Annotated in this window: 52 protein-coding genes (2 of these 52 only partly in view); 33 read left to right on the plus strand and 19 right to left on the minus strand. The window is 62.1% G+C overall.

The annotated features are described in order from the left end of the window. A protein-coding gene (locus G9U53_RS05735; RefSeq protein WP_165638433.1) for an HNH endonuclease signature motif containing protein crosses the window boundary here: on the plus strand, positions 1-432 show its 3' end. It extends 807 nt beyond the left edge of the window; the window shows 432 of its 1,239 coding nt (coding positions 808-1,239); its start codon lies beyond the left edge, outside the window; the stop codon is at positions 430-432. Positions 433-543: 111 nt separating this feature from the next. Here G9U53_RS05735 and G9U53_RS05740 read toward each other — a convergent pair whose 3' ends face one another. Further along, a complete protein-coding gene (locus G9U53_RS05740) occupies positions 544-1,446 on the minus strand; it encodes an SDR family oxidoreductase (protein WP_165638558.1) in 903 nt (300 codons plus the stop codon). A 217-nt stretch (positions 1,447-1,663) separates the two neighbouring features. On the opposite strand from G9U53_RS05740, the gene G9U53_RS05745 reads away from it, so the two are divergent. The 4 genes from G9U53_RS05745 (at position 1,664) to G9U53_RS05760 (ending at position 6,305) form a co-directional block, all read left to right on the plus strand. Beyond that, positions 1,664-2,671: a diiron oxygenase gene (locus tag G9U53_RS05745; RefSeq protein WP_003943163.1), complete on the plus strand. Its 1,008-nt coding sequence runs from the start codon at positions 1,664-1,666 to the stop codon at positions 2,669-2,671. Positions 2,672-2,704: 33 nt separating this feature from the next. Next, positions 2,705-4,432, plus strand: a complete 1,728-nt coding sequence (locus G9U53_RS05750; RefSeq protein ID WP_165638434.1) for an FAD-dependent oxidoreductase — start codon at positions 2,705-2,707, stop codon at positions 4,430-4,432. 212 nt (positions 4,433-4,644) lie between these two features. Beyond that, a complete protein-coding gene (locus G9U53_RS05755) occupies positions 4,645-5,118 on the plus strand; it encodes an OB-fold domain-containing protein (RefSeq protein WP_007730419.1) in 474 nt (157 codons plus the stop codon). After that, positions 5,115-6,305 (plus strand): lipid-transfer protein, encoded by a 1,191-nt coding sequence (locus G9U53_RS05760; RefSeq protein ID WP_165638435.1) that lies wholly within the window; start codon positions 5,115-5,117, stop codon positions 6,303-6,305. Before G9U53_RS05755 ends, G9U53_RS05760 begins: the two co-directional genes overlap by 4 nt. A 30-nt stretch (positions 6,306-6,335) precedes the next feature. Here the strand turns inward: G9U53_RS05760 and G9U53_RS05765 are convergent, their stop codons facing one another. Further along, positions 6,336-7,142, minus strand: coding sequence for an alpha/beta hydrolase (locus G9U53_RS05765; RefSeq protein ID WP_007730412.1), 807 nt, complete (start codon positions 7,140-7,142; stop codon positions 6,336-6,338). Positions 7,143-7,241: 99 nt separating this feature from the next. Here G9U53_RS05765 and G9U53_RS05770 point away from each other — a divergent pair, with 99 nt between their 5' ends. Then, the gene (locus G9U53_RS05770) at positions 7,242-8,258 is read left to right on the plus strand and encodes a helix-turn-helix domain-containing protein (RefSeq protein WP_347570804.1); all 1,017 of its coding nucleotides are present in this window, start codon (positions 7,242-7,244) and stop codon (positions 8,256-8,258) included. On the opposite strand, the gene G9U53_RS05775 is transcribed toward G9U53_RS05770, so the two are convergent. Both G9U53_RS05775 and G9U53_RS05780 read right to left on the minus strand, forming a co-directional pair. Further along, complete coding sequence (locus G9U53_RS05775; RefSeq protein WP_165638436.1) at positions 8,243-9,004, minus strand: ankyrin repeat domain-containing protein; 762 nt, start codon at positions 9,002-9,004, stop codon at positions 8,243-8,245. The genes G9U53_RS05770 and G9U53_RS05775 overlap by 16 nt on opposite strands. Next, positions 9,001-9,711 carry a FadR/GntR family transcriptional regulator gene (locus G9U53_RS05780; RefSeq protein WP_050655023.1) on the minus strand — a complete coding sequence of 237 codons (711 nt, stop codon included), beginning with the start codon at positions 9,709-9,711 and terminating at the stop codon, positions 9,001-9,003. The genes G9U53_RS05775 and G9U53_RS05780 overlap by 4 nt, the downstream gene beginning before the upstream one ends. Before the next feature lie 216 nt (positions 9,712-9,927). Here G9U53_RS05780 and G9U53_RS05785 point away from each other — a divergent pair, with 216 nt between their 5' ends. The 5 genes from G9U53_RS05785 to G9U53_RS05805 all read left to right on the plus strand — a co-directional run bounded on the left by G9U53_RS05785 (position 9,928) and on the right by G9U53_RS05805 (position 17,501). Beyond that, positions 9,928-11,367 (plus strand): aspartate ammonia-lyase, encoded by a 1,440-nt coding sequence (locus G9U53_RS05785; protein WP_058038379.1) that lies wholly within the window; start codon positions 9,928-9,930, stop codon positions 11,365-11,367. Next, complete coding sequence (locus G9U53_RS05790) at positions 11,367-12,812, plus strand: amino acid permease (protein ID WP_165638437.1); 1,446 nt, start codon at positions 11,367-11,369, stop codon at positions 12,810-12,812. The genes G9U53_RS05785 and G9U53_RS05790 overlap by 1 nt, the downstream gene beginning before the upstream one ends. A gap of 15 nt (positions 12,813-12,827) precedes the next feature. Next, positions 12,828-13,790, plus strand: a complete 963-nt coding sequence (locus G9U53_RS05795; protein ID WP_007730395.1) for an asparaginase — start codon at positions 12,828-12,830, stop codon at positions 13,788-13,790. 175 nt (positions 13,791-13,965) lie between these two features. Then, a complete protein-coding gene (locus tag G9U53_RS05800) occupies positions 13,966-16,665 on the plus strand; it encodes a LuxR C-terminal-related transcriptional regulator (protein WP_165638438.1) in 2,700 nt (899 codons plus the stop codon). 14 nt (positions 16,666-16,679) lie between these two features. Next, positions 16,680-17,501, plus strand: a complete 822-nt coding sequence (locus tag G9U53_RS05805; protein ID WP_003942972.1) for a hypothetical protein — start codon at positions 16,680-16,682, stop codon at positions 17,499-17,501. Here the strand turns inward: G9U53_RS05805 and G9U53_RS05810 are convergent. Genes G9U53_RS05810 through G9U53_RS05820 form a run of 3 tightly spaced genes read right to left on the minus strand, consistent with a single transcriptional unit; the run spans position 17,493 to position 20,578 of the window. After that, positions 17,493-19,193 (minus strand): SulP family inorganic anion transporter, encoded by a 1,701-nt coding sequence (locus G9U53_RS05810; RefSeq protein WP_165638439.1) that lies wholly within the window; start codon positions 19,191-19,193, stop codon positions 17,493-17,495. The genes G9U53_RS05805 and G9U53_RS05810 overlap by 9 nt on opposite strands. Next, the gene (locus G9U53_RS05815) at positions 19,190-19,903 is read right to left on the minus strand and encodes a GAP family protein (protein WP_042451601.1); all 714 of its coding nucleotides are present in this window, start codon (positions 19,901-19,903) and stop codon (positions 19,190-19,192) included. The genes G9U53_RS05810 and G9U53_RS05815 overlap by 4 nt, the downstream gene beginning before the upstream one ends. Positions 19,904-19,918: 15 nt before the next feature. Further along, complete coding sequence (locus G9U53_RS05820) at positions 19,919-20,578, minus strand: GAP family protein (RefSeq protein WP_007730384.1); 660 nt, start codon at positions 20,576-20,578, stop codon at positions 19,919-19,921. Positions 20,579-20,836: 258 nt separating this feature from the next. Here G9U53_RS05820 and G9U53_RS05825 point away from each other — a divergent pair, with 258 nt between their 5' ends. Next, complete coding sequence (locus G9U53_RS05825) at positions 20,837-21,049, plus strand: hypothetical protein (protein WP_003943015.1); 213 nt, start codon at positions 20,837-20,839, stop codon at positions 21,047-21,049. Positions 21,050-21,144: 95 nt separating this feature from the next. Here the strand turns inward: G9U53_RS05825 and G9U53_RS05830 are convergent, their stop codons facing one another. After that, positions 21,145-21,561, minus strand: a complete 417-nt coding sequence (locus G9U53_RS05830) for a hypothetical protein (protein WP_003943077.1) — start codon at positions 21,559-21,561, stop codon at positions 21,145-21,147. A gap of 145 nt (positions 21,562-21,706) precedes the next feature. Between G9U53_RS05830 and G9U53_RS33440 the strand changes: the two genes are divergently transcribed. Next, positions 21,707-22,180, plus strand: a complete 474-nt coding sequence (locus tag G9U53_RS33440; RefSeq protein WP_064688140.1) for an SRPBCC family protein — start codon at positions 21,707-21,709, stop codon at positions 22,178-22,180. Positions 22,181-22,234: 54 nt separating this feature from the next. Here G9U53_RS33440 and G9U53_RS05840 read toward each other — a convergent pair whose 3' ends face one another. After that, the gene (locus G9U53_RS05840; RefSeq protein ID WP_207624041.1) at positions 22,235-22,906 is read right to left on the minus strand and encodes a cation transporter; all 672 of its coding nucleotides are present in this window, start codon (positions 22,904-22,906) and stop codon (positions 22,235-22,237) included. Beyond that, positions 22,906-23,250 carry a metalloregulator ArsR/SmtB family transcription factor gene (locus tag G9U53_RS05845; RefSeq protein ID WP_007730375.1) on the minus strand — a complete coding sequence of 115 codons (345 nt, stop codon included), beginning with the start codon at positions 23,248-23,250 and terminating at the stop codon, positions 22,906-22,908. Before G9U53_RS05845 ends, G9U53_RS05840 begins: the two co-directional genes overlap by 1 nt. 124 nt (positions 23,251-23,374) lie before the next feature. On the opposite strand from G9U53_RS05845, the gene G9U53_RS05850 reads away from it, so the two are divergent. Beyond that, positions 23,375-24,145, plus strand: coding sequence for an acyl-ACP thioesterase domain-containing protein (locus G9U53_RS05850; RefSeq protein ID WP_003943026.1), 771 nt, complete (start codon positions 23,375-23,377; stop codon positions 24,143-24,145). On the opposite strand, the gene G9U53_RS05855 is transcribed toward G9U53_RS05850, so the two are convergent. Beyond that, positions 24,136-24,732 carry a CHAP domain-containing protein gene (locus G9U53_RS05855; RefSeq protein ID WP_003943124.1) on the minus strand — a complete coding sequence of 199 codons (597 nt, stop codon included), beginning with the start codon at positions 24,730-24,732 and terminating at the stop codon, positions 24,136-24,138. The genes G9U53_RS05850 and G9U53_RS05855 overlap by 10 nt on opposite strands. Positions 24,733-24,863: 131 nt before the next feature. Here G9U53_RS05855 and G9U53_RS05860 point away from each other — a divergent pair, with 131 nt between their 5' ends. The 4 genes from G9U53_RS05860 to G9U53_RS05875 all read left to right on the plus strand — a co-directional run bounded on the left by G9U53_RS05860 (position 24,864) and on the right by G9U53_RS05875 (position 28,064). Then, complete coding sequence (locus G9U53_RS05860) at positions 24,864-25,379, plus strand: toxin-antitoxin system HicB family antitoxin (RefSeq protein ID WP_007730367.1); 516 nt, start codon at positions 24,864-24,866, stop codon at positions 25,377-25,379. A gap of 65 nt (positions 25,380-25,444) precedes the next feature. Then, positions 25,445-26,320 carry a DUF4097 family beta strand repeat-containing protein gene (locus G9U53_RS05865; RefSeq protein WP_165638441.1) on the plus strand — a complete coding sequence of 292 codons (876 nt, stop codon included), beginning with the start codon at positions 25,445-25,447 and terminating at the stop codon, positions 26,318-26,320. A 14-nt stretch (positions 26,321-26,334) separates the two neighbouring features. After that, positions 26,335-27,276 (plus strand): ATP-binding cassette domain-containing protein, encoded by a 942-nt coding sequence (locus tag G9U53_RS05870; RefSeq protein WP_165638442.1) that lies wholly within the window; start codon positions 26,335-26,337, stop codon positions 27,274-27,276. Then, entirely contained in the window at positions 27,273-28,064 is a 792-nt protein-coding gene (locus G9U53_RS05875; RefSeq protein WP_054780764.1) for an ABC transporter permease, read from the plus strand. Before G9U53_RS05870 ends, G9U53_RS05875 begins: the two co-directional genes overlap by 4 nt. On the opposite strand, the gene G9U53_RS05880 is transcribed toward G9U53_RS05875, so the two are convergent. Both G9U53_RS05880 and G9U53_RS05885 read right to left on the minus strand, forming a co-directional pair. After that, complete coding sequence (locus G9U53_RS05880; RefSeq protein ID WP_165638443.1) at positions 28,019-28,813, minus strand: 2-phosphosulfolactate phosphatase; 795 nt, start codon at positions 28,811-28,813, stop codon at positions 28,019-28,021. The genes G9U53_RS05875 and G9U53_RS05880 overlap by 46 nt on opposite strands. A 12-nt stretch (positions 28,814-28,825) precedes the next feature. Continuing rightward, positions 28,826-29,653 (minus strand): transglutaminase domain-containing protein, encoded by an 828-nt coding sequence (locus tag G9U53_RS05885; protein WP_030536164.1) that lies wholly within the window; start codon positions 29,651-29,653, stop codon positions 28,826-28,828. A gap of 88 nt (positions 29,654-29,741) precedes the next feature. Here G9U53_RS05885 and G9U53_RS05890 point away from each other — a divergent pair, with 88 nt between their 5' ends. Next, a complete protein-coding gene (locus G9U53_RS05890; RefSeq protein WP_231917411.1) occupies positions 29,742-30,755 on the plus strand; it encodes an ABC transporter substrate-binding protein in 1,014 nt (337 codons plus the stop codon). Here the strand turns inward: G9U53_RS05890 and G9U53_RS05895 are convergent. Next, positions 30,730-32,022 carry an MFS transporter gene (locus G9U53_RS05895; RefSeq protein ID WP_165638444.1) on the minus strand — a complete coding sequence of 431 codons (1,293 nt, stop codon included), beginning with the start codon at positions 32,020-32,022 and terminating at the stop codon, positions 30,730-30,732. The two genes, G9U53_RS05890 and G9U53_RS05895, sit on opposite strands and share 26 nt — an antisense overlap. Before the next feature lie 132 nt (positions 32,023-32,154). On the opposite strand from G9U53_RS05895, the gene G9U53_RS05900 reads away from it, so the two are divergent. Continuing rightward, a complete protein-coding gene (locus G9U53_RS05900; RefSeq protein WP_064687899.1) occupies positions 32,155-33,276 on the plus strand; it encodes an endonuclease/exonuclease/phosphatase family protein in 1,122 nt (373 codons plus the stop codon). Here G9U53_RS05900 and G9U53_RS05905 read toward each other — a convergent pair. Next, the gene (locus G9U53_RS05905; RefSeq protein ID WP_054780762.1) at positions 33,247-34,326 is read right to left on the minus strand and encodes an alpha/beta fold hydrolase; all 1,080 of its coding nucleotides are present in this window, start codon (positions 34,324-34,326) and stop codon (positions 33,247-33,249) included. The two genes, G9U53_RS05900 and G9U53_RS05905, sit on opposite strands and share 30 nt — an antisense overlap. Positions 34,327-34,432: 106 nt before the next feature. On the opposite strand from G9U53_RS05905, the gene G9U53_RS05910 reads away from it, so the two are divergent. After that, positions 34,433-35,035 carry a TetR/AcrR family transcriptional regulator gene (locus G9U53_RS05910; RefSeq protein WP_207624043.1) on the plus strand — a complete coding sequence of 201 codons (603 nt, stop codon included), beginning with the start codon at positions 34,433-34,435 and terminating at the stop codon, positions 35,033-35,035. Here G9U53_RS05910 and pip read toward each other — a convergent pair. Next, positions 35,023-35,982, minus strand: coding sequence for a prolyl aminopeptidase (pip, locus tag G9U53_RS05915; RefSeq protein ID WP_007730337.1), 960 nt, complete (start codon positions 35,980-35,982; stop codon positions 35,023-35,025). The genes G9U53_RS05910 and pip overlap by 13 nt on opposite strands. 101 nt (positions 35,983-36,083) lie before the next feature. On the opposite strand from pip, the gene G9U53_RS05920 reads away from it, so the two are divergent. The 10 genes from G9U53_RS05920 (at position 36,084) to G9U53_RS05965 (ending at position 51,618) form a co-directional block, all read left to right on the plus strand. Next, positions 36,084-36,542 (plus strand): hypothetical protein, encoded by a 459-nt coding sequence (locus tag G9U53_RS05920; RefSeq protein ID WP_003942982.1) that lies wholly within the window; start codon positions 36,084-36,086, stop codon positions 36,540-36,542. A 4-nt stretch (positions 36,543-36,546) separates the two neighbouring features. Then, on the plus strand, positions 36,547-37,143 hold the full coding sequence (locus G9U53_RS05925) for a hypothetical protein (protein WP_007730333.1): 597 nt from the start codon (positions 36,547-36,549) through the stop codon (positions 37,141-37,143). Between the two features lie 84 nt (positions 37,144-37,227). Continuing rightward, positions 37,228-37,842, plus strand: a complete 615-nt coding sequence (locus G9U53_RS05930) for a TetR/AcrR family transcriptional regulator (protein ID WP_030536169.1) — start codon at positions 37,228-37,230, stop codon at positions 37,840-37,842. A gap of 15 nt (positions 37,843-37,857) precedes the next feature. Next, on the plus strand, positions 37,858-38,718 hold the full coding sequence (locus G9U53_RS05935; RefSeq protein WP_063315496.1) for a 3-hydroxyacyl-CoA dehydrogenase: 861 nt from the start codon (positions 37,858-37,860) through the stop codon (positions 38,716-38,718). Between the two features lie 152 nt (positions 38,719-38,870). Continuing rightward, a complete protein-coding gene (locus G9U53_RS05940; RefSeq protein WP_003942919.1) occupies positions 38,871-39,914 on the plus strand; it encodes a ParB/Srx family N-terminal domain-containing protein in 1,044 nt (347 codons plus the stop codon). Positions 39,915-40,096: 182 nt separating this feature from the next. Then, the gene (locus G9U53_RS05945) at positions 40,097-45,565 is read left to right on the plus strand and encodes a glutamate synthase-related protein (RefSeq protein WP_165638445.1); all 5,469 of its coding nucleotides are present in this window, start codon (positions 40,097-40,099) and stop codon (positions 45,563-45,565) included. 33 nt (positions 45,566-45,598) lie between these two features. After that, a complete protein-coding gene (locus G9U53_RS05950) occupies positions 45,599-47,371 on the plus strand; it encodes a sulfite reductase subunit alpha (protein ID WP_165638446.1) in 1,773 nt (590 codons plus the stop codon). 405 nt (positions 47,372-47,776) lie between these two features. Beyond that, positions 47,777-48,310, plus strand: a complete 534-nt coding sequence (locus G9U53_RS33445; RefSeq protein ID WP_242692432.1) for a hypothetical protein — start codon at positions 47,777-47,779, stop codon at positions 48,308-48,310. 129 nt (positions 48,311-48,439) lie between these two features. Next, positions 48,440-50,071, plus strand: coding sequence for an ABC transporter ATP-binding protein (locus G9U53_RS05960; protein WP_165638447.1), 1,632 nt, complete (start codon positions 48,440-48,442; stop codon positions 50,069-50,071). Further along, positions 50,071-51,618, plus strand: coding sequence for an ABC transporter ATP-binding protein (locus G9U53_RS05965; RefSeq protein ID WP_165638448.1), 1,548 nt, complete (start codon positions 50,071-50,073; stop codon positions 51,616-51,618). Before G9U53_RS05960 ends, G9U53_RS05965 begins: the two co-directional genes overlap by 1 nt. 72 nt (positions 51,619-51,690) lie before the next feature. Here the strand turns inward: G9U53_RS05965 and G9U53_RS05970 are convergent, their stop codons facing one another. Then, on the minus strand, positions 51,691-52,848 hold the full coding sequence (locus G9U53_RS05970) for an acetyl-CoA C-acetyltransferase (protein ID WP_165638449.1): 1,158 nt from the start codon (positions 52,846-52,848) through the stop codon (positions 51,691-51,693). A gap of 655 nt (positions 52,849-53,503) precedes the next feature. Here G9U53_RS05970 and G9U53_RS05975 point away from each other — a divergent pair. Continuing rightward, positions 53,504-53,884, plus strand: a complete 381-nt coding sequence (locus tag G9U53_RS05975; RefSeq protein ID WP_050655001.1) for a hypothetical protein — start codon at positions 53,504-53,506, stop codon at positions 53,882-53,884. A gap of 96 nt (positions 53,885-53,980) precedes the next feature. Here the strand turns inward: G9U53_RS05975 and G9U53_RS05980 are convergent, their stop codons facing one another. Next, positions 53,981-55,066 carry an ABC transporter substrate-binding protein gene (locus tag G9U53_RS05980; protein WP_165638450.1) on the minus strand — a complete coding sequence of 362 codons (1,086 nt, stop codon included), beginning with the start codon at positions 55,064-55,066 and terminating at the stop codon, positions 53,981-53,983. A 73-nt stretch (positions 55,067-55,139) separates the two neighbouring features. Further along, positions 55,140-55,970 (minus strand): siderophore-interacting protein, encoded by an 831-nt coding sequence (locus tag G9U53_RS05985; RefSeq protein ID WP_165638451.1) that lies wholly within the window; start codon positions 55,968-55,970, stop codon positions 55,140-55,142. 173 nt (positions 55,971-56,143) lie between these two features. Here G9U53_RS05985 and G9U53_RS05990 point away from each other — a divergent pair, with 173 nt between their 5' ends. Then, positions 56,144-57,671, plus strand: partial view of a helix-turn-helix domain-containing protein gene (locus G9U53_RS05990; RefSeq protein ID WP_165638452.1) — the 5' portion only. Its footprint extends 56 nt past the window's final position; only the first 1,528 of its 1,584 coding nucleotides appear in the window; it begins with the start codon at positions 56,144-56,146; the stop codon falls past the right edge of the window.

Below are 57,671 nucleotides of genomic sequence, written 5' to 3' on the forward strand. Positions count from 1 at the left end.
CTCGGATTTGCGTGGACCGATTGGGTGGGCCCGATCAGTATCGACACTGCGCGGATGTTGGCGTGCGACTGCACCGTGACGCGGATCTTGTTGGACGAGAATGGTGTTCCGCTCGACTGCGGCAAGGAAGTGAGAACGGCGACGGCGCCGCAGCGGCGGGTGTTGGCGGTTCGGGATGGTGGGTGTGCGTTTCCCGGGTGCGGAACTCCGTCGGGGTGGTGCGATGCCCATCATATTGTTCACTGGAACGATGGTGGCCCAACAGATCTCGACAACCTGATCTTGTTGTGCGGTCATCACCACCAGACGCTGCATCACACGGAGTGGCGGGTGGAGATCGGACCGGATCGAAAGACGGTGTTCTATCCACCGATGTCGATCGATCCGTATCAACAGCCGATCGGCGGGAACAGCCCACCCACAGCGGCGTGAATCGCGACAATCGAATACATCAGCACCGGGGACGAACCATGCCCCGGTGCTGGTGCACGTTTCTGGTCAGATCCCAACCCCTCAAATCCCAACCCCTCAAATCCCAGCCCCTCAGATCCCAGCCCTTCGCACGAGAGCGTCAGTGGCAGAAGGGGATACAACGTCAATCGCTCGTAACAGCCCCGCGTACCGCGGATACAGCTCGACGGGACGCGTATTGATCGCCCTCAAGATCCACGATGCAGCTTGATCGGCCGTCAGCGCCGGCTGGCTCACGTAATCCGCCGTCGGCGCGATCATCGGTGTTCGTATGAGTGGGAATTGCACTGTGGTGACATCGACACCGGTGCCGTGACATTCCGCGCCGAGGCTTCGGCCGAATGCACTGAGAGCAGACTTCGACGCGTGATAGGCGCTGAACCTGGGCATCACGCCCGCAGTGACTCCCCAGGTTCCGACGTTGATGATGTGTCCGGACTTCGCCTCGAGCATCGCGGGCAGTAGCCGCAACGTCAGTCTTGACGGCCCGAAGTAGTTCAGCGCCATGGTGCGCTCGTAGTCATGGAATCGGTCGACCGAATCCAACGCGGTACGCCGGATCGAGCGACCCGCATTGTTGACGAGGATGTCGACCGACCCGAATCGATCCGCGATCGTCTCCGCGAGTTCGTCAACGGCTTCACCGCGGGAGAGGTCCGCAGGCACGATGTGTGCCCATCCTCCCCTGCGGTGAATCTCGTCCCGTACGTGTTCGAGGTTTTCCTCACCGCGCGCGACCAGGATCATCTCGGCTCCCCGACGAGCCAAAAGATGAGCTGTCGCCTCACCGATCCCCGACGAGGCTCCCGTCAGGACGATGGTCTTGTCGGAAAGCGTGACGCCGCGAGACGGAACAAGTGAGCGCAGACGCGTCGGAGGTCTCAATGCAAGATTGCTGAGAATCGATCTGATCACGTCGGCCTCGGTTCGATCTTCGCGTGCGATTCGGTGCGAACCCGTCCCTGAACAGCCCACTTCGGACGCACCGCGGAAATTACTCAAAAGTAAGTTATGGCGCCGTTTCGGCCGTGTCAAGAATTCGTCGGGATTCAGGAGTATCTGCCACTAGCTTTTCCTGATACCTCGGGTTACATTAAACCCAGACCGAGTGCCAGCGATCACACAACCGGCCCTCGATTCCACCGAACACCGCGAGAAATACCAGCGGTGACCGAAACGAAGAGGAGACGCCATGACGCTCACATCGCCGCTCGACAAGCGCGGAGAAGCATCCGACGACTCGTACAACGAGACGCTTCGACTCCTGTCCGAGGGCTCGGTGCACAAGCACTTCGACCCGTACCTCGACATCGACTGGGACTCCCCCGAGTTTGCCGTCGTCCCGAACGATCGCCGCTGGATCCTCCCGGCCGAGACTGACCCGCTGGGCGCACACCCGTGGTACCAGTCGCAGTCCGAGGCCAGGCAGATCGAAATCGGCATGTGGCGCCAGGCCAATGTCGCGAAGGTCGGTCTCCAATTCGAGAACATCCTGATCCGCGGCATGATGCAGTACGTCTTCTCACTGCCCAACGATTCGGCCGAGGCGCGCTACTGCACGCACGAGTCGGTCGAAGAGTGCAACCACACGATGATGTTCCAGGAGATGGTCAACCGCATCGGTGCCGACGCTCCCGGGATGAGCCGTCCGATGAAGATGCTTGCACCCTTCATCCCCCTCGCTGCGGGTCCGTTCCCCGAACTGTTCTTCGTCGGTGTCCTCGCCGGTGAAGAGCCGATCGACCACATTCAGAAGAGCATCCTGCGCGCCGGCGGCCAGATTCACCCGATCATGCAGTCGGTCATGGCCATCCACGTAGCCGAGGAAGCGCGTCACATCTCGTTCGCGCACAAGCTGCTGAGCCGTCGCATCCCGCTGATGTCACGCCCGAACCGGTTTGTCCTCTCGCTGCTGTTCCCGATCGTCATGCGCATTCTCTGTGACGCCATCGTCATCCCGCCGAAGTCCTTCTGGAAGCAGTTCGACATCCCGAAGTCCGTGAAGAAGGACCTGTTCTGGGATCTGCCCGAGTCGCGACAGACCCTGCGCAACTACTTCGGTGACGTCCGCATGCTGGCCACCGACACCGGCCTGATGAACCGTGCCTCGCGCCTGGTGTGGAAGGCCTGCAAGATGGACGGCCGCGCATCACGCTTCCGTAGCGAACCTCACCGCAGCTCGCACAACGCCGCCGCGTAGCTCCCGGACAGTCGAGATCGGACTCATAGCGCCATGCCACACGTAGTCACGCAGTCCTGTTGCAGCGACGCCTCGTGCGTCTACGCCTGCCCGGTCAACTGCATCCATCCGACGCCGGACGAGCCGGACTTCCTCACCGCCGAGATGCTGCACATCGATCCGCAGGCCTGCGTCGACTGCGGCGCATGCGTCTCGGCCTGCCCGGTCGACGCCATCGTCCCCGAGTCGAAGCTGACCGACCCGCAGCGAGTCTTCCTGTCCATCAATTCGGACTTCTACAAGGAAGAGCGGCCCAGGCCGCTTCTCGCCAAGGTCATCCCGGCAGCCCACGTCGACAAGGGCCGACCGCCGTTGCGCGTTGCCATCGTCGGTTCCGGACCGTCGGCGATGTACGCCGCGGACGAGTTACTGACTCAGCCTGACGTGCAGGTCAACGTCTTCGATCGCCTTCCTGTGCCTTACGGCTTGGTTCGCGCCGGCGTTGCTCCGGACCATCAGAAGACCAAGCAGGTCACTCGCTTGTTCGACAAGATCGCCGCACAAAAGGGTTTCGAGTTCTACCTCAACGTCGAGATCGGCAAGCACATCTCGCACAGCGAACTGCTCGAAAATCACCATGCGGTGCTCTACGCAGTCGGCGCTTCGTCCGACCGTGGTCTCGGCATTCCGGGCGCTGATCTGCCTGGCACGGCCTCGGCCACCGACTTCGTAGCCTGGTACAACGGCCACCCCGATCACGCCGACGACGTCTTCGACCTCTCACATCGCCGCGCGGTCATCATCGGAAACGGAAATGTCGCGCTCGACGTCGCTCGCATTCTGACGGCCGATCCCGAGAAGTTGGCCGGTACCGACATCTCCGCTCACGCACTCGCCGCTCTGCGGAAGAGTCGCGTCGAAGAAGTTGTCATCGTGGGTCGACGCGGAATCGCGCAGTCCGCGTTCACGGTCCCCGAGTTCACCGGCCTGATGGCACTGCCGGACATCGAACTCTCTGTCGGACCCGACGACATGGTTCTCGACTCGGCCACCGAAGAACTGGCAAAACGCGACGAACTCCCGCATGCCGTCGAGCAGAAGTTGCGTCTCCTCGAAGCCCTGAAGAACCGCGATCACGTCGACGTCGGCAACAAGCGCATCACGTTGCGCTACCTGCTCACGCCGACCTCGATCACCGGCGACGATCAGGTCAGCGGAATCGAGTTCGCGCGCAACGCTCTTGTCGACGCAAACGGAACCGTGCAGATCGAAGCAACCGGCGATACCGAGACCATCGATACCGGCTTGGTCCTCACCTCGATCGGCTACCGCGGAGTGCCCATCCCCGGCGTCCCGTTCGACGAGCGTGCGTCGGTCATTCCGAACGAGAACGGCCGAGTCCTCGAAGCTCCGAACGGTGATCCCGCCACCGGGGTCTACGCGACCGGTTGGATCAAGCGCGGACCGAGTGGGTTCATCGGCACCAACAAGTCCTGCGCGCAGGAAACGATCAGGATGCTCGTCGACGACTTCAACGACGGACGCCTGACCAACCCGGTCGCCGACGACTCCGCAGTCGATCGTCTGGTCCGGGCGCGACAGTCCGACGTCGTCGACCGCGAGGGCTGGCATGCCATCGACAAGGCGGAACTGGAACGCGGCGCTGCGCACGACCGTGTCCGCGAAAAGGTTCTGGATCAGGTCGAGATCACCTCCATCCTCGACGCTGCGGCCCGGGTGAAACCGACGCGTCGATTCGGTCGACCCGTTCGCGCTCGCTGATCCGCTACAGGTAAACAGCTACTTTCACGCACACGGCCCCGCCTGCAGACTCGTCTGCCCGGCGGGGCCGTCTGCGTTCCGGCAGCGTCCCACTCAGCGAAAATTTTTGCCCGTCAGCGGCCGAAATCGTGTAATACTGCAACCTGTTCCAGTAAGCGGCACAGCGGGCCCACGATCCCCCGGATCAGGCTCGCCAACCAGATGAGGATTGCATGAGCGAGACTGCAACGCCGGCGCCGAACGGGAGTGTGACGCCTGCAGTAGAGGGTTGGTTCACCACCGGCGACGAACCTGCTCTGATCGGCACGAAGTGCCAATCCTGCGGCACCATTTCCTTCCCTCGTGAGGCGACGTTCTGCAAGAACCCGAGCTGCTTCAGCGAGGAGTTCGACGACGTGGAACTCTCCCGCCGCGGCACTGTCTGGTCGTACACCGACGCGCAGTACCAGCCCCCGCCGCCGTACATCCCGCGCTCGGATCCGTACGAGCCTTTTGCTCTCGCAGCAGTCGAACTGCCCGAGGGCATCGTCATCCTCGGCCAGGTGGCCGACGGATTCGGCGTCGACGATCTCAAGGTCGGCAATACCGTCGAATTGGTTGTCGAGCCGCTGTACACGGACGAAACCGGAGTACGTACGACGTGGCGCTGGAAGCCTGTCGCCGCCGATCAGGAGTTGCAGTCATGAGCAAGGACGTCGCAGTACTCGGTGTCGGTATGCACCCCTGGGGCAAGTGGGGGCAGTCGTTCGTGAAATACGGCGTTGCGGCCGCTCGCGCCGCGCTCGCCGATTCGGGTGTGAATTGGCAGGATGTCGACTTCATCGTCGGCGGCGAGACCGTCCGCAACGGGTACGGCGGATACGTCGCCGGAGCCACCTTCGCCCAGGCACTCGGCTGGAACGGCGCTCGCGTCGCCACGTCGTACGCCGCGTGTGCGACGGGAGCCCAGGCACTCGACACCGCTCGCGCACGAATCCTGGCCGGCCTCAGCGAAGTTGCCCTGGTCGTCGGCGCCGACACCACGCCGAAGGGCTTCCTCGCTCCCGTCGCCGGTGAGCGTTGGGACGACCCGGACTGGCTGCGCTTCCGCCTCATGGGTATGACCAACCCGGCGTACTTCGCGCTCAACGCGCGTCGTCGCATCGACCTCTACGGCGCCACCGCGGAGGACTTCGCCAACGTGAAGGTCAAGAACGCCAAGCACGGACTCAATAATCCGAATGCGCGCTACCGCAAGGAAGTCACCGTCGAGAACGTGTTGGCCTCCCCCGTGGTGTCCAATCCCCTTCACCTGCTCGACATCTGCGCGACGTCCGACGGCGGCGCCGCAATCTTGCTGACGTCGATGGAATACGCCCGCAAGATGGGCATCGCGGAACCTGTTCGCATCAAGGCTATTTCGACGGTCACGCCGACGTTCCCCCAGACGATCATGGACATGCCGAACTTCTCCACCGATTCCAGCTCCGCCGTTCCCGCTCCGGAGCGCACGTTCAAGGAATCCATCGGCTACGCCGCATACGAAGAGGCCGGGATCTCTCCCGAGGACGTCGACGTCGCCGAAGTCTACGACCTCGCTACCTCCGTGGAACTGGACTGGATCGAAGACCTTGCCCTCTGCAAGCGGGGCGAGGCCGAGCACCTCCTGCGTGCGGGTGACACCAGTATTGGAGGCCGCGTCCCGGTCAATCCGTCCGGCGGTCTCGCGTGCTTCGGCGAAGCCGTTCCCGCACAGGCACTTGCGCAGGTGTGCGAGCTCACTTGGCAGCTTCGTGGACAGGCCGAAGGCCGTCAGGTCGAAGGCGCCCGCATCGGTATCACCGCCAACCAAGGTCTGTTCGGACACGGCTCCTCGGTAATCGTTTCCGCCTGACCCTGTTCTACTTTCGTGGCGGTCGCACACTCACCCGTGAGCGGCCGCCACGATCACGTCTGCCACTGCCCCTGGCTGTGAGACCAGCGAGGCATGGGAGGTCGGGAGTTCGCTGGTGTTCGCGCCCATCCGGTTTGCCATGAACCGCTGCGCCGATGCGGGGATCACGCGATCCTCACCGGCAACCAGATACCAGCTCGGTGTGTTCGCCCACGACGGTGGCCCGCCGAGCTCGAGGTTCGCCCACAAAGCCGCAGACTTCTGATGCGCCAACATCGTTGCCGCTGTCTCGTCGGAAACATCCTGAGCGAAGACGGAATGGAAATACTCGTCCGTGACGTAGCCGTCGACGTTCTTCCCGCCGATCGCGTGAGGATCGTCGACGATCTTCAATCCCAGAGCCGGAGGAAGCAATTGGCTGCCAGGAAACCTGATGGGATCGATCGTGATCTGCACCGGCTCACCCTGAACCGGAGCAAACGCCGCGATGTACACCAACGACTGCACCTTCGGGTCGTGAACATTGGTGATCACCGCGCCGCCGTACGAGTGTCCGACGAGCACGACAGGTCCGTCGATGTCCGCAACCGTCTTCTCGATCACGGACGCGTCGTAAGCGGGCCCGCGTAGAGGATTGTCCGGCGCCACGACGCGATAGCCACGCGAACGTAGGTCGGCGGCAACGCCGTCCCAACTGGTCGCGTCGGCAAAAGCGCCGTGGACGAGAACGACGGTTGGCTTGGGGCTCGCCACCGCAGCGCCGGAGCCGAAGATCACTCCAGCCGCGACTGTCATGAGTAACGCCAGAACTGCGGTGAATACACGTGAGATCTTCATGCGTTTCCTTCACTCTCGTCGAAAAGCGAGAAACTGCGGTAAGCCGGGACACGCCCGTTTCGATCCTAGAAATACCTGGTGCGACGGACGTGACTGTCCGTGCAGACTTTTGAGCTCACACTGCACAACTTCTGGTTGAGCGTCCGCATCGCGGGGTATCAGGGCTGCATGGCTTTGCTCCTGGATACTTCCGTGTTGGAGCCTGACCAACGCGCGGACGCCTTTGTCGACGCGATGGGTCGTGCCTCGGTTCCGTGCGCAATCCACTTGGAGAACCCGGAACGAGTGAGCGCGAGAATGAACGTGTGGAACCTCGGTGCAGCATCACTGTTCCGCTCCGAGTCGACCGGTATGCGGTTGACCCGAACACCACGTCACGTCCGGTCCGCGTCGATGCCCGTCCTTGCGATTGCCCTGCAGGAGAGCGGGATCGGCCATCTAGTTCAGCACGACGAACAACGCAGAGTGCCCGCCGGTGAACTGTTGATGACGGACCTGACGTCGACCTACGATTTCTCTTGGCCGGGAACGGGCGCTTCCCAGTGCCTCTACGTTCCGATGGATCGGCTGGGACTGCCGATCGACACCGTGCGGGACGCAGCTACCCGGCCTCATCACAGCAATCTGTACCCCGTGATGATCGCGCACGTTCGTGAATTGTTCCGCAGCGCCGCTCTGTTGGAGACCGATCCTGCCGCCGAACAATTGGGCGAGGCCTCGATCGAACTCGCGCGTGCTTTGGTCGCTTCGATCGCACATGCGAATCCTGACGCATCCGCTCCGAGATCGGCCCTTGCCATGACTTCGATCCGTCGATACATCCGTGAACACCTTCACGATCCGACACTGAATCCCGCACGAATTGCTCACGCCCACAACATCTCACTGCGACAGCTGTACAAGATCTGCTCGGACAACGGCTTTCGGATCGAACAGTGGATCATCACCCAGCGCCTGCAGAAGGCTCGGGACGAACTGGCTCGACCCGCTACCGTCGATCTGCCGATCGCGACCGTTGCGCACCGGGCGGGGTTTGTCGACGCCGGACACTTCAGCCGACGCTTTCGACAGGCCTACGGGCTGAGCCCGACTCGTTGGCGTCAGCTCCGCAATTGAAGCAGCTTCACAACGTCTGACTGACCACGACTTTCGGCATTGTCCAACGCGGTCTTCCCCGATGCATCGCGGATCGAGGGATCTGCCCCCGCGTCGAGAAGCTGAGTGATCACGTCGATATAGCGCGCCGAACCATCGCCGTACACAACGGCTTCGAGTAGCGCCGTCCACCCGGGATCGTTGACGTGATTGACCGGAACCCCGGCAGCGATCAGCATCCGGACGCTCTCGATATGCGCGTGTTCACTCGCGGGAATCAGCGCCGTACCGCCGTAACGGTTCACGCTGTCGACGTCCGCGCCGTGGGCGAGCGTGAGCGCCAGAATCTCTTTCAAACCCTCGGCTCCGGAATACAGGAAGGCCGAATCCTGGATGGAATCCTTCGCGTTCACGTCTGCTCCGGCAAGAATCAACGTAGAAGCCGCGGCGACGGCGTCGTTCTTGGTGGCCTCGACGAGTGGAGTCCGTTCGCCCTCGCCGCGAGCTTCGATGTTCGCGCCCGAAGCCAGGGCCGCGGTGATCGCTGCCGGATCATTGCGGTCCACCGCATCGAAGAGTGCCCGTTCGGATTCCGGCGTCGATGGCGGCTTTACGCCCGTAATCGATACAGCTGCCGTTGTCGTCGCTGACGCGGCGATCGTCGACGTCACCGGGGTGTCGGACGAACTGCAGCCGGCCAACGCCCCGGTCACTGATACCGCGAGGATAACGCAGACGAGGACAGACCTACCCGGAAGCGCCGTCACAGCGGATTACTTTCTTGGACAAGAGTTTCAAGCGTCATCCTGACGGCGTCCAGATGTTCGGCCATCGCCCTGGAGGCGTGGTCGTAACTGCCGGATGCGATTCCTTCGACTATTCGTTCGTGTTCCTCGTTCGACCTTTCCTGGCGACCGGCAACAAGATTGAGTGTCTCGGACTGCCTTGTCAACGCTTCACGAATATCGACGATTACCGACTCGAAGACCCGATTCCTACTGGCTTTCGCGATCAGTCCGTGGAACTGCGCATCGAGTGCGACCCATACGAGCGGATCATCCTCGTCACGCATCTGCTGGACCAGTCCGCGGAGGGCCGTCAACTCCTCCGCTGTGTGCCGTTGGGCAGCCCACCCTGCGGCCGGAATTTCAACATGCGGCCGCGCTTCGACCAACTCGTTGGCCGCGTAGCTGCCGAAGTCGAGGTCTCGCGCTATCGAATCGCTGACGACGAAGGTGCCGAGCCCGGATTTCGTCTCGGTGAGCCCGAGGGCATGGCACGAGCGCAGGGCTTCACGGATGACCGATCGACTGACCCCGTGTCTTTCGGCGAGGGACGCCTCGGACGGGAGACGCTCTCCGACTGCCAGTTCGCCGGAGGTTATTGCGGCACGGAGGTCGGCGAGAACCGCCTCGGCAGCACTCACCCGCGAGGCGACGGGTCGCCTGGTGGCCCAGCTGTCTGACAGGTTCATGCCGTCATTGTTGCGACTGCCGAAGACCCGCGTCAAACATCGCACCTGATGAAGGGTTGACGTGCCGGAGTGAGCGAGGTAACAATTACACCTGTCAGACAGCCTGATAGCCCGATAGCTGGGCGGGACTACTACTCGACCGTCAGCGCTGCGATCCCGAAATACACCCACCGCGCAGAGTGATGCTTGCGCGAAGAGACACGAGGAATTGATCAAGTGCTCGAAACGCGAACAGAACACGATCTGCTCGGCGATCGCGAGGTTCCAGCCGATTCGTACTGGGGTATCCACACCTTGCGCGCAATGGAGAACTTCCCGATCACTGGTCGAACAATCTCCACGAACCCGCATCTGATCCGCGGCATCGCTTACGTCAAGTGGGCCGCAGCCAGCGCAAACGAAAAGCTGGGCATCCTCGACCGCCCGCGCGCGGAGGCCATCTCACAGGCATGCAAGGAGATCGTGGACGGGCGGTGGCACGAACAGTTCGTGGTGGACGTCATCCAGGGTGGCGCCGGCACGTCGACGAACATGAATGCGAACGAGGTCATCGCCAATCGCGCGTTGGAAATCCTCGGCCACCAGCGCGGCGACTACGAACGGCTTCACCCCAATGAACACGTGAACCTGAGCCAATCGACCAACGACGTCTACCCCACGGCCGTGAATATCTCGACGATCTTCGCGATCGATGACCTGCTGGATGCACTTCTTACACTCCAGAACGCATTCACGACCAAATCTCTTCAGTTCGCCGACACAGTGAAGATGGGACGCACCCAACTGCAGGACGCCGTGCCGATGACCCTGGGTCAGGAGTTCGGGACCTACGCGGTCATGATCGAGGAGGATCGGGCGCGTCTGGCTGAGGCCGCTCTTCTCGTTCACGAGATCAACCTCGGTGCGACTGCTATCGGCACTGGCCTCAACGCACCCGCCGGCTACGCCGAGGTGGCCTGTTCCGACCTGGGCGCACTGACCGGACTGCCGCTGGTGTTGGCAACGGATCTTGTCGAAGCGACCCAAGACGTGGGCCAGTTCGTCCACCTCTCCGGCGTCCTCAAGCGGGTCGCTGTGAAGTTGTCCAAGGTGTGCAACGATCTCCGGCTGCTCTCTTCGGGCCCGCGAGCCGGATTGAACGAGATCAATCTTCCACCGGTGCAGGCAGGTTCGTCGATCATGCCGGGCAAGGTCAATCCTGTCATTCCCGAAGTCCTCAATCAGGTCGCGTACGAAGTCATCGGCAACGACGTGACGATCACGATGGCTGCGGAATCCGGTCAGCTCCAACTCAACGCTTTCGAGCCGATCATCGTGCACTCACTGTCCGAAGGAATGCGACACCTCGGTGCGGCTTGCCGCATTTTGGCGGACCGGTGCGTACTCGGCATCACGGCTAACACCGAACTGCTGCGCGCCCGAGTCGAAGACTCCATCGGCCTCGTCACCGCGCTCAACCCCTACATCGGATATACCGCGTCCACTCGGATCGCCCAGGAGGCGTTGATTTCCGGGCGTCGCGTCGCAGATCTCGTAATCGAAGCCGGCCTGCTCGACCGAGAGGAACTCGATCGGTTGCTCAGCCCCGAACATCTCGCCAATCTCCGCGTTTCGGGCGAGAAGCCTCATGCCACCGCTGTTGCGGAGGAGGTTTGATGACCGTCGAACGGGAAGAGACAGGCCGCGCCGAAGCTGCGACTGAGGAGGATCTTGGGTATCAGAAAGCGCTCGGCCCCAGGCAAATTCAGATGATCGCGATCGGTGGTGCGATCGGAACCGGCCTTTTCATGGGTGCGGGAGGGCGACTACAACAGGCGGGCCCGGCCTTGGTTCTCGTGTACGCGCTGTGCGGATTCTTCGCGTTCCTGATCCTGAGGGCACTCGGCGAACTGGTGATGCACCGACCGACCTCCGGATCCTTCGTTTCCTACGCACGCGAATTCTTCGGCGAAAAGATGGCTTTCGCTGCGGGCTGGTTGTACTGGATGAACTGGGCAATGACTGCCGTGGTCGACGTCACGGCTGTGGCGTTGTACATGAACTTCTTCAAAAAGTACTGGGCGCCACTGGGACACATCGATCAGTGGATGTTCGCTCTGATCGCGGTGTTGCTGGTTCTCGGACTGAATCTCGTGTCCGTGAAAGTCTTCGGAGAGTTGGAGTTCTGGTTCGCGTTGATCAAGGTCGTGGCCTTGACCGCATTCCTCGGGTTCGGTGTCTATTTCGTACTCTTCGGCACGCCCATCGAAGGGCATTCCTCCGGATTCAGCCTGATCGCCGACAACGGTGGGCTGTGCCCCAACGGAATACTGCCGGCAGTCGTGGTGATTCAGGGCGTCGTGTTCGCCTACGCTTCAATTGAACTCGTGGGGACCACGGCTGGAGAGACCGAAAATCCCCGGAAGGTGATACCCAAGGCGATCAACACAGTGATCATTCGGATCCTCGTCTTCTACGTGGGGTCGGTCCTGCTGCTCTCACTGTTGCTCCCGTACACCGAATACCACGCCGGTGAAAGTCCATTCGTCACATTCTTCGGTTCGATCAACATCCAAGGCGCAGATGCGATCATGAATCTGGTCGTTCTCACGGCGGCGTTGTCTTCCCTCAATGCCGGATTGTATTCGACCGGACGAATACTCCATTCGATGGCGACGGCCGGTTCGGCGCCTGCCTTCGCTGCCAGAATGAACAAAGCCGGAGTGCCGTACGGGGGAATCGCACTCACCGGCGTGGTCATCCTGTTCGGCGTCGGGCTCAATGCTGTTGTCCCAGCGCAAGCCTTCGAAATAGTCCTCAATCTTGCGGCACTGGGCATCATCAGTGCATGGGCGGTAATTGTGCTGTGCCAGTTGAGGCTCTGGCAACTTGCGAAACAAGGCAAAGTCACTCGCCCTTCCTTCCGCGTATTCGGCGCACCGTACACCGGGATCGCGACACTGGTCTTTCTTGCGGTCGTTATCGTGTTGATGGCATTCGACAACCCTGTTGGAACGTGGACCGTCGGATCCATCGCGATCATCGCACCGCTCTTGATGATTGGTTGGTACGCCGCCAGGAATCGTATTCGCGAGTTGGCCATCCACCACCCCGCAGCTTGACGTGAAAGGACCACAGTGTCGAAAGTCGCAGTTGTCACTACCGGTGGCACCATCGCCAGCACCCGGGATGCGCATGGAATCAGCCGGCCCGCAATCACCGGTGCAGATCTGGTCGGCAACGAGCAGACCGACATCGAGCTTCGAGTCGTCGACGTGATGTCGAAGGACAGCTCGAGCATGACCTTCGCGGACATGGATCGTGTTCGCGACGCCGTAGCCGATCAATTGAAAGATCCCGGACTCGACTCGGTGGTCGTGCTTCACGGCACCGACACGATGGAGGAAACTGCGTTCTTGTTGGACCTGCACCACGACGACCAACGCCCGGTGGTCTTCACCGGCGCGCAGCGCACTTTCGACCATCCCGAATCCGACGCTCGTTCGAATCTCGCCGCGGCGATCTCAGCCGGACTGGACATCTCGTCACACGGGCGTGGTGTCCTCATCGCCTTCGGCGGTTCGGTCCATCCAGCCGCAGGTACGCGAAAGTCCGATACGACGGCACTCGATGCCTTCCGCCGCGTGCACATCGATCCGCTCCTGCTGCGTACTCCCGAACCATTGCCGTGGCATCCGATTTCGGACACCCGCGTCGACATCATCGCCGTGTATCCCGGGGCAGACCGCGTACAAATCGACGCCTGCGTGCACGCCGGGGCGCAGGGACTTGTTCTCGACGGACTCGGTTCGGGAAATGCCAATCCGACGATAGTCGAGGCCGTACGAGACTGCGTAGGCGCTCACATTCCGGTAGCCGTCACAACTCGGGTGCCCTCGGGGCCAATCTCCCCGGTTTACGGTGGCGGTGGTGGCGGGCACGACTTGATCGCCGCAGGCGCTGTATTTTCCACCGATCTTCGAGCCGGGCAGGCACGTGTACTTCTGGCAGCCTTGTTGTCAGATCCGGATCTCGTGGGCCTGGAAAAGGTATTCGACCGCTATTCGAGGTTTGCTCGCACCCCGCCGTTCGGGCGGTAGAACTGGCGACACCATTCATTGTTCGAAATTCACTTCACTAAATCAGGGACTTTGGTCCGAATTTTCGACTTGGACGCTTATTTGGTGTCCGAATTGGGTAGTTTCACATCATCTAACTCGTTCAAAATTTCGATCCAGCGGTCACGTCCAGTGCAGCCAGTCGAACAGGAGTCGGATGAGCAGCCCATTTCGTGATGCCGCTGCAGTAACGCTCGACGCGGCTCACCGCGTCGGGCAAGCGCACGTGCCAGGCGCCGCACTCAACGGTCGTTTTCACCCGCCAACTGCCGTGAAAGGACTGGTCGCGCGTCCGCGCCTGCACCGCAAACTCACCGCATCCACTGCCACCAAAGGCTCAGGCCCCGGGCCTGTCGGGTTGCTCTCGGCTCCGGCCGGTGCGGGGAAGACCCTACTTCTGGCCGATTGGGCTCGCGAATATTCTCGAGCCTCCCCTGATGTTGCGCTGGCCTGGCTGACGTTGGCCGAGCGCGACAACAACGTGTCGATACTGTGTGAATCCCTCGCCGAGGCGATCGCGACCTCCGTCGATGCGGCCGGCCAGAGGCTCCCCGTGCAGACCGGATCCAGGCCGCCCGTCGAGCAGTGGCTCGCGCACTTTGCGGAAACCCTCGAAACGCACGAGCGCCGAACAACGTTGATCCTCGACGACGTTCACACCCTCCACGATCCGATGTCGATCGGTCTCCTCGATCGGATACTCACACAGACCCCGGGCAACCTGTCGATTATCGTTGCCGCCCGCTACGAACCACCGCTCACGTGGCATCGTCTGGCTCTCGACGGCCGACTCACCCGCTTTGCATCCACCGATCTCGCTTTCGATCGCTCCGAGATCACCGCGATATTCGGCGAGTACGACATCACGCTGCGCGACGACGAACTCGCAATCGTCGAGAACTTCACCAAGGGGTGGGGCGCCGTCGTTCGCCTGACCGCCGCGTTTCTGGCCGGCCGCAGTGACATCGGCGATGCACTGGACGAGTTCACGCACACACCCCGCCCGATCGCCGACTTTCTCGTCGACGAGGTACTGACGTCCTTGCCCGAACATGTCACCTCGTTCATGTTGCGAACATCGGTAGTCGATTCTTTCTCCGCCCAACTGGCGGAAACTCTGACGGACTCGAACGCTCTATCCGAGATCGACTCGCTGATTCAGTTCAACTTCCCCGTGACCCGTACCGATTCCGCCGACCACACAACGTGGTTCAGCTATCACCCTCTCTTGCGCGAGCACCTTCGGGCAGAGTTCCGTCGCGTCGATCACGTCGAGAGAAACCGCGTACACCTGCGAGCAGCAAGCTGGTTCGAAAGCAATCACTTCGAACTCGAGGCGCTCGAACTCGAGGTGTCGATCGGAGACCCACACCGCATTCTCGCGTTTCTCGAACGCTGCGGGCTGGGCCTCGTACTCGACGGGCACTGCGGGGACGTCGTGCGAGTCCTGGAATCGGTGTCGACGCAGGTCTCGGAATCCCCGATCACCCGACTGGTGCTGGCGGCGGCCGCCCTCCACTCCGGTGACGTGACCTCGGCGACCACGTGCCTCGATCTTCTCGAGGCAACTCATCCACCGATTGCAGAAGATCCATTGTTCCTGGCGATGAGCCTGGAAATCTCCTGCGTTACGGCGACTTCCGACAACGAGCCGCTGGCGGCACGTCTGGAGCGGCGTCAGAAGAGCACCCACTCCGACATCGAAGCCTACGCACACATGGAATTGGCGACGGCACACTTACTGCGACGTGAGTTCGACAGGGCGACTGTCGAATACACTCAAGCCGTCGCACTCGGGACAATACGGGGCAGGGCGCGATTCGTCTTGAAGTCGCTGACCGGACTGGGCTACGTAGCTTCTCTCAGCGGAGACATCGGGGCGATGAGGGCTCACTCCGTCTACGCTCTCGACTACGCGGTCGAACATCGCATCACGACGACTGCGGAGTACGAGTTGTCCGCGTCGGTGGCCGCCTTTGCCACATATCTCTGCGCTTCGAGCGAACTCCCGTACCGCATCCCGACAATCGGAAACTACCGGAGCACAGACGTTCTCGGCGCCAGCGCGCCGGTGTTCGGGTGGCACTCCGTCGTAACCTTCGGCCTTCACGGTCTCGACGGCTCGACCGACCGACGCTCGACCGCCGCCGATGTCCGCGACGCGATGCTCAGCGCGATCGAATTACGTACCTTCGCGTTCGCGACCTTGGCTCTTCTACCACCCGTCGTCCACGCATGCCTTTCCGTCGGCGAGGTGGAATGGGCAGCGAGACTCGTGCGTGACGCAGCCGATCAATTCGGAGAAACGTCGGAGATACATCTCGCACGGGGTGCCGTCGCCTTCTCGTCCAACAAGTTCGCGGAAGCACTCGTCGAAGTTTCCGAAGCTCTCGGGTCCTCCGAAATCCCGTTGCTCGCACATCACGTCTACGCCTGGACACTCGAAGCCGGGATCCACGCTGCAACAGGTCACGAGCGCAAGTCGTTTCGCTCCCTCCACAAAGCGCTGCGCGCCGCGGAAGCCGGTAGCCTGCTACGCCCCTTCCTCGACTACGGCGCATCCCTGCGGCCGGTGTTCGACGAGTTCAGTGGACATTTCGGCGATCAGGAAGCATTTGCCGAACAGGTACGTAGCCGCATTCGCCCACAAGAATTGGTGAGTGCACCGATCCTCACGCCAGGCGAATACACCGTGCTCCGTGAACTGGCTTCCGGAGACACCACCGAGTCCATTGCCGACACGCTGTTCCTTTCCGTCAACACCATCAAGACGCATCTTCGCGGGATCTATCGCAAGTTGGAAGTGAGCAACCGACGCGACGCGCTCAAGGCTGCGCGACGCGGCGGACTCATCTGAGCAAGACTGCTTCCATGCCCCCGAAGCTGTATTCCGATACGCGCGATCGATTGACAGTGTGGGCGAGACGTACACCCAGTCGACGGTTGGCGACTGATGCAACCATCGGGGTCTTCGAAGTCGGGCTCGTGGACAGCGCCATGACTTTGGCGGCCCAGGCCTTTACGTCATTGCTCCCGGTCATGATTGCAGCGTCGACCTTGGAGAAGCTGAAGCCGTTGGCTGATGCCGCCAAAGACGACCTCGGCGTCCAACTCCCCGACACCGTATTGACCAGTACCTCTACCGCGGCAGCGTTCGGGATTGTCGGCTTGCTCATGCTGCTGATCAGTTCCACGTCCTACGCTCGCGCTCTCGGCCGGATGTACGGACGGATCTGGAGCGTGCCGACGGCGACACTCCGTCAGGCGTGGCGGTGGTTCGCGGTAGTGTGCGTCGTGGCCGCGTCGGTGGTCGGTGCGGCCCTGTGCCGTGAGCTGAATGGCGTTCCGGGAGTTGGCAGAGTCCTGGAATTCACAGCGGTCTACGTCGTGTGGGCACTCGTGTGGACAGCCGTGCCCATGCTGCTGACGGCCAATCGCATGACCACTCGAATGTGCGTCGGGTCAGGATTGCTCACCGCGACGGGCCTGACCGGACTGCACGTGGCCGGCACTCTTTTCCTCCCCCGAATGACAAAGACGTCGCAGGACGAGTTCGGTCTTCTGGGCGTGATGTTCACCGTCATCGGCTGGCTGTTCATCTTCTCGGCCATCGTGGTTGTCGCGTCGTCGATCGTCGGATCAGTGGCCAAAGATTCCGGTCCCCTGGGAATCTGGCTTCGGACATCACGCTGAGGTGTTGTCTCGACCTGCAAGCGCTTGCGAGACGGTCGGATAGACGTCGACCTTCAGCGCGCCCTGGTCGGCACCGGACAGAACGTCGCGGAACTGCCCGATGTCGCGTGCCACTCGGAAGCTCACATTCCTGCGTGCCAACGAATCTCGAAGCTGAGCCAACATCTGCGCAGCGCTGACGTCGATGAACGGTGACGTCTCGGCGTCGAGAACGACCATGGTGGTGCCGGCGGTCACCAGACCGGTGATCTGATCACGCACGTGATCGGCATTGGCGAAGAACATCCCCGCTTCGACCCTGACCACTACGACGCCGTCGAGTGTCTTCAGATCAGGATGCCCACTGATGTCGACCCAGCGCGTGCCGTCCTTGGCCAGAGCAGCCACGTGCGGTTTGGAGACTCGATACAGGAGCAGCAACATCGAGACGGCGATTCCGATGATCAGACCGGGCAACGTGTCGAAGAGGAGAACCCCGAACATCGCCGCGATCGCCGCGGCGAAATCGGCCCGGGCAGCGTGCCCGTAGATACTGCCCAACCTCTTCGTCCACACCCGGTACAGCGCTGCGAGAGAGGAGAAATCGACCAGTTCGATCACTGCTGCGATGACCACAGCCGAGAGCGTCGCCTCTGGCAACTTCTCGAACAGGCCGGTGAGAAACAGCAGTGTCACCAGCGTCAGTGCCGCGACCACCAGTCCGCTGACCTGAGATTTGGCGCCCGCTCCTCCGTTGACGGCGGTCTTCGACAGGCTGCCGTTGACCACCATTCCCGAGCAGAGACCCGATCCGAGATTGGCCGCACCCAGTCCTGCCAGTTCACGATTCGCGTCGATGGTGTAGCCGGCCTTGGCCGCGTATGTCTTTGCAGCGCCAAGACCTTCGGCGAAACCGATGAGCAGAACGCCGACCGCCGGTCCGACCAGGTCGAGGTAGTCCTCGGCTCCCACACCACTCGGCAGACCCATCGACGGCAGGCCCGAGTCGATGTGTCCGACAATGTCGATGCCACGATCGTCGAGGCCGAACAACGCTACTGCGGTAATGCCCAGCAGCACGACGAGGAGCGAACCCGGTACGAGCGGAAGCCATCGCTTGACGCCCAGGACCATTGCCAGGCTGAGCAATCCGATGATCACGGTCGGTAGGTCGACCTCACCCAGTTCCTTCACCACTGTCCACGTCTGGACGAAGAAGTTTCCCTCCCCCTTGTCCACGCCCAGGAGTTTGGGTACTTGACCGATGATGATCGTGAGCGCCAGACCGACGATGAATCCCTTGAGAACCGGCTCGGAGATGAAGGACGCGATGAATCCGAGGCGCATGAATCCTGCGAGCAGTCGGACGAGCCCGGTCACGATCGCCAATGCCGCCGACAGCGCGATGAATCGGCCGTCGTTTCCTGAAGCCAATGGCGCAATCATCGCCGCGGACAACGCTGCGGTCGCCGACATCGGCCCGACGATCAGATGGCGCGAACTGCCGGCTGCTGCATACAGAATCAATGACGGAACCGCAGCATAAAGCCCGACCACCGGCGGAACTCCGGCGATGGTGGCGTACGCGAGCGCTTCCGGAACAAGGACAGCCCACACCGTAAGGCCCGCAATGATGTCGGGGCGAAGCCAAGCGCGTTGATAGTCGGACAACGATCCGAAGACCCACCAGGTCCGCGTGTGCGGAGCACTCATAGTCCTTGCACCCCTTTACTGATCTGCATCGCCGCGATCAGGACGAGGAGCCCGACGTTCAGCAAGTGCGTGTTGGTGGCTATCCAGGTGCGGATCTTCAGCAGCGGTTCGGTTGCCTCGTCCTTCTTGATCAGCAGGAGGGCAACAGGTACCGCGACCGAGGTCACGGACACCAACGAGAAGATCACGGCCGAGACGATCTGCGACGTCGGTGCCACGGTGCTGAGACGAAGGTTCATCGCTGCTGCGATGGCACACGACATGTCGATGGGGTTGAGAACGAACAGCGCGAAACCGAGCACACCGGATCGCATTGGTTGGAAGTGCTCAACCGATTGCAGCATCTTCGGCAGCTGAGGGGCCGCAGCCACAACGTCGCCAGGGGCAACTGCAGCCGCCATCGCCTGAACCCCGCGACGACTGCGTGAGTAGACGAACCAGGCACCCGCCAGCAGAGTTGCCCCGAGAACGAGATGGATGATGGGCACCCACAGCGGAGGGTGTGTGCGCTGATGAACCTGGAGTGCGGTCAAGATGACGTACGAACCGGCCAGCGCGACAACTATTCCGAGATACCACCCGATCAAGTACGCAATGCTGTTGATACGCGCTCGTTCGGAAAACAGTACGGCCACAACGGCGACAACCGCCAGCGGGCTCATGATGATCCCGAGCGCCAGCGGGATCTGTTGCAGTAGCAGCGATCCCATAACTACCTCCAGTTGTCAGAGACCGCCGATGCCCTTGCCGATGAGAACAACACCAATAACCAGGATCAACACACTCATCACCGTGGCGTTGTTTTCCTGCAACCACACCTTCAGCTTGGCCAGCGGACCACGCAGTCGCTCCGCGGCAACGAGGTAGCCGATCACGGGCACGCACACTGTGCAGGCCGCGATGATCGTGAAAACCAGAATGGCGACAACAACTTCTCCGGAGCCCAATGACGCGGATCCGATCGAGATTCCGGCCGCGATACACATCATCAGATTCTTCGGATTGATCGCAGCCAGAGCGAAGCCCAAGCCGAGGCCTTTGACAGCGGTCATGTCATCGATGGCGTGCATCCACTTCGGGGTTTCGTGCTCGCCTCCGCGTCCGCGCCATTGCTTGACTCCGAACGCAAGAAGCAATACACCCAACGCCAGCTTGATCCACGACACTGTCGCTGACGGATCACCTTCGGAGTCACCGAGCTTGCTGGACAGAAGCACGAAGATCACGGTGGCGACGACGATTCCCAGTATCCAGCCCAGCGCGAACCCGACGCTCGTGCTGCCGGCACGCTTGGACAACAACATCAAGATTGCCGCGATGATCGGGATCGGCGATACCGCAACGCCGACCGCGAGGGGTAACAGATCCCCGATGACAGATCCCATGCCGACCTCTTCTCTCTCCCGGTCGACACTAGGGGTGGCGACTCTACGGAGCCTCACACAAAAGGGATGAACGGACCCGCGACGACATTCACCCGTAGGGGATGACGCCCCGAGCGCGTACGGGAGTAAGACTGGATCCCACGGATGCGGAGTCCTGGATCGGGCAGCGACGCCGATTGCACTTGACGACATGCGATTTCGAGGCTCGGAGCGCTGCCTTCTCGAACCTCATGGCCCTACGAAATGGAGCGGATACTGATGAATGCTCCCACTCGGTATCAATTCCTCATCGACGGCGAAGTGTCGGACCGCGTCAAGGCCGCATTTCCTGAACTCAGTGTCGCCAGTGCCGCCGGCGGGTTCACCAGTTTGTACGGACCCGTCGCGGACCACACGGCTATGCGGAGCATCATGGCCCGTCTCGATTCCCTCGGCCTGACCGTCGCCGAAATGCGTCGACTCCCAGACTGATCCGAGCCACACCCTGTCGAAATGTCCCACGCACGAGCGATGGTCCCGACCGAGTCGACTCGGTCGGGACCAACTGCTCTCGGGTTGTTCGGTGCCTAGACTCTGTCCCTGTCCCAGGTCGCGACCGCCCAGATCACAACGACATCGAGCGCGATGACCAGGATCGACCACAGTGGGTAATACGGCATCCACAAGAAGTTGGCGATGATCGAGAGCGACGCAATGACGATTGCCGCCGCCCTGGCCCACACTGCACCGGTGAAGAGGCCGAGGGCCACCACGATCCCGATGATGCCCAAGATGATGTGGATCCAACCCCACGTCGTGATGTCGAACTTGTACGTGTAGTTGATACCCACGACAAACAGATTGTTGTCGGCAACGGCCGCGATGCCCTGAAGCAGAGCGACAATGCCTGCGGTGAGCAGCAGAATTGCTGCTGCAAACGTCGTACCTACCGCGAAACCCTGCCGGACAGGGTGATTCGCGGGTTCCCGCGGTGGAGCAGTCATCAGCGTTCCTTTCGACAGAATGCACTTCCCTTACTCAGTCTCGAGGGGCTGGAAGGCGAAAACATCACCCGTCGCGGATGAACCGCAGGTCACCGACCCGTACCCGTTTGCCGGGATCGCAAACCAATGTTGGCAGACTGGCACTGTGCAACACACCGTAGTCGTGATCACCGATATCTATGCTCCACCGGCGGTGATCTTCGATCTCGAACTCGACATGGACGAACACTCGGCCTCGCTCCGCGCAACAGATGAGGTGGCAGTCCCGAGTACGGGTAGATCGACGCTGGGAGAGGGCGACGAGGTGTCGTTCACTGCTCGGCATCTCGGGTGGAGATTCTCGATGACAAGCCGGATCACGCAGTACAACCGTCCGTACTCGTTCACAGACGAGCAGGTCCGCGGCCCGTTTGCCGCAATGCGGCACGAGCATGTCTTCGACGTTCAGCCGGGTGGGTGGACGCGGATGCATGACCGCTTCACGGTTACGGCCCCCTTCGGGGCGCTCGGACACCTGGCGCTGAGGTTGGCTGTCGGCCCGTATCTGCGGCGCCTTCTCGAGCAACGCGCCGCGCACATCAAGGGCCGCGCAGAAGTCGGCACGCCTTTCATCGAGTGAACACCCGCTCTGACGCACCGCAGCGAGTGCTCACTCGACAAAACCTGTGTTCACTCAGCAGCAGTCGCACTCGTCACCGCTCTCGGGCACAGCCACAACCGGGCAGCACGGATCGCCCTTCCACGCGTTGATGCCTTCTTTCACCGCGATGACGGCGATGACCAGTGCAGCAATCGGATCCGCCCACGACCAGCCGAGTACCGAATTGAGCAGCAAACCGACCAGCAAGACCGCAGAAAGGTAGGTACAGAGGAGCGTCTGCTTCGAATCCGCGACCGCCGACAGCGAACCCAACTCCCGACCGGCTCGGCGTTGCGCATAGGACAGGGCCGGCATGATCGCCAAACTCACCGCAGCCAAGAGTATTCCGACGCTCGTGTGCTGAGCTTCCCCCAGACCGAACAGCGACCGAATCGCGTCGAACGAGACATACGCAGCGAGCCCGAAGAACGAGAATGCGATCACTCGCAGTGCCGCCTTCTCACGGCTCGTCGGATCCGGCGCCGAGAACTGCCAGGCAACAGCTGCCGCCGAGGACACTTCGATCACCGAATCGAGGCCGAAACCGAACAGTGCTGCGGACGACACCCGTGTGCCCTCCGCCAGCGCGATGATCGCTTCGACGACGTTGTAGCTGATCGTGATCGCCACGAAGATGCGAATTCTTCTCGACAAGAGCGCACGCCGGTAAGTCGAGAGCCCGACACCGTCAACGGGCGCAACCATCAGCAGCACCCCTCTGATTCGCTGTCCGGGCAGTACGACGGATCCACCGCGAGTACGACCCCGAGCAGGTCGTCGAGGGCCCGACCGATATGTACATCGGCGAGTTCGTATCTGGTCCGGCGCCCTTCCGGGACGGCCACCACCAAGCCACAACCGCGCAGGCACGCCAGATGGTTGGACAGCTTCTGCCTGGTCACAGCCAGCGTTTCAGCGAGGTCGGACGGATACCGCGGTGCGGTCTTCAGTTCGAGCAGTATCCGTGTCCGAGTCTCGTCGGACAGTGCATGCCCGAACCTCGCAAGCACCGCCACGTTGGTCACCACATCTACGCCCTCGATATCCATACGTGCGACAGTACATCGAAAACTGGATTCAGAAAACGATGAACTCCGATGGTTCAAGATCCCACCATCGGGTAACGCAAGCGTGAAGCCACCCAACCAAGCGAACACCGGGAGCCCACATCCGATGAACCGTACAAAAGTCGACGACCACGTAGCGATGGCCGAACTACCGACAACCGGAAGCATCTTCCAGGCCTCGTGGCCGGTGCGTACGGGTGACATCCACACCGACAAACAACTGCGCCTCGACGCGATCGCGCGCTACCTCCAAGACGCGGGCTTCGACAATCTCGTCGACCGCGGCGCCATGGATACACACCCGCTGTGGATGGTACGAAGAACGGTGATCGATGTACTCGAACCGGTCGTCTGGCCGGATCGAGTTCATCTGCAGCGCTGGTGTTCAGGCCTGTCGAACAAGTGGTGTTCGATGCGAGTTCGCATCAGATCCGATGGCGGCGGGTTGATCGAAACCGAGGCGTTCTGGATCAACATCGACCCGAAGACGGGAATGCCGGCATCCATCAGTGAGAAGTTCACCGCCGCCCTGGCATCAACGGCCGTGGACCAGCATCTTCACTGGCGTCGGTGGATCGACCCGACCCCGGACACGACGCCGTCAGCGGATACGCCGTTCCCGTTGCGCTCGAGCGATTTCGACCCCTTCGATCACGTGAACAACGCAATCTACTGGCAGCCCGTGGAAGATGCGCTGCCCGACAGATTACGAAGCGGGCCCTTTCGCGCGATCCTCGAGTACACCCAGCCCATCAAGAGAGGTGAGCAGGTGAGCGTGCGAACCGGCACGAACACGCTGCACATCGACGCAGGCGACGAGGCACGTGCGTCGGCGCGGTGGTTCGCCTTGTCTCCGAAGAGCAACGATCAGGGGTGAAGTTTTCCGAATCCCACGACGGCAGAGTCGGATTGCCAGTCCAGATCATGAACCCGCACCTTGCCGAACTCGTTGCCGCCAACCGTGATCGCAGAGTTGCCGTCCACTGCCACAACGATGTTGGTGTGCTGACCGACCCATCTCGAACTGTCGTAGATCACCACATCACCCACATTCGGGGTGTACCCGCTGCCGTTCTCGGCGTACGCGCCGATCCCTTGGTAATACTCCTGCAAGGTGTACACCCCCGGGATGCGCCAACTTCCGGAGTTCGGGTTGGACAACGGTCGACCCGCTTCCCTCATGATCCAGCTGACGAAGTCGGCGCACCACTCTTCGTCGATGCCGTCGGAATAGAAGGTGCCCGGACGGTCCTGCTCATGCTCGGATTGCAGTAGCTCGAGCACCCGACCTTGATCCGACGTGAGCGCACTCGCGTCCACCGCCGGGAACTCAGCCGTGTCCCAGGGCAGGTACCGCGATGGTGCGACCGCGACGACCACCACCCCAACCACGATCACGACGCCGAGCACCCCGGCAATCCAGAGCACGATGCGGCGTCGGCGGTTCGATTCGGCAGGACTCACCCCTACGAGTGTGCCAGCCTGCCGCGGACCGAATCGCCAACCACCCCGATGACCTGGCAATTCTCACCAAATTCACACGAATGTGCCACCAAACTATTGCGGTGGCACCAAAGTGGTGCCATAGTGATGCCATGGACTTGACACCGTACGTAGACAACCTTCGCCACGAACTCGCGGTGGCGGCCGAAGCAGGCGGAGAAGACGCAAAGGCACTCGCCGATCGTTTGACCGCACCGCTGGAATCAGCAGTGCGACTCACCCTTCTCGACGCATTGTCTGCGGCAGCCGCCGAGATCACGCGTGACCTCGCCCCGGGTTCGGTGGACCTGCGCCTGCGGGGACGCGAACCCGAATTCGTGGTGGCACCAGCCATCAGTGAACCGGTTCCAGCCCCCGTCGAAGAGGACCCGACTCCGGCACCGCGCCCCGTCACGGAGTCCGACGACGCCTCGATGACTCGAATCAACCTGCGGCTGGGGCAAGACCTCAAAGACCGGATCGAGGCGGCGGCCCGGGAAGCCGGTATCTCCGTCAACGCGTGGCTGGTTCGCTCGGCTGCAACGGCTCTGGAAGGCGGCGCGAACAGAAGCACTCCGAGACAGCGCACGTCCCAAGGTTCCGAAAGCTTCAGCGGCTGGGTGCACTGACACCGGCTTCATCTTTCGCACCACCCTCTTTCATCAACCGAGACAACCTCATCGGGAGTATCACCATGCCTACATTCAGCACACCTGACCCCATCACCTTGAACTTCGACGTGGCAGTCGCACACATCCGGATCACGGCGAGCAGCCGCAACGACACTGTCGTGGAAGTGTTGCCCAGCAACTCGTCTCGCGAGGTCGACGTTCGAGTCGCCGAACAAACACGCGTCGAATTCGCAGGTGGCCGGCTGCAGATCAAGACTCCGAAACAGCGCGGCCTCGGCATCTTCGGGAAGACAGGATCTGTGGACATCTCCGTTCAGCTTCCCTCCGGCTCGGAACTCGAAGGCACTGCTGCAGTTGCCAACCTCCGTAGCGAAGGCACTCTCGGACGAACACGGGTGAAGGTTTCCGCGGGCGATTGCACACTGGAAACCACCGGGCCGCTCAACATCAGCACCGGGGCCGGCGCGATCATCGTCGAGCACGTGGCCGGTGACATCGACACGAGCACCGGGTCCGGAAGCATCCGCATCGGCCGCGTCGACGGCAACGCGGAGGTCAAGAACTCCAACGGCGACATCAACATCGGCACGATCACCGGCGCACTGAAGGCGAAGACCGCCAACGGCAGTGTCGCCGTCGAGCACGCCGAATCCGATGCGAGCGCCGCAACCGCCAACGGCGACATCCGTTTCGAGACCATCGAGAGTGGAGTCGTATCCGCCAAGACGGCCGCCGGGCGAATCCATATCGGCGTTCGATCCGGAACCGCCGCACGATTCGACGCTCATACGTCCTTCGGCCGCGTCGACAACCAGATGAATGCCACGCACGGTCCGGCTTCCACTGAACGCCGGGTAGACGTCCGGGCACACACCAGCTACGGCGACATCGTCATTCGACGTTCGGAGCCTCGAGAAGAATCCAACAAGAAGATCTAGCGAAAGGAACGCTGATGTCCCGTAAACCAGCCATCACCGCGACGGGCCTGAAGAAGGCCTACGACGACAAGACGGTACTGGACGGAATCGACATCTCCGTCGACCGCGGAACCGTCTTTGCGCTCCTCGGCCCCAACGGCGCCGGCAAGACCACCATGGTGGAAATTCTCTCGACCCTCGTTCCGGCAGACGGCGGCAACATCCGCATCGCCGGGTACAACCCTTCCGACGATCCCGACGCGGTGCGTTCGCGCATCGGCGTCACCGGGCAGTTCTCAGCGGTCGACGACTATCTGTCCGGTGAGGAAAACCTTCTCCTCATGGCCGACCTGCACCATCTCGGCAAGGACGAACGTCGAACGCGCACTGACGAACTCCTGGAGAAGTTCGATCTGATCGACTCCGCGGACAAGCTGGCGTCGACCTACTCGGGCGGCATGCGTCGACGGCTCGACCTGGCAATGACGTTGATCGGGGGGCCGGAGATCATCTTCCTGGACGAACCCACCACCGGTCTCGACCCCCGGAGTCGACGCACCATGTGGCAGATCATCCGGGAGTTGGTCGAGGGCGGTGTCACCATCTTCCTCACGACGCAATACCTCGAGGAAGCCGATCAGCTGGCCGACCACATCGCCGTCCTCGATCAGGGACGGATCGTCGCCCAAGGTACGGCAGCGGAACTCAAACGGCACATCCCCGGCGGCCACATTCGTCTTCACTTCTTCGACCGAGATCAGCTCGATTCTGCTGCAGCTGTTTTCGACGAATCATCACGTGACGATGCCGCCTACGTCCTCCAGGTCCCCAGCGACGGGGGTGTCCGCTCGCTGCGCTCTCTTCTCGACCAACTCGACGCTCACTCGATCGACGTCAAGGAACTCTCCGTGCACACACCCGACCTGGACGACGTGTTCCTGACTCTGACCGCCACCGAAAGGACCGACGCGCGATGACCACCATGACGCTTGCCTATCAGGACTCGAAAACCATGCTGCGTCGCAGCATTCGACACATCCTTCGATATCCGTCGATGACGGTGATGCTCGTCGGAATGCCAGTCGTTTTCCTACTGCTGTTCGTCTACGTGCTCGGCGGAACGCTCGGGAACGGCCTCGGCCCCGGCGGTGGCGGCCGAGCCGAGTATGTCAATTACGTTGCACCGGCGATTATTCTGATGACCGTGGCATCAGCGGCACAAGGTACTGCCATCTCCGTCGCAACCGATATGACCGCCGGGATCATTGCACGATTCCGAACGATGGCGATCACGCGCACGTCCGTCCTGACCGGTCACGTTCTCGGCAGCCTCCTTCAGACGATCGTGAGCCTCGTTGTCGTCATCGCCGTAGCGATAGCCGTCGGCTTCCGGCCCACTGCAGGCTTCGTGGAGTGGGCCGCGACGTTTGCACTCCTCGTCCTGGTCTCCATCGCCATGATCTGGTTGTCGGTCGCCTTCGGCCTCGTCAGCAAGAGTGTCGAGACGGCCAGCAACCTTCCAATGGTGTTGATCCTCTTGCCGTTCCTGGGAAGCGGCTTTGTCCCCACCGACTCGATGCCGACCGTGTTGCGATGGTTCGCCGAGTATCAGCCGTTCACTCCGATCATCGAGACTCTTCGAGGACTTCTTCTCGGCGAAGCCATCGGAAACAACGCGATACTCGCGATCGGATGGTGCGTCGCAATCACCTTCCTCTCCTACCTCTGGGCACGGAGTTTGTTCAACCGACGCCCGGTGCGCTGACCTCGAAACACACGATCTTCGAGAACAGGTACGGTGTCGCTGTCGTCGAGTTCCGAGGCGATGGCGACGTCGTGTGGAAACCCCATGGCGATCAACTCACGTCCTGAGGCACAGTCCCGCAGGCGGTCCTCGTACGAATCCGCCACCGCCGCCCACGCATCCGCCGCCATCCGAGCCTCGGGCGATACGTGGCCGTCCCAACCAGCAGCGGTCAGCGCCGTGACAACCGCACCGGCACCCCACAGATCCTCCACCGCCGGGCGCAACTCTCCACCGGGCCACTTCTCCCCGGATGCGACTATCGCAACCCGCGATCCCGGACCATGTTCGTGCACAATCCAATCCGCGACGGCATAAGCGTTCCTCAAGGAAGCGCCGACACACACCGCAACCTCGGACGCCAACGCAAACGCGATAGTCGACCCGTTCGGAGACGGCAGCACCAGCCGACTCGACACCTCGGTCTCGCGAATCGTCTTGGGAGACAGACTGATCTGACCCTCTCTGGCCACACTTCGCCGTACAGCCAGAACCGCATCGGCATCACGCGCGTAGTCGACCGCACTCTCGTCATTCCAGGAAAAGGGAAGTACGTCGATTCCCGCGTCGGCGGCAACGCTCAGCGTCGTCGTGAACGAGAGAACGTCTACCACCACTGCCACATCGACGCCGGCAGCAATCGCTTCGGCGCCGCGCAACCCCCAGTCGAATCGAAGTCCGTAATCGAGTTGGCGATGCTCCGGATTCATCGCACCAGCATCTCAGAAACGAATCAGCTTGTCCGGCACGCGCAAGTCATCGTGCTCGTACAGTGCTCGCACGGCAACGGGATCGTCGGCGGCGCACACCGCGGCGACATCGTCCAACAGTAGGTCGTAGTCGGCGCCTGTCTTTCCGTCGTAGGCGTCCGTCATACGACCCCACTCGTCCCACGGCAGAGTTTCGACCTTGTTCATCGCGGCAAGATCCTTCACTGCGTTGCCGCGGATCTCGGCAGGCCCCCAGTTCTCGGTGCCGTACACCCCGAACTGGGACCCGTCGATCACGCCGCGTCGATACGCCAGCCACGCCTCACCACCACTGAGGAATTCTCCCGGCTGCAGGTTATGGGCGTGAGGAAGGACGTTTTGTCCGAGGATCTCCGAATCGATGCGGATCCACCGCTTGCCGGCGTCGTCCCAGTACTCGGTGATCCAGTGGTCCACGCCCTGTCCCGGTTGAAAGTAGGTGGCAAAACCACAGCGGACGCGAGCGGCAATTCCGCGATAGCGCAGAAACGCACAACTCAAAACAGCAAAGTGCCGACAGGTTCCGACGAGCCGCTTGTCGGGTTCTCGGGCGGAGGTCACCGGTGCCGGATCGAGCGCAAGCAGGCGTTGAAGCAGAACGCTTGCCGGCCGGATCTGGTTTTCGTCGAATCGGTCGGTGGGCAGATTCAGCGACCGTGCATCGGTGGGTTGGACCACCAGGTACGGCACTACCCGGCATATTTGCATGGGGTCGGTGGGGAGCGACTCGAGGGCGAGCATGTCCACCCCGTCGATGCGGGTGAACGGTCCTGCTGATGTGTAGTCGAGAACCGCCGTCATGGGCGGAGGTTAACAAACACTGCCGACACAGCAACTCCACTATGGTTAGGGTCCCATAACCATGAAACCCGAGGTTGCCGTGAACCCTATGTTGAGCCGCCGTGCCATGCTGTCCGTCACCTTCGCAACAGCAGCCGGTTTCGCCCTTGCTGCCTGCGGCGACAGTGCGAAAGACGAATCCACTCCCGGCACCGAAGGTGCTCACGCCGAGGTCAACGCCTTCCCGGTGACGATCGACCACAAGTTCGGCTCCACCACCATCGAGCAGGCACCCAGCCGCATCGCAGCGGTCGGTATCGGCGACGCGGACGTTTTGCTTTCCCTCGGGCTGACGCCCGTCCTGGTCCCGGTGTGGAAGGGATCGACCGACGACGGAATCGGCGTCTGGGCCGACTCCGCAGTCCAGGGCGCCGAGCCGACGCCATTGGCCAACGCCACCACCGATTTCGACATCGAAACGATCGTGGCTGCAGCGCCTGACCTGATCATCGCCGTCAACAACGCGATCGACGAGGATCTGTACAAGCAGCTCAGCGCCATCGCGCCGACGGTGCTGCACGCCGCCGATCAGACGGATTGGGTTCTGCCCTGGCAGGAAGTCACGACCCGCATCGGTACGGCTGTGGGCGTTCCCGCGCAGGCAAAGAAGGAGGTCCAGGAAGTCGAAGACCTCATCGTTCGCACCCGCGCGGAGAACCCCCAGTTCGAAGGCAAGACAGCAGCTCTCGTCATTCGCTGGAGCGACGGAAATCTGCGAGCGTTCAGCCCCGAGGCAGCGCGGGCTCAGCTGCTCACGCAATTGGGATTCACGGCGCCTGCCGCACTGAAGGATCGGTTCGCGGGCAAGCTGAACTACGAGATCTCCGCCGAGAACTACGACCTCCTCGAGTGCGACTACCTGCTCTTCGACAACTACGAGAAGGCTCGCGCCGAGATGGAGTCGCAGCCGGCGTTCACCAATCTGAACGTGGTCGAGACCGGAGGCCTGATCAGCTTGGACCCCATCGTCAGTGACGCGGTGTCCATGCCGAACCCACTCACCATTCCGTTTGTGCTGGAAGATTTCGTCGCAAAGATCAATCAGACGATCGCTGGTCGATAACTTTCGTTCGGCCTGACCACACCCACAACACCACAGCCGACACGGCCACGCAGAGCGCAACGATCACCCATGGTGACGCCGGCGCTGCGTGGCCGTTGTCGACGAGGTCGTACACGAATCCGACTCCCACGGTTCCCAGGAGCGCGAGCAGACCGCCGATCGTGTTGAGCATGCCGAAGTGCGCTCCGAGGTTGCTTTCACGACCGAGGATCGCGATGGTGTCTCGCATCGGCGGCACCATCAACATCTGTCCCAGGTGCAGCAGCCCGATCCACACCGCCAGACCGACTATCTGCGTCGACGCCGAAGCTGCGGAGTCGACGCCGGTGACCAGCGGAACCAGGAACGACACCGAAATGAGCACAAGCCCGAAGGTGATCGCGCGCCGATGCCCGATGCGGTGGGCAACCGCGACCGTCGGTCCCTGCCCGACGATCACCAACACCGCCGCGCCCACGTAGAACCATCCCAGCGCCGACTGCGAACCGATTCCGCGCTCGAGCTGTTCCGGAAGCATCAGGTACAGCTGGCTGTACGCAACCAGCTGAAAACTGCAGAGCGTCGCGAAGAGCAGAAAGTTGTTGTTGGTCAGGACACTTCGCCAGACGTCGCGCAGCGTATAGGTCGACACCGGGCCGTCGTGGGCATCGCCCGGTCGGGGGAACCAGATGAAGAACCCGACCCACATGATCGCAAAGAGAAACGCGGCGCTCGACGCCGTCCACGAGAACGGAAACATCAACAGAGCAGCTCCCAGCGCCGGACCGATCACGGTTCCCAGGCGGCTGCACATCTGTTCCACTGCAAACAAATCGGTACGACGCATAACTCCGGCGGACTCGAGTTCGCGTCCGTACTCCGCGTTGGCCGACTCCACTGCGGGCGCGAAGAGCGCGGCAGCAAAGCCGACCAGCAGCACGCCGACGATCACGGCGCTCATGCTTTCTGCCAGACCGAGCATCAGAAAACCGACTACACGAACGGCTATGCCCAGCAGGATGATCGGACGCTTGCCGAACCTGTCGGCGAGGCTTCCACCGATGAAGAACATGCCCTGCTGACTGAACATCCGCAATCCGAGGACGAGGCCGACAATCCAGGCCGCAAATCCGAGGTCCTCCGAAAGGTGCACCGCCAGAAAGGGGACAACCAGATAGAACCCGATGTTGAACAGCACCATCGAGAGGAGGAGCAGCTTCACCACCGGCGGCAGGACACGAACCTTCGCGAAGGTCTTGTTACCGGGGAAACGCTCACTGAGTACCACGATCAGAAGACTATTGCCCGCACGGCGTTCTGTGGAAATCTGCCATTTTACAATTGGTTAACTGTCCGTTTAGGTAGCGATGGTAATCATCTTCCGGGGGTTCGAGCACACGACAACGAGAGCCGGGATTTGATGAATGGATTGACGCGCCGCCAGATGGTCAAGGCGATGGCGGTAGCCGCGGGCACAGTCACCGCGAGCGCATTTACATTGGGTGCCAATACCTCCGTCGCGGGGGCGAGCCCCGCGCAGGAGATCAAAGTGCTCTCCCTCAACACCTGGCACGGCGGAACCAAGATCAACGGTGGCCTGCAGCTGATCGCCGACATGATCATCTCGACACAGGCGTCGATAGTTCTCCTGTCGGAAGCCGGCACTGCGACAACTGCATTGGCGGACATGCTGACCAAATCAGGAACCACCTTCTACGGAGCAGCGTCCTCCGACGTGGGGATTCTCTCCAAGTTTCCGATCGAGGAAACAGCCGACCTGAACTCGATGATCAAGGCAGTCGTGACGGTCGACGGCAAACAAATCGCCGCCTACTCGGCACATCTGGCCTACACGTCCTACGCGACGTATCTACCGCGCGGATACGGCGCGGGTGTTCCCAAGCCCGGAGAGTTCTCCGAGTTCGGCTGGAACAAGATGCCGTCCGGTCCGGTCACGGACCCCGAGACGGTTCAGCGCGTGAACATCAATTCGGGACGACCCAAGGCAATTTCGACGTTCGTCGACGATGCGGCAAAAGAACGGGCCAAGGGCAGATCCGTCATCCTCGGTGGCGATTTCAACGAACCGTCGGCCCTGGATTGGACCGACGGCACGCGAAATCTGTTCGACCACAACGGTGTAGTCGTTCCTTGGGAATCCACCCGCCTGCTCGACCAAGCCGGATTCGTCGACGCTTACCGCAGTAAGTACCCGAACCCGGCCACACACCCGGGCTTCACCTGGCCGTCCGACAATCCCGACGTCGACACCTCACAGCTCACCTGGGCACCCGAGGCAGACGAACGCGATCGGATCGACTACATCTTCGCCGATCGCGCTTCGGACCTGAAGCTGGGATCCGTCGGGATCATCGGCCCGCGAAAGACGATCGTGCACAACAAAAGAGTGGAAGAGAACTCCCAGGACAACTTCATCGCTTCACCGACGCCGTGGCCGACCGATCACAAAGCCGTTCTTGCGACGTATCGTTTTGTCAGCTTCGGCGGCGGATCATCGACCGGTTCGTGGAGCGGTTCCTGACAGGGCATCTCGTAGCCAGTCGATCATCATCGGCGTCAACTCGGGCAGCTTGGTCACTGCGCAGTGCCCCGCATCCGGGATGACGTGTACCTGCGTGTTCGGGCGCTCCTCGAAGAGAGTGGTGTCCGAGAGCGGGATGTGAACGTCGTCGGCCCCGTTGACCACAAGCATCGGGGTCCGGCCGTCGTCGGCGGTCATCAAGACACTGCGATCGAAAGCACGCAGACCCTGTACCAGCGCCTCTTTGGTTGCCGGGGCATCGAAACCCAGTGCGTTTCCGACGATGTCGCCCATGCCGTAGACCAGGCGCTCGGCGTTCGCGGTCTCGAACGCGCCCTTGACCGGGGCGCCGATGTTGATCACCGCATCGACGGCGCCGGTCAACCCCGAGCGCACGGCGAAGTTGCCACCGAAGGAGACTCCCAGGTGCGCCACCTGCCCGTTGCCGAGAGCGCGAGCCGTCGATACGAGCCCGTCGATCACCTCGTCACCGAAAGCATCGAGAGGAACCGGTGATTCACCAGTTCCCGGCTGGTCGAAAGCGACAACAGTCACCCCGGCGTTCTTCGCGAACGCACTGACCAACGGATGCATGTCCATCTTCCAGCCGTCGACGCCGCCGCTGAGCAACAGGACGGGTGCATCCTCGTACCTCCCGTCCACGGAGAGAATGTGCACCGGTAGCTCGATCTCGCCGGATCGGTAGGGCAGGGACAGGATTCGACGCTCGAACTCGAGCCCGAATCCCGGTGCTGCCTTGACGTATTCGTCCACCTGATTCTGCAGGGCCCGGCGCCGCGAATCGTTGGCCAGGACGGGGAACTTGGCGATTCCGTAGATCATCGCCGCGAGTGAATGATTGCCGGCCGCGGAGTACTTTGCTGCCAACGCCGACCACTCGTACGACCAACCACCCGGCGCGTCGGCCCAGGTCGAGTGGATGGACGCGCGCAGTTCCTCGAGATCCGAGACGGGGAGCCCGAAGCTCAGAAACTGTCCTGTGCGCTCTTCGAAGAGGCCTCGGTGATCGACAGGAAATTCGTATGACATGGGAAAACACCCCTCAATTCATCTCTAATGCAACGATCAGTTGCATTAGCTCAGTGAACCACGTGCCTCCAGCTAACACAACACCTTGTTGCGATAAGGTTGACTCATGACTTCGACACCACAACGGCCCGGAGGGCGTAGTGCCAGGGTGCGCGAGGCCGTCCTGGCAGCCACGGCGGCCGAATTGTCCGAACGCGGATTCGCCGCGATGACCATCGAGGACATAGCCACCCGCTCCGGAGTCCACAAGACCACGATCTACCGGCGGTGGAGCACGCTGTCCCAGTTGGTGGCCGACGCGGCCGTCGAGGTATCGGCAACCACCGTCCCCATCCCGGATACCGGTTCCATCGAATCCGACCTGCGCGAGATGGCCAGATCGATAGTCGCACTGGTGACCAGCGAGTCAGGCGGCGCGTTGGTGGCTGCACTGTTCTCCGATGCGGTCCGCACGCCCGAGGTCGCGAGACTCAAGCGCGAGTTCTATTCCGCACGTTACGAACTGGCAGACATCGTCGTTCGCCGAGCAGTCGAGCGCGGGGAGATCTCCGAGCAGGTCTCGGCCGCTGATCTTCTGGCGGCCGTCGCCGCACCCATCTACTATCGCCTGCTGGTCGCCGATCTACCCGTCGACCAGTCGGTTGCCGATCGTGCTGCTGCCGGCGCGCTCGCTGCGGCCCGCGCCGGGGCACTCGATCAGGCCGAATGAGCCAGTGAATTCAGCGCTTCCACGATTGCCTCGTTGAATCCGCTGCCGCCATGCCCGGCGCCGTCGAGTACCACCAACTCACTACCCGGCCAACGCCGGTGGATCGCCCAGGCAGTATCGAGTGGCCCGGAAATGTCATACCGTCCGTGCACGAGAATCGCGGGAATCTCAGCGAGACGGTCCATTCCGTCCAATATCTGATTCGGCGCCAGGAAGCAGTCGTTACCCCAGTAATGCGTAACCAGCCTGGTCATCACCCGGCGGAAGTCCGGATTCTGGTATCGAACACTCGGAGTCCACCCCGGCATCAGCGACACGTGCACGTCTTCCCAACGGCACCACTGCAACGCGGCATTCTCGCGCACAACAGGATCCGGATCGGCAAGCAGTCGCGCGTACGCCGCGGGGAGGTTTCCGTCACGCTCGTCCACCGGCAACGGCGCCACGAACTCTTCCCATTCACGCGGAAATACCCGGCCCATGGCACGGGTGATCCACTCGATTTCGACCCTCGTCCCGCCGGTGATCGCGCCCAGGGCCATCGCTTGCACCCGCGCGGGAAACGCCTGCGCGTACACCAGACCCAAACTCACGCCCCAGGAAAGTCCCGTCACGATCCATCGCTCGATACCGAGATGCTCACGAAGACGCTCGATGTCTTCCACAATGTGCGCCGTGGTGTTCACGGTCAGATCGACGTCCGGACTGCTCGCTAGCGGAAGACTGCGCCCACAGCCTCGCTGATCGAACAGAACTGCGCGAAAGACTTCGGGATCGAAGAAACGCCTGGCGCCGACAGTGCATCCCGAACCGGGACCGCCGTGGAGGTAGAGAACCGGAATGCCCGCAGGATTGCCGACTGTCTCCCAGTACAGACTCTGACCATCCGCCACTTCCAACAGACCGGACTCGTACGGTTCGACGGGCGGGTACAGGACAGCAGTCATAGGCGGTGATTCTTCCATCAAGCTGCCTACTCGAGTAGGCAGCACGCGGCCGAGCAATGGCCTAGCGTGGACAGGACACCACTGCGACGGGAGTACACCAGATGCGTGATGGGTTCAGGTTGCCGGGATACGGCGGCGCCGCAGTCTTCCTTCGCAGTCATGCGGTTCCCGCCACTGTCTTCGAATCCGACGTACCCACACTCGTTTTCGACGTCGGGCTGCTCAGCCCCGACCGCTTCAATCAGTATCTCAGCCGACATACGGACGACGGATTCGTCGAACGGCTGGCGGCGTTCTTCTTTCACGCGGCCGCAGACTTCCATCCCGAGAAATCGCTTCCGGCGTTCACCGACGAACGACTCGGGCTGATGATCTCGGTCTGTTCCAGCACCGATCGAGAGGTGGAACTCGACTTCTCACTCGCCGAAGATCCCGAATCGGAGGACACCGAACGCGACGAGATGACCTTCGAGACAAGCCGAGTCGTCCTCGCGACCTCGGCGCAGACGGTTTCTCGACTGACCGGTGGAGTAACCACCCACTTCGACGGGGAGTTGTAGAGACATGGGTTTTCTCTTCGAGGTTCTCGATTTTCCCGAAGGCAGTCGGATGACCGATCTGTGGAACAACACATGGGCTGAGCCGGCAATGGGCGAGGAGATTGCCTCCGGCCACTTCATTCATCTGGGCGACGATCAACACGTCGACGTGGAGACCGATTTTCTCAGTAGCCACCTACCGTTCAACGTGGCAGGCTTCGGTGGAGTCTTTCCCGACGGCAAACCTTGGATGTTCGTCATGCAGAAGGCGCCGGCGGACCTCGCGACCAGGCTTCGCGGCGAGGACGATCCGCACTCACTTCTGCGCGGATCACTCGACCGCGCCATGTCTTTCAACCCTGATGCACTGGTGGCCGAGGAATTGTCCTGGAGGCACGCCGATCTGGTGAAGGTGTACGAGGAAGAGGGAATCCCTGCGGTATCCGTCGCGGGTTGGTCGGTTGCGGATCTCCTGCGTGGCCTCTTGGCGCAGTGTTGCAACGTCGAACTTGCCGCCGTCGTCGCCGGATACCCAGAGTGCGCCTATCCCGAATCGGCGCATGCGTGCGAAGCGGACGTGTTCTCAGACGTGTTCGCCGGTTGGGTCAGCGGACTGCGGTGATGTGACGGAGGAGACTCCACCCTCCCGATATTTCGGAGTAGACTCATTTATGAGCGTGATCCGAAATGGAACGAGGTGAGCGGGATGACGAAGCCGGACCAAGAGCTGGGCCGTCGCGAACGCAACAAACTCGAGAAGCAGACACGCATCTTCGACGCCGCTGCCGAACTGTTCGCGGAAAAGGGCTACAGCGCAGTCACAACTCAAGAAATTGCCGACCGCGCCGATGTAGCCGGCGGCACTCTCTTTCGTTACGCCGCAAGCAAAGCCGAGTTGCTGCTCATGGTGTACAACGCGGAATACCGCAAGCAGATCGAATTGGGAGAAGAGCGTGAAGCCAAGTCGACCGGCACAGAAGATCGTGTGCTCGAGCTGGTTTCACCCCTGCTGATCGCAAGTCGCCGAAACGACGAGAACACCGGCATCTACCAACGCGAGGTGTTGTTCGGTGAGCCCAGCGAGTGTTTCCGGGCCGAAGGCCTGGAACTCTCGCAGCGCCTGCAAACGCGGATTGCGCAAATCTTGCACGAGGCACACCCCAACCACACCACCCGAACCACTACTGCAGCGCGAACGATTTCCAACGTGCTGCACTTCGAAATAGCCCGCGCGGCATTGGACCGGATCACGGCTGACGAACTCACGAACATCGTTGCCGCACAGGTCCGATTGACGCTTGCCGGACTACCCACCGAATAGGATTGAGGATCGAAAATGACTGAACTGAAGCAGATCACCGTTCTGGGTACCGGAGTTCTCGGCTCACAGATCGCCTATCAGACCGCCTATCACGGCTTCGACGTCGTCGCGTACGACATCAACGCCGAGGTCATCGAAAAGGCCAAGGCTCGGTTCGACTCGTTGGCCGCGGCCTACAAGGCCGAGAACGTCGAGGGTTCCAAGGAAGGCAAGGCTGACGAAGCGCTGCAACGTATTACGTACTCGTACGATCTAGGCGAAGCCGTCGCCAAGGCCGACCTGCTCATCGAGGCAATTCCCGAGGACATCGCCATCAAGCGCGACACCTACGAGAAGCTTGCCACGGTTGCTCCTGAGCACACGGTGTTCGCTACCAACTCCTCGACGCTGCTGCCGAGCGATCTCAAGGAGTTCACCGGCCGCCCCGAGAAGTTCCTCGCACTGCACTTCGCAAATCACGTGTGGGTCAACAACACTGCCGAGGTCATGGGCACCGAGTCCACCGACCCCGCCGTGTACCGCGAGGTCGTCGAGTTCGCGAAGAACATCGGCATGGTGCCGATCGAACTCAAGAAGGAGAAGGCGGGCTACGTACTCAACTCGCTCCTGGTCCCGCTCCTCAACGCGGCCTCCGACCTGCTGATCGACGGCATCGCCGATCCCGACATGGTCGACAAGACGTGGCGTATCGGCACCGGAGCCCCGTTCGGCCCCTTCCAGATCATGGACGTCGTCGGGTTGACCACCGTCTACAACATCTCCTCCCAGGGCGGCGAGAAGCAGCGCGAATTCGCCGACTACATCAAGAAGAACTACATCGATGAAGGCAAGCTCGGCGTCGCTGTCGGCGAGGGCTTCTACAACTACAAGGGCTGACCGACTTACCGGCTCACCGCGCGGTGGTTACGACGTGAATTCACGTGGTAGCCACCGCGCGGACGTCTGTTGTCAGTAAGTCCGAAACCACCCTGAGCGATTGTGACGCAAGCTTCTTCACGTGCGAACCCATCATCAGGAGAGATCCCCACATGCGTCGTTCCGCCATCTCGGCACTCACAACACTGGCACTGCTCGGCGCCGGAACATTGGTCAGCACTCCCGCTGTCGCCGCTCCCCTCGCGTGTGGCGGAATCTCCACCGGTTCGTTCTCAGGCTCCGCCGGCGGATCGGAGTACCTGTGCGCCAAGGAAGGTGATCTCCTGGACGTGCGCATCGGCGACGTTCACGCGACACAACCGTCACTCGGCTACGACGAGGTGTACTACAAGCTCGGGCGATACACGCTCGGAAAAGACACGATCAACAAGAAGTTCGACGACTGGTGTGAGGCGAACGGCCAGATCCAGGCCGCGACCGCTACTGCGGCGTCGACGCTGAAGGACCCGTCGTCCTTCACCTGCCAGCTCCCGGTGGGTCAGGAAACCGCGGAGAGCATCGCGCCCATGAAGACCGTGGTCGTCGGTCCCCGCGGCGATCTCTATCTGACCGACGGTCACCACACCCTCACGTCCTTCATCGAGACGGCCGACGGCGGTCCCGACCTTCACGTGCGACTGCGGGTTCTCGGCAACCTCAGCGGCTTGAGTGAAGGTGCCTTCTGGACCGAGATGGAGAAGAACAAGTGGGTCTGGTCGCGTGACGTCGACGGAAACCAGGTACCGGTCCAGGCTCTGCCGAAGAGCGTCGGCCTGGCCAACTTCGCCGACGACAAGTACCGCAGCTTGATGTACTTCTCCCGCGACATCGGATTCGCCGCGGGCACGATTCCGTTCCAGGAGTTCTACTGGGGCGCCTGGGTCCGCGACACCGCGCCCGTCGACCTCACCAACTGGAATCGCGATGATCTCTCCAGCTACCTGGGCACCGTGAAGTCGGTGACCAAAGCACAGACTGCGTTGACGGGCGATGCCGTCGTCGACAGCGGATTCACTGCCACCGATCTTGGCGTCCTGTCGGCCTGGAACGACGGCAAAGCCGAGTCCAAGGGCGAGTTCGCAAAGCTGTCCAAGCCGTACACAGACGACAAGCCGGGCAAGATCGCCTACGCACTTGCCTACAAAGCAACCCTCTGACCTGCTCAGATCCAAGTCACACCAAGCAGACTTGACTAAGGTAAGCCTCTACTCAGTAGTCTGAACCCATTCGGGTGCCGCTTCATCGAAGCAGCGACGCCCTGCCCTGACGGAATACATGCCGTCGTATCTGCCCGGTCGAACAATCTCCGGGCAACCAGGACAGGGAGAAGGTTGCTGCAGTGAGCACGTCCATCGTCGGTTTGTACGACCCCGCAGATGACAAGAGCAGTTGCGGGGTCGGGTTCATCACGCGCAAGGACGGCGTGCAGACCCACGATGTCCTGATCAAGGGGCGAGAAGCACTCTGCTCGGTACCGCACCGCGGCGGTATGTCTTCCGAGGGCGTCGGCGACGGCGGCGGTGTCTCGGTTGACCTCTCCCTCCGGTTCTTCCGCAAGGTCACCGGGCGCTCAGATCTCCGCGCCGGCCGCTTCTGCGTCGGCAACTTCTTCCTTCCGGACGACGATGCTCAGCATGCTCGTGCAGCCGCTCTGGTGGAACGCGAACTTCTGGACCGAGGCTTCACCACCCTCGCTGTGCGCAACGTGCCGGTCGACGACTCGGCGATTCGGCCGGCAGCCATCGCGCATCAGCTTCCGATCCGGCAGTGGATTTTCGAGGTCCCCACTCCGCGTCCCGAGCCTGCGGTTGTCGATCGCCTCGTGCACGAAGCTCTGCTCGCCATCGAAGCCATCGCGTACAACACCCCTGCACTGCGCGGGTTGTACCCACTCTCGCTCAGCGCGCGAACTCAGGTTCTCAAGGGTCGCTTGAACTCCGACGAAGTGATCCCGTACTTCCGCGACCTGGTCGACCCCGATCACGCCGTGCACACGATGTACTTCCATACGCGGTTCTCGACCAACACGGACCCGCATCCCACGATGGCGCAGCCGTTCCGGTTCATGGCTCACAACGGAGAACTGAACACGGACAAGAAGAATCGGCTCTCCGAAGCTGCTGTCGCCAGTGCAAAACGACGTGCGATCGTCCGTCCGCCCGGCCAGTCCGACAGTTGCCGACTCGATCAGACCCTGGAAGCACGCGTCATCGAGGACAGTGTCGACCTGGTGACGGCTGTGGTCTCGATGATGCCGCCTGCCTGGGAAAACGACACCACCCTCTCCCCCGCAGTGCGTGCGATGTTCGAGTACTTCTCGCTGTACGAGGAGAAGAACGACGGACCGGCAGCGCTGGTGTTCGGCGACGGCACCATCATCGGTGCGCGCCTGGATCGCCTCGGTCTGCGTCCACTACGCACGATCGAGACGCACGACTACGTGTGCGCGTTCTCCGAAGCCGGACAGATCGCGTTCGCACCCGAGACGGTGATTCACCGTGGCCGCGTCGAGGCCGGCGGAATGTTGTACTTCGATCATCGCGATCGCCATACCTACACTGCCCGCGAAGCTCTGGAAAAGATTGCCGCTCAGCGCGACTACCAGTCGTTGCTGGAGCAATCGCGAATCCTGATCGAAGACATTCCCGCCGTGCCAGCGGAGAAGGTCAGCTCCCCGACCCGTTACAACGGCACCTTCGAGGTTCATCAGCGCTACATGGCGTACTCCCTGGATCAGGAAAGTTTCAAATTCCTGATGGATCCGATGCTCACGCACGGAGCCGAAAAGGTCTCCGCCATGGGTTACGGCAACGCCATCAACGCATTCAGCGACCGCGAAGGCGGCGTGGCACGTTACTTTTCGCAGCGATTCGCCCAGGTAACCAACCCTCCGCTCGACAGCATCCGTGAAGCGGACGGTATGACTCTCCGGGTTGCATTGGGTGCGAAGATGGCCCCCGGACAGGGCAAGCAGATCGTCATCGCCTCGCCGATCCTCGGGCACCTGGACATGCTCAAGATCCGCGAACAGAACCACACTCCGCACCGCCGCTTCGAAATGCTCTACCCCGCCGAGGGCGACGCGCAGGCAATGGTCGACGCGATGACCGCGCTCGGCGATGCTGTTGTCGCCTTCGCGGCCGAACAGGGCGGAATCGCAGTCCTGACCGACCGCCACGTATCTCACGAGCGCGCAACACTTCCCGCGATCATGGTCGTCGGAGCACTGAATCAGCGTCTCATCGACGCGGGCCTGCGATTGCGCTTCTCTCTCATCGTCGAGAGCGGCCAGATCGAGTCCTCCCACCACGTTGCCGCTGCGCTCGGATTCGGTGCTTCCGCTGTCTACCCCTTGTCCGTTCAGTTGCGAGCCGAGGAGAAGTTCGCTGCCGACCCGGATGCCGCGTTCCGACGCTTCGCGAAGGCCGCCGAGAAGTCCCTGATGAAGACGATGGGACGCGTCGGTCTGTGCACCGTCGAAAGCTACATCGGCGGAGAATTTTTCGAACCCAACTTCCTCGATACGTCCGACCCTGTTCTGCGCCAGTGGTTCCCCAACATGAAGTCACCGGTGGGTGGCGTCGGTTTCGAGACCGTCGCGGTGACCTCGAAGCAGTGGCACGAGCGTGCGAGCGCAGTCGGGGGCGAGAAGGATCTGCCACTGCTCGGCCTGTTCAAGGAGCGTGCAGACGGCGCAGGGCATTCGTTCGGTACCACCGCGGTCCGTAAGTACGTCGAACTCACCGAGGAGAAGATCGCGTTCGACAGTCCCTCCGGAACAGAACAATTCGAGGCTCTACGTCTACTGCCGCTCGGACGGCTCGACGACGCCTTCCGCCTCGACGCCGGGGCATACCGGGCGACGAGCTTCGACCGGTTGACCACCGAGCAGATCGACGACTTCGACATCACCGCCGGGTACCGGGACTTTTCCACTGTCATGGCTGCGGAACGATCGCGTCGTCCCGCCGCGTTGCGCGATGTCATCTCCGTGCCCGGTGATGTCACATTTGCGGTGACGACAGCCGAGTTCACCGACCAGATCAGCCGATTCTCGGTGCGCGGCAATAAGACGATCGTGATGCGTGGAATCCGGTGTGAATCTGCCGCGGACGGCCGGTACACACTTAGCCTGGACGGTCCACTGGCCGACGACACCGCTCGGGTGGTAGCACTCGGCGATGCTCTTTCCGTCGCCTTTGCCGACGACGTCACCATCGAGGCCACCGACCCGGATCTGGTGCTGAATGCAACCGGTATTGCGGCAGAGTTCCTGTCCAAGCTGAGGGTCGCACCGGCAGGTGTACCTCTCTCCGAGGTACAGAGTGCAAGCGACATCACCCCGAAGTTGGCGTCGGGTGCCATGAGCCATGGCGCGCTGAACGCTCCGGCGCACGAAGCCGTCGCGCACGGCACGAACATGGTCGGTGCGATGTCCAACAGCGGCGAAGGCGGCGAACACCTTTCGCGCTACGACACGATTCGTGCATCGCGCATCAAGCAGTTTGCATCCGGACGCTTCGGAATCTGGGCGGGCTACCTCGCCGATCCGATGCTCGAAGAGATCGAGATCAAACTCGGCCAAGGCGCAAAACCCGGTGAGGGCGGGCAGCTTCCGGCCGCCAAGGTCACCGTCGACATCGCTGCCGCCCGCGGCGGAACGCCCGGGGTCGAACTGGTTTCGCCGCCGCCTCACCACGACACGTACTCCATCGAGGACCTCGCTCAGCTCATCCACGACTGCAAGGCAGCTCGCATTCGGGTGATCGTGAAGTTGGTGTCCTCGGAAGGAATCGGCACCATCGCCGTCGGTGTCGCCAAGGCCGGCGCCGACGTCATCAACGTCGCCGGAAATACCGGTGGCACCGGCGCAGCTTCGGTGACCAGCCTCAAATACGCGGGTCGTGCGGCCGAGGTCGGTATCGCGGAGGTCCATCAAGCTCTGTGTGCCAACGGCCTTCGCCAGAAAGTCGTTCTGCGATGCTCGGGCGCGCATCAGACCGGCAGCGACATCATCACTTCCGCCCTACTCGGCGCAGACAGCTTCGAGTTCGGTACGTCGGCGCTGATGATGATGGGCTGTGTCATGGCCAAGAACTGCAACACTAAGTGCCCCGCCGGTCTGACCACCAACCCGGAACTGTTCGACGGCGATCCCCGCGCGATGGCGCAGTACCTTCTCAACATCGCTCACGAAACTCGGGAACTGCTCGCGAATCTGGGAATGCGGTCCCTTCAGGAAGCGCGGGGTCGAACGGATCTCCTGCATCTGCTCGATCACCCGTCTATTGTCGGCAATCTGAAGCTGGACGCGATGTTCGAGTCCGCCCCGGACATCACCATCGACAATCCTGTGTACCTCGAACGTGAGTACGCGCTCGACGCGAAGATCATGGACGAGGTTCGTACGGTGTTCTTCAACCGTGGCGAGGCCTCGGTCGCCGTGTCCGGACCTGAATTCGCCGAAGGTGCACTGCACCTGGGTAACCGGAACAAGAGCGTCGGTGGTCAGTTGGCGATCGACCTCGAACGTGAACTCAACTACGGAGCGGCCGGGCTTCTCGCTCCGGGAGTACTGACCGACGAGCGCGGGCGACGGTATCTGGCGCCGGGCAGCGTGCGCGTCCTGACGACCGGATCTGCGGGCCTGTCGTTCGGCGCATTCTGCAACGACGGCATGCACCTGGAACACACCGGGACATGTAACGACGGCGTAGGAAAGAGCATGAGCGGCGGCGTGATTGCCGTGCGCAGCCCAGGCGGCGGCTCCAGTGACGCCGGTGGAAACGTGTTGATCGGCAACTTCGCACTCTTCGGCGCCACCGGTGGACGAGTGTTCGTCGAAGGTGAAGCAGGCGATCGCTTCGCAGTTCGTAACTCCGGCGCCAGTGCTGTCGTAGAAGGTGTCGGAGACTTCGCCGGCGAGTACATGACCAACGGTGCTGTCGTGAATCTCGGCGAGTTCGGCAAGGGTGTCGGCAACGGCATGAGCGGCGGGTTCTTCTACCAGTACGACCCTCGCGGCGAACTGGCACTGCGAGCAAGTACCGATTCCGTACTGCTGGGTTCGATCACCGCTGCGACCGATCCTCTGGCCGCCGTCCACAACCACGCGGTACAACTCCTGCTCGAACTGCATGTGGAAGCAACGGGATCCGCGCTCGGAACCCGACTACTCGAGAACTGGGAAGTCGAACAGCACTCGTTCGTCTACGCCATGCCCAAGGCATTGATGCTTTACCAGGACAGCGATGCAATCCTGGCTGCGAAGTCGCACAAAGAGCTTCTCGAAGAATTGGCGTCCGCCATCGCAGCACGTCAGGTCCGCACCTTCAAACTCGCAGTGCGCGACGGGCGCCCCGCACTGAACGGAGCAGTCCCTGCCTACGGCGAGACCGATACGGCGACGATGTATGCGCTGCTCAGTGAGTACACCGTGCTTCACTTCGCGCAACAACTCGCCACCGCCCGCACGCCGGGTGCGTCCGGACCCGACGATCCAGCAGTGCAGAAAGCGGCCCGAAACCTGGTGCTGACCGAGGACTTCGCCCTCGTCCAGCACTTGGTCAAGTACTCGAAAGAGATTCTGGCCGACTACGACGACGAACAGTTGGCTGCGCTGATTGCAGCCAAGCGGGTCGACGACTACAAGCAGGCGCTGAGCCTACGCAACGTGTTGGCCATGGACAGCCCGGCGACGTACGGGTGGATTCTGTTTCAAGACAACAAGAATCGGGACAAGCTCGGATCACTGCCGAACTTCGACGAACTGTTCGCTTCGCGCACGATCCCCGACCTGGTGTCCTGACCTCCTCCCCCGAAAGTAGGTGAGCTTCAAATCATGGAAATCCCGTACATCCCCGAATACGCACCGTTCACCGGCGACCAGCGCGCGTGGCTTTCCGGATTCCTGGCCGGTCTACACTCGCGAACTGTCATGTCCGGTCAAACCGGTACTGCAACAGCGACAGTGGAGAGAGCTGCCGGCGCAGCCGTGCACATCCTTTACGGAAGTCAGACCGGCAACGCGGAGTCCTTGGCTGAAGACGCAGCCGCAGCTGCTCGTGCCCACGGTCTCGAACCACTTGTCGCGGGTCTGGACACCGTGGATATCAATGCACTTTCCGCCATGCGCCGGGTGCTCGTCATCACCTCCACCTACGGCGAGGGCGAGATGCCTGACAACGCGCAGTTGTTCTGGGATGCAGTCGAATCCGAGAGTGCGCCCCGGCTGGAGGGTCTCTACTTCGGAGTACTCGCACTCGGTGACACCAGCTACGACGGGTACTGCCAGTCGGGAAAGAACATCGACGCCCGCTTCGAAGCGCTCGGTGGGACCCGGGTGGTCGACCGCACCGATTGCGACGTCGACTACGAGGATCCGGCGGCCGAGTGGATCGTTCGGGCCGTCACTGCGGTGGCCGGTGTCGACGGTGATGCGGGGGCCGCTGCCTCGCCGGTTGCGCCCGCTCACACGAAGACCAAGTCGCAGTGGACTCGCAAGAACCCCTATCCTGCAACCGTCCTCGCCAACCGGCTGTTGTCCGGCGAGGACTCAGCCAAGGAAGTCCGCCACTTCACCTTTGCGCTCGGCGAGGACGGTCTGGACTACGAGGCCGGAGATGGATTGGGCATCCGCCCGATCAACGACCCCGCCCTCGTCGAGGCGATCATCCATCAGCTCGGTGTCAGCGGCGATTACGTGGTTACCGCGAAAGACGGCTCGTCCGCACCGTTGGACCAGGTGTTGACCAGCGACTACGAGATCTCCATTCCCTCGCGCGATTTGATCGAAGACATCGCCCGACGCAGCGGCGACGCCGAACTGCAGCATATTCTCGACACGGAAGATCGGGAAGCGCTCGATGCGTGGCTGTGGGGCAAGGACGTTCTCGATCTCCTCCAGTTGGACAACAGCATTCGCCTGAATCCCGAGGATCTGCTTACACTTCTTCGCCCGCTGCAACATCGGGTCTATTCGATCTCCTCCAGCCCGCTGGCCCACGACGGCACCGTCCATCTGACGGTAGCGAGTGTGCGCTACCGCTCGGGCGAGCGGGACCGCGGCGGCGTCTGCTCGACGTACCTGGCGGACCGCGTCGGCGAGGGCGATCGGGTCGGAGTTTTTGTCTCCAAGAACAATTCGTTCCGCCTACCCGCCGATGACGCTGTTCCCGTCGTGATGATCGGCCCCGGAACCGGCATCGCACCCTTCCGCGCGTTCCTGCACGAGCGTCGCGCGCGCAACGCGTCGGGGCAGAATTGGCTCTTCTTCGGCGATCAGCATCAGTCGAGCGACTTCATCTACGAAGACGAGTTGAACGGGCTGACCCGTGACGGTGTCCTGACTCGCCTCGATCTGGCCTTCTCGCGCGATCAGTCCGAGAAGATCTACGTCCAGACTCGTATGCGCGAGCAGGGCCGAGACTTGTTCGACTGGCTCGAAAACGGTGCGCACGTGTACGTCTGCGGCGACGCCACTCGGATGGCAAAGGACGTCGACGACGCATTGCACGAGGTCGTCGCCGAGCACGGTGGGTTGGATGCGGACGCCGCCGAGGATTACGTCAACAACCTCAAACGATCGAAGCGGTACCTAAGGGATGTCTACTGAGATGTGCCCGCACCGTGGCGAATGTCGTTGCGCAGCTTTGGCACGCATGTCGGACCTGGACGCACTGCTTGCGCGTCCGGGGTTCCGTGGTGGACTGATCGACACCGCACCTGACGTAGTCGGCAAAATGTTGCCGCTCTTGGACGACACGGTAGCAATCACCGTCGCAGGCCCGGTGGCTGTCAACGACTCGGGCAAGTACTCCGTTCCGACAGTTCCCGGCGATCCGTTGGTCTGCGCGCCCGGGCTCGTCTCTCTACGTTTGAACGTTGCCTCCCTCGGCTCGGTGGTGACCACTGAAGCAGAGGAGCACATACCGCCGACGCTCCGCATGTTCGACATCCACGGATCAAGTTCACACACCACGTATTTGACCCGGCCTCGGATCGTCTCGCCTTCGAAGCGATGCGAACTGCGCCGAGCACTGCGAGGGAAACAAGCACTCCCATCCAGACATCGAATACGCCCGCATTCTGGGCCGAAGCCGATCAGCTGACACAGCTCGACTTCATCCTCGCGGACGGCGGCAGCGAACGTCGTAGCGGCCTGGTCGCTCTGGGCGCCCTCGGTTACCGGCGAGTTGATCCTCACCTCATGGCTGCCGGGATGGAGCACCTGTCCTACCACCAACTGCCCGTCACGACCGTCGTCGCCGGGAACGGATGCCTGCAGATCCACCGTGGTGACCTCGACGCCGCAGCCATGTTCGGGGGGACGCTGACTTTGGCGTCCGACACCTGCCGGACGATGATCGACCTGAATGGTGTCTCGGAGTGCTGGCTGACCCTCACCCACGGCGTTCACGGCCTGACCAGCTCGATCGAGATGTACGACTTCCGCCGCAAATGCGTGGCAGTCTTCACCCAAACGGGTCCAACCGAACCCGCAGTCATGGGCGTGTGGGAAGACGTCATGAGTTCCATCTCGGCCGCATCCTGACACCGACAGATGCTGGGCGAGTGTAAGAAATCGGCGTACGGCGATAACCACATGGAGCCATCGACCCTTAACCTTAGGTCTCGGTCATTTGTCGTGCCTGCACCCTGACGCTGATTCAAGGAGTTATCCATGCCCCGCCCTCTCGTCGAACCGTCGCTGGTCCCGGCCTTGCGCCCGGCGCTGCCTGCATTGGCTGCCGGGGTCGTCGCGGCCGCAGCGTCGGGGGTCGCGATGCTCGGGGCGCTCTGGTGCGTCGTGCAACTCATCGGTGAACCGTCGATGAGCTGGGCCGGGTGGGCATGTGGGCTGTGGCTCACCGGGGTAACGCTCGCTGCCACGTCGTCGTGGCTCTCGCATCACGCCGAGTCACTCTTCGAGGCCAGGCTTCGACGCCAGCTCGCAGCCCACCTCGTTCGCCTACCGGCAAGCACGCTGTCCCGCTACAGCGGAGACGCACTGCGGAGGCTCGTTTCGGACGACATCTCGGCGCTGCACCATATGACTGCGCACCTACCGGCCGAGTTCGCCACACTCATCGTGGTCCCCGCGGTCACGATCGCGGCGTTGGTTGCCTCAGCCGGCCCCGTGGCGCTTCTCGCTCTGGCTCCCGGCATCGTGGCAGCTCTGTTCTACCTGGTCGTGATCCCCCGAATGGCCGCTCGGCACAGCGCCGAAAGTGCAGATGTCATGGGCGACATCGTGACTGCCGTGGACGACTATGCCCGCGGCATCCGCGTCTGCCGGATCTACGGCGCGCAGACCGGCGCTGCCGCCGACTATGCAGAATCGACAGCACGGTTCACCCGGGGAATGCAGGAGCGCGTTCGACTCGTGGCTACCCCTGCGGCCGTCGCCGTTGCCCTCATGCAGGCGACGGCGACGTTCGCGATCGCCTATGCCGTCGGATTCCACTGGGATGCAACGACGTTGGCCGCCACCATTCTCTTCAGCCTCGCAATCGTGACACCGGCCCTGCGGCTCGGGCACGGCCTCGACTACGTCGCTGCTGGACGCTCTGCTGCGGGCCGGCTCGCCGCTGCCCTGGACGAACCCACCCTCCCTGCCGGTGAAGCGCCAACCGTTCCGGCCTCGAGTCCCTCCGATCGACTGGAGATCGTCAACCTGACTGTCACGATCGCGGACCGCAGAGTCGTCGACGACGTCACGCATGCATTCCGCCCAGCCACGATCACTGCGATCACGGGACCGAGTGGAGCAGGCAAGACGACGCTCCTGAAAGCATTGGCCGGCTTCGAGATCCCGGAACTGGGTACCGTCCGCTACGCAGGTCGTAGCATCACCGCGATCGACGAGAACCTGCGGCCACAGTCCCTTCTGCTCACACCCCAGGGCGCAGACGTGTTACCTGCCACGGTGCGCGAGAACATCGCGCTGGCCGCCCCCGATGCAACGGACGCGGAATACACCGCCGCACTACGCCGGGCACAGATCGACGTCAGCCTCGACGCCCACGCAGCTTCACTCTCCGGCGGAGAACGTCAGCGAGTCGGGATCGCTCGGGTGTTCCTCTCGCCCGCAGCAGTACTGCTGCTCGACGAGCCGACCAGTGCACTCGACGATCGGACAGCGGCAGAACTGCTGAAAGAACTGCGGCACCTCGCGCACGACGAAGGAAAGACGGTCGTGATCGTCACCCACGACCCCGCTCTTGCAAACGATGCCGACGATCGACTCGACCTCGGCGGTCGAAACCTGAACGAGGCTGCCTCGCACAATGCAGCCCTGACTGGAGCCGAATAATGAACAGCGCCAATGCAGCCCGACGACGCTTGATCACCATCGGACTCGGTTGGGTGTCCGTTGCTGTCCTCGAGGCGATCGCGTACACCACCCTCGCGCTCTCGATCGCTGATCACCGGTCGCCGGTTCTCGTCCTGGCCACGGCCACCATCGCTCTCTTCGTGACCGTCCTGGTCTCGCGGGGCGGTTACTTCACCGGGGCTCGACTCGTGGGCGATCTCTACGACGCTCTCGGCGACGCCTTCGCCCGTGCGAAACTGTCCTGGTTCACCGACGACAACCGGGCACTGCTCGCCACCGTCGCCGGGCGCGGAATCCCGTCGCTGATGAGTGTTCCCGCGCACCAACTTCAGACCTTCCTGGTTGCACCGCTGATCCCGCTGCTCCTGCTTCCTGGGATCGCGGTCGTCGCGGGGCCAGGCGTCATGCTGCTCGTCGGTGGACTGCTCGCCGTGTCGCTCGTCGCTCAGACGCTGGCCCAACGTGCGCTCAGCCGAGCGGACGAGCGCCGACACGAAGCCGAGCTCGCAGCAACTCAGTCGACACTCGAGCTCACCGACCACCTCGAATTACTGCGCACAGCAGCCGGTCCCACACGTTCCGTCGAACGAATCGAGCGAAGCTGGCGGAATCAGGAAGCCGCGCTTGCACGGACAAATCTCGCCGCGGCACCAGCGACATTCATCTCGGCGATCGCCACCATTGTGCCGCTGGCAGGTGCAGTGATTTTCCTCGCCGCCACCGGATTCGACGATCCCGCAGCCGCTCTCGCGCTTGTCATCCTCACCGCCCGCGCCGCTGCGCCGCTCGACGAACTCGCCCTGGCCGGAATCGGAGTCAACGAGCTGCGCGCAACGGTTCGCGACTACCGCACAGCGACTTCGGCTCCCGCACTGGCCGAGCCCGCACCCTGGGACGCCGCGCGCCCTGTTGGAACGGACATCGAGGTCGCCGGGGTAGATCACGCTCCGGTTCTGCGTGGCATCACCGCGGAGATCCCCGCGGGTGAGCGAGTTCTCGTCGCAGGACGCTCGGGTACGGGGAAGAGCACACTTCTCGGGCTGCTCATGCGCTTCGACGATCCGGACCAAGGCAGCGTCACTCTGGGCGGAGTTTCACTGCGCGACTTGCCCTACGACGACCTGGCGGCACACATCGGCTACGTGCCGCAGGACCCACTCGTGTTCTCGGGCACCCTCGGGGAGAACATCGGACTTGGAAGACCGGGCGCTACCGAAACCGAGATCGAGGACGCCGCCAGGCGCGCTGCCCTCGGCGCCGTTCTCGACCGCTCGACGCTCGGCATTCATCAGGACATCGGACACCAGGGTGCCGCTCTCTCCGGTGGCGAACGTCAGCGGGTGGCGATCGCTCGCGCCTTCCTCAAAGACGCTCCCGTCCTGGTTCTCGACGAAGCCACCTCGGCCCTCGACGAGGCCACCGAGCGCCGTATCGCCGGCGCCGTGCGGGAATTGGCGGCCACCGTCTTCGTCGTCACCCACCGTGACCCCGCCATCTGGGAGCCCACCCGCACGATCACCCTCTGACATCGCTTGTCTTACACGCGTGGATACATTGCCGGTCCCGTCGCACCCAGGTGATGACCGCAGTCGGCGATTTCAGCTCAGCCGCTCGATGATGGTGACGTTCGCGGTCCCACCACCCTCACACATGGTTTGGAGTCCGTACCGTCCATCAATGCGGTCCAACTCGTGCAACATCGTGGCGAACAACTTGGTGCCAGTGGCCCCAAGAGGGTGGCCCAGTGCGATTCCACCACCGTTGGGATTGACCCGGGAGGGATCTGCACCCGTCTCGATCAACCAGCTCAGAACTACCGAAGCGAATGCCTCGTTCATTTCTACGGTATCCATCTGGCCGATCGCCATGCCGGATTTCGCCAGTGCATACTTCGTCGCGGGTATCGGCGCCGAGAGCTGCAGCATCGGATCGTCGCCGCGCACGCTCATATGATGAATGCGCGCACGTGGCTTCAATCCATGAACCTCGAGCGCCTTCTCGGAGACGATCAGGGCCGCTGATGCGCCGTCACAGATCTGCGAAGCCACAGCAGCCGTCAGCAACGAGCCATCCCTCAATGCGGGCAGTGCAGCCATCTGCTCCATGGATGTCTCTCGTGGGCATTCGTCAACGACGCATTGGCCCAATGACACTGTCTCACGCTCGAATCGGCCGTCTGTGATGGCAGCACGGGCACGCTGATGCGATTGCAGTGCCCACTCCTCCATGTCTTCACGGCTGATACCCCATTTCTTGGCAATCAGGTCGGCGCCGACGAACTGTGAGATTTCGGCCTCGCCGAATCGTGCTGCCCACCCCCGGGACTTGCTGAAGGGCGTGTCGAATCCGTACTCGTTGCCGGCACACATTGCCGCCGAGATAGGAATCGAGGACATGTTCTGCACACCGCCGACAAGCACCACATCTTGGGTCCCGCTCATGACCGCTTGCGCTGCGAAGTGGACGGCTTGCTGTGAAGATCCGCATTGTCTGTCGACTGTCGTTCCTGGGATGTCCAACGGTAGGCCTGCTGAAAGCCAGGCGGTGCGGGCAATGTTGCCCGATTGCGGCCCGATAGCGTCGACACAACCGAAGATCACATCGTCGACGGCCATCGGGTCCAGTCGAGTGCGGTCGAGAATCGATGTGATCACGTGGGCCCCCATGTCCGCTGGGTGCTCTCCTGCGAGCGAGCCGTGCCGTTTACCCACCGGAGTGCGGAGCGCATCGACGACATAAGCCTGAGGTGCAACCATACGAACTCCTTCGAAATCGAGCTTTGTCGGGCTTTCGATGTCGCACACACTCTAGCGATCAAGCATTTGTTTGGTAGATGAAACGTGATTTCGAGACCCGCAGCCACCACCACAGGATTGGTCTCCGCACTTCTATCCAACGAAATCCACTGCTGTCGCAATCATTCGACAGTTCGAGGCTCGACCCCCCAAACGCGGCTTGGCTGCCCACGCCGCAGACCCCTCACGCCAGCGTGAAACGGCGAAAGATGCGAGAACAGCTGCGGGAGTGCATCTTCGAGCGGAACGAGCGCATCATCCATATCCATTGCCTTCCCTGAGAAATCGTTCAGCCCGCCTTGCGAACAACACCAGCTTTGTCGAGCTACACCGCAAGCCGGCTGGCCGATGGCTGGAAAGTTAGTACTTTCGTTGGAGCCCAGCACGATTGGGCTATTCACCGCCCAATACAGGCTTCGTATACCGATACGCGTTGCAGGACAACGATTCTACAAACGGTCACGCACTCAGCGATTCATGAACCGCTGCTGGCTCGAAAACTGGATCCCCTTGCGGTAATTGCGCTCCGGGTAGAGCATGGGCACCACACCGTCTTCGATTACCGGAGGTTACCGTGACGAATCTCGTACGCCGACTATCTGCCTGCGTATCCATAGTGGCCGTTTCGGTTCTCGCGCCCGCAGCCGTTGCCTCCGCTGCGGTCACCGTTCCGTTCCAAATCAACCCGGCGCCGTTCGGGAACCCAAACGGCAGCTTCGACGCACCCCCTGTCCACTGTGTGGCGGTAGTCGGCGAACAACCTGGCACGGTGACGATCACCGGCGCCAAAGACGAGCGGTGGGGTTGCATGCTTTCGACGGAAGTGCGCTGGATGAACCTCTCGACAGGAGCCTCCGGCTCCGGTCGGCTTTCTGGCGACAACCAAGGAACCCCGGGAGAGGCAACCCTGCAGACTGGAGCCGGGCAAGTTGCCGTCGCCATATTGCCTGCCGCCGGACCTGTCACCCCGGGTTTCGCAACCTTCTTCGTCCCATAGGCAACCCTCAAACCCGGGACACCTGCTGTACGAACGACCCGTCGCCACACAATCGTGTGGCGACGGGTGAGGGCTTTCCGTTCTCCAGTTGTACGCCTACAGCTTCGCGCTGATGAGCGGCACGATATGTTCAGCCGCCCACATCGTTCCGATCGGGCCACCGCTCGTGATTGCCCACAGAACGTCGCCACCGTCGGCGGTGCGAGGAGGCAGAGCGACCCAACGACCGGAGGACACCGCTCCCAGCGCTTGGAAGAGCTTCCCGCCGGTCAGCTTGTCGAAATCCTCCTCGCTGCCGGCGGCACTGCGGCCGATCAGCAGGAAGTCCGCATCGATGTTCTCGAGAAGTTCCTCGCCGACAGTGCTTTGGGTGACGAACTCCTGTGCACGCGGGTTCTCGGCAAAACCGAGCTCGCCCAAGAAAGTTGCCGGAGCCGAATCGGGCGCTGAAAGGTACTGCAGCCCATTGCCGGTTCCGTAGAAGATCGCCCAGGTTGCGGTCAGGCCAGTGAGTTCAGGGTTCTCCTGACGCACCTTCGCAAAATACCGATCATGGTCCGCCACGATCATTTCGGCTGCCTTCGAGAGGTCGAGTGTCTCGCCGAGTACGCGGATCGATTCCTTCCACGGCACGAGCATCCGCGACTTCGTGTCGGGGCTCGTCACCACCGGTGCGATGGAGGACAAACGTTCGTAGTAATCGCCCATCGACAAACCACCCAGGCCGTCGGCCCAGCCGACGGCGACGATGAGGTCAGGTTCGCTCGCGGCGATCGCTTCGACGGGAAGTGTGCCGCCCATCGCGAACTCGAAGGTGTCGAGATCCTCTGCGCCGTAAGGCAGCAAGTACGACTGGGAAGCCGACTCCTTGACCATCGACGAGGAGAGAACGGGTTTGACGCCGAGCGCGAGGAGCATTTCCGTGTCGACGGCATTGGGGACGATTGCGGCAACCCGCTCCGGGCGCTTCTCGAGAATACTTGTACCATATGGCGATTCCAGGGTCAGCGGGTAAGTAGTCGTTCCTTCCGCAGCGGGAAGGGCGTTCCCCTCCGAACCGGGAGTGGACGCCGTTTTCGAGTTTTCGGCCGAGGCCGAGCACCCGGTTACGAGGAGCGCTGCGGCGAGCACGGCCCCGATCAGTCCGGTGATCCGTGATCGTCTGGTGCGCAGGACTGTCATTTCTGCCTTTCGGTGTTATCGAACACTTTCGGTGTTGCTGCGGTGAAGGTGTTGAGTGAGCGATGGAGCCAGGTCAGGAATCTGCACGCACGGCCCCGCCGCGTTTCCAGTAGCCGGTGAAATCGATGTCGGTCTTCGCAATTCCTCGATCACGAATCAAATGACGCCGAAGCGAGCGAATCGTCGCCTGTTCGCCTGCAAGCCAAGCGAATACGCGTCCGTCAGGCCATTCGACTGCACTGACCGCGTCGAGCAACAAAGAATTAGTGCCGGGCTCCGCCCCCTCGCGTGGCAACCACGTGACACTCACCCCGGGCAACTCGCGCACCGATTGAATGTGAGCCGAGTCCGCAATTTCGACGAACACATGCCCCCTGGCATCGGCAGGCAATTCCTCGAGCAGACGTGCGATCGCAGGTAGCGCCGTCTCGTCACCGACGACGAGCAGATACTCGCAATCTTCCGGGAGTCCCTGCGATACAGAGGGACCCGCGATGTGCATTCGGTCGCCCGGGCCGGCGTCGCGCGCCCAGGTGGTAGCAACTCCACCGCCGTGAACGACGAAATCGACGTCGAGTTCACTTGTTCGCGGATCGTAACGGCGCACGGTGTACGCGCGGGCAAGTGGACGGCGTCCCGCTGCGAAAGTCACAGTGCCGTCGACTATCACCGGCAAGACCGGATCGGTTTCGCCAGGATAGGCGAACAACAATCGGAGGTCGTCGTCGAAGCCGGTGCTGACGAAGGCGGGCTCGGCAAAGCCGTCGGCGTTTGTGAAGGTGTCGAGCTGCGCTCCGGTGAGCGTCACTCTCCGCATGCCCGGCGTCACGTCTGTCACCCGACGTACCTCGAGTTCACGCAAGGTGACTGAGTACGCCGTTGTCGGACGGGTGTTTCGGGGCACGGAAAGACTCCTCGGAAGCGCACAGACGGGGGGGTTCGACCCACGCTCGATCACGGCGGAAGGGCCATTGAATAAAGCTAGCCTCCCCTAATCGGCTACGGTTATCCGTGCGTGCCGACTTCTTACACTCATCGGTGGCTGCGTGAGAAAGCATCTGAATCGGGAGGGCATACGTGGGACCACGGTTGGTGTTCTCCGCGGGCGAAGTCCCCGAGATCCCCGCGTCCCGACTCTCCTTGATCGCGAATGCACGTGAGCCACTGCTCTTCTGGGTACACACCGGACACGCGGAACTACAGATTGGCGACCGCACCCGCAGCGTGACCGCTGGGGCGGCAACCTGGGTGCCCGCGGGAATCGCCTACAGCATCCGAGTCGACCCGGGAGCGGTCGCGTTTCCCATTCCGATGCCCGCTGCCGACCTGCCGCCCACGTTGAACCGGATCATCGATTTCGAGATCCCGGCAGCCTGGCAGGACTGGCTCGTCCACCAGTTCGCGCACAACTTGGGATTTCTGCGCGGTGGGGCGACTGTGGGGGCCGGACTACTCGAGCTTGTCGCGGGGGCCCATTCCAACGACGCCGACGCTTCGGTGTCGTACGCCCCACCGAATTTGCCACGCTCGGCCGAGACCCTCGAGATCGCTCGCACGCTTCTACGGACGCCAGCCGACGACACGGAGCTTTCCCAGTTCGCCCGGCAACTCAAGATCGGCGTCCGCACCCTGCAGCGCCGATTCACGGAGGAGACGGGGTTGCCTTTCGCGCGTTGGCGCACCTCGGCCCGGATCGCGGCAGCAATCGCATACCTGAACTCCGGCCGCGAAATCGGATGGACGGGTGGGCAGGTCGGATTCGCGACGCCCGCGGGATTCACCCGTGCCTTCCGTGAACACACCGGTGTGACACCCAGTGACTACACACGTGCAAACCAAGGCTCAGCGCCGATCCATGAGAACGAGACCTTGGCACAGAGCGTCGCACTCTTGTCCGAGGAAGGCGCCCACTCAGGCTCGGCGCCGATACCGCCGACGATTCCCGCAAGCGGAACGTGGGCCAGGGTCAACAACTTTCACGTCATCGTCTGGATCTACCGAGGCTCCGCCCGGGTCACTTTCGGCGACCGAACCTGGAATCTGAGGCGGGGCGACGCGATGTGGCTTCCCGCGGGAGTACGCAACAGCGTCGAGATCGCGGAGGGTTCGCTTCTACTTCCGCTCGGATCCCAGCCTGGCGACTCTCCCGTCACTGCACCGCCGCCACGAGTGCTGCACTTCGCGCGCGAAGCGGAGGCGTATCTGTTAAACACGGTCGTTGCGAATTACACCCTTCTGCGCCCCGAAATCCATGACCCAGCGAGGATCTCGAGGCTGATCCGAAACAGCGCGGCGACGCGGACACCCGGCGGCCGAACCGATCCTGTCGAAACGATCCTTACCGCACTCCGCGCGGACCCCACCGATTCGCGCACGCTGCCGGAGTGGAGCGCTCGACTCGGCGTCGACGAGGGCCTGCTCCACAAACGCTTCGTAGCGGCCACCGGCCAGAGCTTCCCGCGCTGGCGCGGTCAGTTGCGGATGACCCTCGCCCGCGCTTATCTCGAGGAGGGCTTCTCGGCCGGAGAGACCGCCCGTCGACTCGGCTACGCGCACGCGTCCGGATTCACCAAGGTCTTCATCGGTGCCCACGGCATGTCGCCCC

Origin of the sequence: Rhodococcus sp. D-46 (assembly GCF_011290655.1) — a bacterium.
GTDB lineage: Bacteria > Actinomycetota > Actinomycetes > Mycobacteriales > Mycobacteriaceae > Rhodococcus_F > Rhodococcus_F qingshengii.

What these genes read in the sequence shown, in the direction of transcription:
- G9U53_RS05965 (WP_165638448.1), top strand. Translation starts at nt 50,071, where the DNA reads ATGAACAGCGCCAATGCAGCCCGACGACGCTTGATCACCATCGGACTC.
- G9U53_RS05765 (WP_007730412.1), bottom strand. Translation starts at nt 7,142, where the DNA reads ATGAAGATCTCACGTGTATTCACCGCAGTTCTGGCGTTACTCATGACA.
- G9U53_RS05930 (WP_030536169.1), top strand. Translation starts at nt 37,228, where the DNA reads ATGACGAAGCCGGACCAAGAGCTGGGCCGTCGCGAACGCAACAAACTC.
- G9U53_RS05950 (WP_165638446.1), top strand. Translation starts at nt 45,599, where the DNA reads ATGGAAATCCCGTACATCCCCGAATACGCACCGTTCACCGGCGACCAG.
- G9U53_RS05925 (WP_007730333.1), top strand. Translation starts at nt 36,547, where the DNA reads ATGGGTTTTCTCTTCGAGGTTCTCGATTTTCCCGAAGGCAGTCGGATG.
- G9U53_RS05805 (WP_003942972.1), top strand. Translation starts at nt 16,680, where the DNA reads ATGCCCCCGAAGCTGTATTCCGATACGCGCGATCGATTGACAGTGTGG.
- G9U53_RS05760 (WP_165638435.1), top strand. Translation starts at nt 5,115, where the DNA reads ATGAGCAAGGACGTCGCAGTACTCGGTGTCGGTATGCACCCCTGGGGC.
- G9U53_RS05825 (WP_003943015.1), top strand. Translation starts at nt 20,837, where the DNA reads ATGAATGCTCCCACTCGGTATCAATTCCTCATCGACGGCGAAGTGTCG.
- G9U53_RS05935 (WP_063315496.1), top strand. Translation starts at nt 37,858, where the DNA reads ATGACTGAACTGAAGCAGATCACCGTTCTGGGTACCGGAGTTCTCGGC.
- G9U53_RS05830 (WP_003943077.1), bottom strand. Translation starts at nt 21,561, where the DNA reads ATGACTGCTCCACCGCGGGAACCCGCGAATCACCCTGTCCGGCAGGGT.
- G9U53_RS05850 (WP_003943026.1), top strand. Translation starts at nt 23,375, where the DNA reads ATGAACCGTACAAAAGTCGACGACCACGTAGCGATGGCCGAACTACCG.
- pip (WP_007730337.1), bottom strand. Translation starts at nt 35,982, where the DNA reads ATGACTGCTGTCCTGTACCCGCCCGTCGAACCGTACGAGTCCGGTCTG.
- G9U53_RS05970 (WP_165638449.1), bottom strand. Translation starts at nt 52,848, where the DNA reads ATGGTTGCACCTCAGGCTTATGTCGTCGATGCGCTCCGCACTCCGGTG.
- G9U53_RS05745 (WP_003943163.1), top strand. Translation starts at nt 1,664, where the DNA reads ATGACGCTCACATCGCCGCTCGACAAGCGCGGAGAAGCATCCGACGAC.
- G9U53_RS05960 (WP_165638447.1), top strand. Translation starts at nt 48,440, where the DNA reads ATGCCCCGCCCTCTCGTCGAACCGTCGCTGGTCCCGGCCTTGCGCCCG.
- G9U53_RS05820 (WP_007730384.1), bottom strand. Translation starts at nt 20,578, where the DNA reads ATGGGATCTGTCATCGGGGATCTGTTACCCCTCGCGGTCGGCGTTGCG.
- G9U53_RS05900 (WP_064687899.1), top strand. Translation starts at nt 32,155, where the DNA reads ATGAATGGATTGACGCGCCGCCAGATGGTCAAGGCGATGGCGGTAGCC.
- G9U53_RS05890 (WP_231917411.1), top strand. Translation starts at nt 29,742, where the DNA reads ATGTTGAGCCGCCGTGCCATGCTGTCCGTCACCTTCGCAACAGCAGCC.
- G9U53_RS05790 (WP_165638437.1), top strand. Translation starts at nt 11,367, where the DNA reads ATGACCGTCGAACGGGAAGAGACAGGCCGCGCCGAAGCTGCGACTGAG.
- G9U53_RS05810 (WP_165638439.1), bottom strand. Translation starts at nt 19,193, where the DNA reads ATGAGTGCTCCGCACACGCGGACCTGGTGGGTCTTCGGATCGTTGTCC.
- G9U53_RS05980 (WP_165638450.1), bottom strand. Translation starts at nt 55,066, where the DNA reads ATGACAGTCCTGCGCACCAGACGATCACGGATCACCGGACTGATCGGG.
- G9U53_RS05880 (WP_165638443.1), bottom strand. Translation starts at nt 28,813, where the DNA reads ATGAATCCGGAGCATCGCCAACTCGATTACGGACTTCGATTCGACTGG.
- G9U53_RS05940 (WP_003942919.1), top strand. Translation starts at nt 38,871, where the DNA reads ATGCGTCGTTCCGCCATCTCGGCACTCACAACACTGGCACTGCTCGGC.
- G9U53_RS05755 (WP_007730419.1), top strand. Translation starts at nt 4,645, where the DNA reads ATGAGCGAGACTGCAACGCCGGCGCCGAACGGGAGTGTGACGCCTGCA.
- G9U53_RS05815 (WP_042451601.1), bottom strand. Translation starts at nt 19,903, where the DNA reads ATGGGATCGCTGCTACTGCAACAGATCCCGCTGGCGCTCGGGATCATC.
- G9U53_RS05885 (WP_030536164.1), bottom strand. Translation starts at nt 29,653, where the DNA reads ATGACGGCGGTTCTCGACTACACATCAGCAGGACCGTTCACCCGCATC.
- G9U53_RS05865 (WP_165638441.1), top strand. Translation starts at nt 25,445, where the DNA reads ATGCCTACATTCAGCACACCTGACCCCATCACCTTGAACTTCGACGTG.
- G9U53_RS05780 (WP_050655023.1), bottom strand. Translation starts at nt 9,711, where the DNA reads ATGAACCTGTCAGACAGCTGGGCCACCAGGCGACCCGTCGCCTCGCGG.
- G9U53_RS05920 (WP_003942982.1), top strand. Translation starts at nt 36,084, where the DNA reads ATGCGTGATGGGTTCAGGTTGCCGGGATACGGCGGCGCCGCAGTCTTC.
- G9U53_RS05870 (WP_165638442.1), top strand. Translation starts at nt 26,335, where the DNA reads ATGTCCCGTAAACCAGCCATCACCGCGACGGGCCTGAAGAAGGCCTAC.
- G9U53_RS05860 (WP_007730367.1), top strand. Translation starts at nt 24,864, where the DNA reads ATGGACTTGACACCGTACGTAGACAACCTTCGCCACGAACTCGCGGTG.
- G9U53_RS05905 (WP_054780762.1), bottom strand. Translation starts at nt 34,326, where the DNA reads ATGTCATACGAATTTCCTGTCGATCACCGAGGCCTCTTCGAAGAGCGC.
- G9U53_RS05800 (WP_165638438.1), top strand. Translation starts at nt 13,966, where the DNA reads ATGAGCAGCCCATTTCGTGATGCCGCTGCAGTAACGCTCGACGCGGCT.
- G9U53_RS05840 (WP_207624041.1), bottom strand. Translation starts at nt 22,906, where the DNA reads ATGGTTGCGCCCGTTGACGGTGTCGGGCTCTCGACTTACCGGCGTGCG.
- G9U53_RS05750 (WP_165638434.1), top strand. Translation starts at nt 2,705, where the DNA reads ATGCCACACGTAGTCACGCAGTCCTGTTGCAGCGACGCCTCGTGCGTC.
- G9U53_RS33445 (WP_242692432.1), top strand. Translation starts at nt 47,777, where the DNA reads ATGCGAACTGCGCCGAGCACTGCGAGGGAAACAAGCACTCCCATCCAG.
- G9U53_RS05875 (WP_054780764.1), top strand. Translation starts at nt 27,273, where the DNA reads ATGACCACCATGACGCTTGCCTATCAGGACTCGAAAACCATGCTGCGT.
- G9U53_RS05845 (WP_007730375.1), bottom strand. Translation starts at nt 23,250, where the DNA reads ATGGATATCGAGGGCGTAGATGTGGTGACCAACGTGGCGGTGCTTGCG.
- G9U53_RS05910 (WP_207624043.1), top strand. Translation starts at nt 34,433, where the DNA reads ATGACTTCGACACCACAACGGCCCGGAGGGCGTAGTGCCAGGGTGCGC.